The organism is Pseudemcibacter aquimaris (assembly GCF_028869115.1).
Classification (GTDB): domain Bacteria; phylum Pseudomonadota; class Alphaproteobacteria; order Sphingomonadales; family Emcibacteraceae; genus Pseudemcibacter; species Pseudemcibacter aquimaris.
Genome location: NZ_CP079800.1, coordinates 1,267,760 through 1,325,430, shown reverse-complemented (window position 1 = coordinate 1,325,430; position 57,671 = coordinate 1,267,760). Strand labels below are relative to the sequence as shown.

Annotated in this window: 55 protein-coding genes and 1 pseudogene (1 of these 56 cut by a window edge); 18 read left to right on the top strand and 38 right to left on the bottom strand. The window is 40.8% G+C overall.

Going from position 1 to position 57,671, the window contains the following annotated elements:
* Positions 1-148 precede the first annotated feature (148 nt).
* On the bottom strand, positions 149-1,537 hold the full coding sequence (locus KW060_RS06435; RefSeq protein WP_249035547.1) for a MalY/PatB family protein: 1,389 nt from the start codon (positions 1,535-1,537) through the stop codon (positions 149-151).
* Between the two features lie 178 nt (positions 1,538-1,715).
* Between KW060_RS06435 and KW060_RS06430 the strand changes: the two genes are divergently transcribed.
* The 4 genes from KW060_RS06430 (at position 1,716) to KW060_RS06415 (ending at position 6,016) form a co-directional block, all read left to right on the top strand.
* On the top strand, positions 1,716-2,813 hold the full coding sequence (locus tag KW060_RS06430) for an NAD(P)/FAD-dependent oxidoreductase (RefSeq protein ID WP_249035546.1): 1,098 nt from the start codon (positions 1,716-1,718) through the stop codon (positions 2,811-2,813).
* Between the two features lie 40 nt (positions 2,814-2,853).
* Positions 2,854-3,933, top strand: coding sequence for an alanine racemase (locus tag KW060_RS06425; protein ID WP_249035545.1), 1,080 nt, complete (start codon positions 2,854-2,856; stop codon positions 3,931-3,933).
* A gap of 21 nt (positions 3,934-3,954) precedes the next feature.
* Complete coding sequence (locus tag KW060_RS06420; RefSeq protein ID WP_249035544.1) at positions 3,955-5,034, top strand: alpha/beta hydrolase; 1,080 nt, start codon at positions 3,955-3,957, stop codon at positions 5,032-5,034.
* 103 nt (positions 5,035-5,137) lie between these two features.
* The gene (locus tag KW060_RS06415; protein WP_249035543.1) at positions 5,138-6,016 is read left to right on the top strand and encodes an energy transducer TonB; all 879 of its coding nucleotides are present in this window, start codon (positions 5,138-5,140) and stop codon (positions 6,014-6,016) included.
* 10 nt (positions 6,017-6,026) lie between these two features.
* On the opposite strand, the gene KW060_RS06410 is transcribed toward KW060_RS06415, so the two are convergent.
* The 7 genes from KW060_RS06410 to KW060_RS06380 all read right to left on the bottom strand — a co-directional run bounded on the left by KW060_RS06410 (position 6,027) and on the right by KW060_RS06380 (position 12,316).
* Positions 6,027-6,668 (bottom strand): hypothetical protein, encoded by a 642-nt coding sequence (locus KW060_RS06410; RefSeq protein ID WP_249035542.1) that lies wholly within the window; start codon positions 6,666-6,668, stop codon positions 6,027-6,029.
* 72 nt (positions 6,669-6,740) lie between these two features.
* Positions 6,741-7,271 (bottom strand): PAS domain-containing protein, encoded by a 531-nt coding sequence (locus KW060_RS06405; protein WP_249035541.1) that lies wholly within the window; start codon positions 7,269-7,271, stop codon positions 6,741-6,743.
* A gap of 101 nt (positions 7,272-7,372) precedes the next feature.
* The gene (locus KW060_RS06400; protein WP_249035540.1) at positions 7,373-8,620 is read right to left on the bottom strand and encodes a methyl-accepting chemotaxis protein; all 1,248 of its coding nucleotides are present in this window, start codon (positions 8,618-8,620) and stop codon (positions 7,373-7,375) included.
* Positions 8,621-8,622: 2 nt separating this feature from the next.
* Positions 8,623-9,150: a PAS domain-containing protein gene (locus KW060_RS06395; RefSeq protein ID WP_249035539.1), complete on the bottom strand. Its 528-nt coding sequence runs from the start codon at positions 9,148-9,150 to the stop codon at positions 8,623-8,625.
* A 144-nt stretch (positions 9,151-9,294) separates the two neighbouring features.
* Positions 9,295-10,434, bottom strand: a complete 1,140-nt coding sequence (gene argC / locus KW060_RS06390; protein ID WP_249035538.1) for an N-acetyl-gamma-glutamyl-phosphate reductase — start codon at positions 10,432-10,434, stop codon at positions 9,295-9,297.
* An 84-nt stretch (positions 10,435-10,518) separates the two neighbouring features.
* The gene (locus KW060_RS06385) at positions 10,519-11,760 is read right to left on the bottom strand and encodes a methyl-accepting chemotaxis protein (RefSeq protein ID WP_274757327.1); all 1,242 of its coding nucleotides are present in this window, start codon (positions 11,758-11,760) and stop codon (positions 10,519-10,521) included.
* Between the two features lie 19 nt (positions 11,761-11,779).
* A complete protein-coding gene (locus KW060_RS06380; RefSeq protein ID WP_249035537.1) occupies positions 11,780-12,316 on the bottom strand; it encodes a PAS domain-containing protein in 537 nt (178 codons plus the stop codon).
* A gap of 494 nt (positions 12,317-12,810) precedes the next feature.
* Here KW060_RS06380 and KW060_RS06375 point away from each other — a divergent pair, with 494 nt between their 5' ends.
* Together KW060_RS06375 and KW060_RS06370 are read left to right on the top strand one after the other, a co-directional pair.
* Positions 12,811-13,053: a hypothetical protein gene (locus tag KW060_RS06375; RefSeq protein WP_249035536.1), complete on the top strand. Its 243-nt coding sequence runs from the start codon at positions 12,811-12,813 to the stop codon at positions 13,051-13,053.
* Between the two features lies 1 nt (position 13,054).
* Positions 13,055-13,891 carry a serine hydrolase domain-containing protein gene (locus tag KW060_RS06370; protein WP_249035535.1) on the top strand — a complete coding sequence of 279 codons (837 nt, stop codon included), beginning with the start codon at positions 13,055-13,057 and terminating at the stop codon, positions 13,889-13,891.
* On the opposite strand, the gene KW060_RS06365 is transcribed toward KW060_RS06370, so the two are convergent.
* The 8 genes from KW060_RS06365 to KW060_RS06330 form a co-directional block, all read right to left on the bottom strand.
* On the bottom strand, positions 13,888-14,865 hold the full coding sequence (locus KW060_RS06365; protein WP_249035534.1) for a 2Fe-2S iron-sulfur cluster-binding protein: 978 nt from the start codon (positions 14,863-14,865) through the stop codon (positions 13,888-13,890). The genes KW060_RS06370 and KW060_RS06365 overlap by 4 nt on opposite strands.
* A 3-nt stretch (positions 14,866-14,868) precedes the next feature.
* Complete coding sequence (locus KW060_RS06360; RefSeq protein ID WP_249035533.1) at positions 14,869-15,225, bottom strand: group I truncated hemoglobin; 357 nt, start codon at positions 15,223-15,225, stop codon at positions 14,869-14,871.
* Positions 15,226-15,336: 111 nt separating this feature from the next.
* Complete coding sequence (locus KW060_RS06355; protein WP_249035532.1) at positions 15,337-15,936, bottom strand: GNAT family N-acetyltransferase; 600 nt, start codon at positions 15,934-15,936, stop codon at positions 15,337-15,339.
* 2 nt (positions 15,937-15,938) lie between these two features.
* A complete protein-coding gene (locus KW060_RS06350; protein WP_274757326.1) occupies positions 15,939-16,634 on the bottom strand; it encodes an aspartate/glutamate racemase family protein in 696 nt (231 codons plus the stop codon).
* Between the two features lie 4 nt (positions 16,635-16,638).
* Positions 16,639-17,172, bottom strand: a complete 534-nt coding sequence (locus KW060_RS06345; RefSeq protein ID WP_249035530.1) for a DinB family protein — start codon at positions 17,170-17,172, stop codon at positions 16,639-16,641.
* Between the two features lie 94 nt (positions 17,173-17,266).
* Entirely contained in the window at positions 17,267-17,803 is a 537-nt protein-coding gene (locus tag KW060_RS06340; RefSeq protein WP_249035529.1) for a hypothetical protein, read from the bottom strand.
* A 182-nt stretch (positions 17,804-17,985) separates the two neighbouring features.
* A complete protein-coding gene (locus KW060_RS06335) occupies positions 17,986-19,233 on the bottom strand; it encodes an amidohydrolase family protein (protein WP_249035528.1) in 1,248 nt (415 codons plus the stop codon).
* 97 nt (positions 19,234-19,330) lie between these two features.
* A complete protein-coding gene (locus KW060_RS06330) occupies positions 19,331-21,187 on the bottom strand; it encodes a tetratricopeptide repeat protein (RefSeq protein WP_249035527.1) in 1,857 nt (618 codons plus the stop codon).
* A gap of 191 nt (positions 21,188-21,378) precedes the next feature.
* On the opposite strand from KW060_RS06330, the gene KW060_RS06325 reads away from it, so the two are divergent.
* Positions 21,379-21,963: a hypothetical protein gene (locus KW060_RS06325; protein ID WP_249035526.1), complete on the top strand. Its 585-nt coding sequence runs from the start codon at positions 21,379-21,381 to the stop codon at positions 21,961-21,963.
* A gap of 2 nt (positions 21,964-21,965) precedes the next feature.
* Here KW060_RS06325 and KW060_RS06320 read toward each other — a convergent pair whose 3' ends face one another.
* From KW060_RS06320 to KW060_RS06270, 12 genes and pseudogenes are all read right to left on the bottom strand, one after another.
* Positions 21,966-24,467, bottom strand: coding sequence for a transporter substrate-binding domain-containing protein (locus KW060_RS06320; RefSeq protein WP_249035525.1), 2,502 nt, complete (start codon positions 24,465-24,467; stop codon positions 21,966-21,968).
* A gap of 140 nt (positions 24,468-24,607) precedes the next feature.
* Positions 24,608-27,151 carry a transporter substrate-binding domain-containing protein gene (locus KW060_RS06315; protein ID WP_249035524.1) on the bottom strand — a complete coding sequence of 848 codons (2,544 nt, stop codon included), beginning with the start codon at positions 27,149-27,151 and terminating at the stop codon, positions 24,608-24,610.
* A 24-nt stretch (positions 27,152-27,175) separates the two neighbouring features.
* Positions 27,176-27,622, bottom strand: a complete 447-nt coding sequence (locus KW060_RS06310; protein WP_249035523.1) for a hypothetical protein — start codon at positions 27,620-27,622, stop codon at positions 27,176-27,178.
* 112 nt (positions 27,623-27,734) lie between these two features.
* Positions 27,735-28,394, bottom strand: coding sequence for a YiaD family glycine zipper/OmpA-like lipoprotein (locus tag KW060_RS06305; protein WP_476704319.1), 660 nt, complete (start codon positions 28,392-28,394; stop codon positions 27,735-27,737).
* A gap of 147 nt (positions 28,395-28,541) precedes the next feature.
* The gene (gene rpsI, locus KW060_RS06300) at positions 28,542-29,048 is read right to left on the bottom strand and encodes a 30S ribosomal protein S9 (RefSeq protein ID WP_420833162.1); all 507 of its coding nucleotides are present in this window, start codon (positions 29,046-29,048) and stop codon (positions 28,542-28,544) included.
* Positions 29,041-29,514 carry a 50S ribosomal protein L13 gene (gene rplM, locus KW060_RS06295; protein WP_249035521.1) on the bottom strand — a complete coding sequence of 158 codons (474 nt, stop codon included), beginning with the start codon at positions 29,512-29,514 and terminating at the stop codon, positions 29,041-29,043. The genes rpsI and rplM overlap by 8 nt, the downstream gene beginning before the upstream one ends.
* Positions 29,515-29,672: 158 nt before the next feature.
* Positions 29,673-30,059: a sensor histidine kinase gene (locus KW060_RS06290; protein ID WP_249035520.1), complete on the bottom strand. Its 387-nt coding sequence runs from the start codon at positions 30,057-30,059 to the stop codon at positions 29,673-29,675.
* A complete protein-coding gene (locus KW060_RS06285; RefSeq protein WP_249035519.1) occupies positions 30,052-31,251 on the bottom strand; it encodes a transporter substrate-binding domain-containing protein in 1,200 nt (399 codons plus the stop codon). Before KW060_RS06285 ends, KW060_RS06290 begins: the two co-directional genes overlap by 8 nt.
* A 136-nt stretch (positions 31,252-31,387) precedes the next feature.
* Positions 31,388-31,705 (bottom strand): annotated as a pseudogene (gene cutA / locus KW060_RS15925) (divalent-cation tolerance protein CutA).
* Positions 31,706-31,708: 3 nt separating this feature from the next.
* Positions 31,709-32,074 (bottom strand): DUF1682 domain-containing protein, encoded by a 366-nt coding sequence (locus tag KW060_RS06280; RefSeq protein WP_249035518.1) that lies wholly within the window; start codon positions 32,072-32,074, stop codon positions 31,709-31,711.
* A gap of 86 nt (positions 32,075-32,160) precedes the next feature.
* Positions 32,161-32,649: a hypothetical protein gene (locus KW060_RS06275; RefSeq protein WP_249035517.1), complete on the bottom strand. Its 489-nt coding sequence runs from the start codon at positions 32,647-32,649 to the stop codon at positions 32,161-32,163.
* A gap of 71 nt (positions 32,650-32,720) precedes the next feature.
* On the bottom strand, positions 32,721-33,767 hold the full coding sequence (locus KW060_RS06270) for a COX15/CtaA family protein (RefSeq protein ID WP_249035516.1): 1,047 nt from the start codon (positions 33,765-33,767) through the stop codon (positions 32,721-32,723).
* 176 nt (positions 33,768-33,943) lie between these two features.
* Here KW060_RS06270 and KW060_RS06265 point away from each other — a divergent pair, with 176 nt between their 5' ends.
* Positions 33,944-35,143, top strand: a complete 1,200-nt coding sequence (locus tag KW060_RS06265; RefSeq protein ID WP_249035515.1) for an MFS transporter — start codon at positions 33,944-33,946, stop codon at positions 35,141-35,143.
* Between the two features lie 8 nt (positions 35,144-35,151).
* Here the strand turns inward: KW060_RS06265 and KW060_RS06260 are convergent, their stop codons facing one another.
* The gene (locus tag KW060_RS06260) at positions 35,152-35,910 is read right to left on the bottom strand and encodes a hydrogen peroxide-inducible genes activator (protein WP_249035514.1); all 759 of its coding nucleotides are present in this window, start codon (positions 35,908-35,910) and stop codon (positions 35,152-35,154) included.
* A gap of 252 nt (positions 35,911-36,162) precedes the next feature.
* Between KW060_RS06260 and KW060_RS06255 the strand changes: the two genes are divergently transcribed.
* Positions 36,163-37,719 (top strand): sensor histidine kinase, encoded by a 1,557-nt coding sequence (locus KW060_RS06255; protein ID WP_249035513.1) that lies wholly within the window; start codon positions 36,163-36,165, stop codon positions 37,717-37,719.
* A gap of 126 nt (positions 37,720-37,845) precedes the next feature.
* Here KW060_RS06255 and KW060_RS06250 read toward each other — a convergent pair whose 3' ends face one another.
* Together KW060_RS06250 and KW060_RS06245 are read right to left on the bottom strand one after the other, a co-directional pair.
* Positions 37,846-38,559, bottom strand: a complete 714-nt coding sequence (locus KW060_RS06250; protein WP_249035512.1) for an RlmE family RNA methyltransferase — start codon at positions 38,557-38,559, stop codon at positions 37,846-37,848.
* Entirely contained in the window at positions 38,552-39,718 is a 1,167-nt protein-coding gene (locus tag KW060_RS06245) for a Ppx/GppA phosphatase family protein (protein ID WP_249035511.1), read from the bottom strand. Before KW060_RS06245 ends, KW060_RS06250 begins: the two co-directional genes overlap by 8 nt.
* 213 nt (positions 39,719-39,931) lie before the next feature.
* Here KW060_RS06245 and KW060_RS06240 point away from each other — a divergent pair, with 213 nt between their 5' ends.
* The 3 genes from KW060_RS06240 (at position 39,932) to KW060_RS06230 (ending at position 43,597) form a co-directional block, all read left to right on the top strand.
* Positions 39,932-41,359, top strand: coding sequence for a MalY/PatB family protein (locus tag KW060_RS06240; RefSeq protein WP_249035510.1), 1,428 nt, complete (start codon positions 39,932-39,934; stop codon positions 41,357-41,359).
* A 149-nt stretch (positions 41,360-41,508) separates the two neighbouring features.
* Positions 41,509-42,852, top strand: coding sequence for a MalY/PatB family protein (locus tag KW060_RS06235; RefSeq protein ID WP_249035509.1), 1,344 nt, complete (start codon positions 41,509-41,511; stop codon positions 42,850-42,852).
* Positions 42,853-43,231: 379 nt separating this feature from the next.
* Entirely contained in the window at positions 43,232-43,597 is a 366-nt protein-coding gene (locus tag KW060_RS06230; protein WP_249035508.1) for an energy transducer TonB, read from the top strand.
* A 62-nt stretch (positions 43,598-43,659) separates the two neighbouring features.
* Here the strand turns inward: KW060_RS06230 and dapB are convergent, their stop codons facing one another.
* The gene (gene dapB, locus KW060_RS06225; RefSeq protein WP_249035507.1) at positions 43,660-44,472 is read right to left on the bottom strand and encodes a 4-hydroxy-tetrahydrodipicolinate reductase; all 813 of its coding nucleotides are present in this window, start codon (positions 44,470-44,472) and stop codon (positions 43,660-43,662) included.
* A gap of 194 nt (positions 44,473-44,666) precedes the next feature.
* On the opposite strand from dapB, the gene dapA reads away from it, so the two are divergent.
* The 4 genes from dapA (at position 44,667) to KW060_RS06205 (ending at position 49,022) form a co-directional block, all read left to right on the top strand.
* Positions 44,667-45,545, top strand: coding sequence for a 4-hydroxy-tetrahydrodipicolinate synthase (gene dapA / locus KW060_RS06220; RefSeq protein ID WP_249035506.1), 879 nt, complete (start codon positions 44,667-44,669; stop codon positions 45,543-45,545).
* 32 nt (positions 45,546-45,577) lie between these two features.
* The gene (gene dapD / locus KW060_RS06215) at positions 45,578-46,423 is read left to right on the top strand and encodes a 2,3,4,5-tetrahydropyridine-2,6-dicarboxylate N-succinyltransferase (RefSeq protein WP_249035505.1); all 846 of its coding nucleotides are present in this window, start codon (positions 45,578-45,580) and stop codon (positions 46,421-46,423) included.
* Positions 46,424-46,425: 2 nt separating this feature from the next.
* The gene (gene dapE / locus KW060_RS06210; RefSeq protein WP_249035504.1) at positions 46,426-47,556 is read left to right on the top strand and encodes a succinyl-diaminopimelate desuccinylase; all 1,131 of its coding nucleotides are present in this window, start codon (positions 46,426-46,428) and stop codon (positions 47,554-47,556) included.
* 134 nt (positions 47,557-47,690) lie between these two features.
* Positions 47,691-49,022, top strand: a complete 1,332-nt coding sequence (locus KW060_RS06205; RefSeq protein WP_249035503.1) for a MalY/PatB family protein — start codon at positions 47,691-47,693, stop codon at positions 49,020-49,022.
* A gap of 53 nt (positions 49,023-49,075) precedes the next feature.
* Here KW060_RS06205 and KW060_RS06200 read toward each other — a convergent pair whose 3' ends face one another.
* From KW060_RS06200 to KW060_RS06175, 6 genes are all read right to left on the bottom strand, one after another.
* A complete protein-coding gene (locus KW060_RS06200; RefSeq protein ID WP_249035502.1) occupies positions 49,076-49,990 on the bottom strand; it encodes a hypothetical protein in 915 nt (304 codons plus the stop codon).
* A gap of 112 nt (positions 49,991-50,102) precedes the next feature.
* Positions 50,103-50,891 (bottom strand): phytanoyl-CoA dioxygenase family protein, encoded by a 789-nt coding sequence (locus KW060_RS06195; protein WP_249035501.1) that lies wholly within the window; start codon positions 50,889-50,891, stop codon positions 50,103-50,105.
* 186 nt (positions 50,892-51,077) lie between these two features.
* Positions 51,078-52,952, bottom strand: a complete 1,875-nt coding sequence (locus KW060_RS06190; protein ID WP_249035500.1) for a CocE/NonD family hydrolase — start codon at positions 52,950-52,952, stop codon at positions 51,078-51,080.
* A 288-nt stretch (positions 52,953-53,240) separates the two neighbouring features.
* Positions 53,241-54,053 carry a hypothetical protein gene (locus KW060_RS06185; protein WP_249035499.1) on the bottom strand — a complete coding sequence of 271 codons (813 nt, stop codon included), beginning with the start codon at positions 54,051-54,053 and terminating at the stop codon, positions 53,241-53,243.
* Positions 54,054-54,180: 127 nt separating this feature from the next.
* Positions 54,181-54,837 carry a tetratricopeptide repeat protein gene (locus KW060_RS06180; RefSeq protein ID WP_249035498.1) on the bottom strand — a complete coding sequence of 219 codons (657 nt, stop codon included), beginning with the start codon at positions 54,835-54,837 and terminating at the stop codon, positions 54,181-54,183.
* A gap of 100 nt (positions 54,838-54,937) precedes the next feature.
* Positions 54,938-56,806: a CocE/NonD family hydrolase gene (locus KW060_RS06175; RefSeq protein WP_249035497.1), complete on the bottom strand. Its 1,869-nt coding sequence runs from the start codon at positions 56,804-56,806 to the stop codon at positions 54,938-54,940.
* A 101-nt stretch (positions 56,807-56,907) separates the two neighbouring features.
* Between KW060_RS06175 and KW060_RS06170 the strand changes: the two genes are divergently transcribed.
* Together KW060_RS06170 and trpD are read left to right on the top strand one after the other, a co-directional pair.
* Positions 56,908-57,507, top strand: a complete 600-nt coding sequence (locus tag KW060_RS06170) for an anthranilate synthase component II (protein ID WP_249035496.1) — start codon at positions 56,908-56,910, stop codon at positions 57,505-57,507.
* Positions 57,497-57,671 carry the start of an anthranilate phosphoribosyltransferase gene (trpD, locus tag KW060_RS06165; protein ID WP_249035495.1) on the top strand. The gene runs 875 nt beyond the window's last position, so 175 of the gene's 1,050 nt are visible here — the first part of the coding sequence; its start codon is at positions 57,497-57,499; its stop codon lies beyond the right edge, outside the window. The genes KW060_RS06170 and trpD overlap by 11 nt, the downstream gene beginning before the upstream one ends.

Here is a 57,671-nt window from a genome sequence, read left to right as displayed (position 1 = left end):
TACAAGTTTATTAACCTTTTATTAACCTTTAAATAACAACTTTTTAGAGAAATTTCAATCTTAATAAAAACCTATTGTAATTTAAACATTTAAAAACAAAAAAAGGCGGTCACCAGGACCGCCTTCTCTTTAATTATTTCGGGTCTTATTAACCGAATTCTTTTTTCAGTGCTGCGTTCATGTTATCAAGCGCAGTTTTTAGGCTTGAACGTGGAACGGCGATGTTCATACGCATGAAGCCATCTGAGCCTACACCATATGAATGACCTGCGTTTAATTGAACACCTGAATTTTCAACCATCCATTCGCCGATTGCCATTTCTGGTGTTACACGGCGGTGATTGCCAGCTGCCATCCACTTGTCATGAAGTGCTTTAACCTTTTCAGGTGTCGCAACACGTTCTTTAAGACCGTTACAGTCAAGCCATGCAAGGTATGTACCTTCTGGTTTTGTGTATTCGATACCAGGCATGTTGCCAGGTGTATTGATATATTCAACAAGATAATCGAAGTTCTCATCCAGATATTCATTTACATCATCAACCCATTCTGCGCCCTCTGTGAAGGCTGCTTCCGCAGCAGCAAGACCAAATGCGTTTACGCCAGTTTCATGACCACCACCGATCATTGTTGCGTTCATAAGGTCTTCATTTTCTGTATAGAAGTACGCAACCTTAAGGTTCGCATGACCGAATGTTTTTGATGGTGAACGGTATGTGATACTTGTTTGTGCGTATTTTTCACCAAGTGATGAGTAAGGAACAAACTTGTTACCTTTCGTTACAAAGTCACAGTGAATTTCATCAGAAAGAACTGTTACGCCTTTTGAAATACAAAGATCTCCAAGAGCACGCATTTCATCTGCTGTCCAACATTCACCTGTTGGGTTATTCGGGTTACAAAGCACAAGACACTTTGTTTCATAATCAAGACGCTTTTCAAGATCTTCAAGATCAAATGTCCAGCGGCCATTGACTTTTTTAAGCGGGTTCATTTCAACGCGCATACCGGCTTTATTGATCGCACCACGGAAACCGGAATATGTTGGTGTTGAAAGGATCACTTTACCCTTAACCGGATTAAGACCACGCATAGAAGATACCATACCAGGCTTAAGCGCAGATGAGTTACGAAGCCATTCTTTCTTTAGCTCGATACCGTAACGTTCTTTGTTCCAGTCGATGATTGATTGCCAGTAGCTATCTGGAATTGTTTCATAACCATAGTTGTCATATGTAGCACGTTTCTGAAGCGCCTTAACAACGGCAGGATGTTGGCGGAAATCAAGATCGGCAATGCCCATCGGCACTGTAATTTTGTCTTTACCATAGCGACGAATTGCGCTGTCCCATTTCACAGAATTTACGCCAACACGGCTGTAAATTTCGTCAAAATCATAACCTTTACTGCGATTTTTTGCTTGTCCCATACCCATGCCCATTGCATGCGCGCTACCGGTGCCAGCACCAGCCATAAGAGCAGTCATACCAGCAGCCTTCATAAAAGTTCTGCGGTTTTGTCCACCAAATTTCTTCATTTTGTAATCCTTTAACTGTAGTTTTCGCATGCCCCAGCATGCATTTCCCTATTACCCCCCAGATAATCCGGACTTTTTAAAATTTGTTTATTTTTTAGAATAAAAAACTATAATTATAGCCCAAAGATGATACTTTATATCATGACATTTTTTTGATGCAAAGGGAAAATACTAAAGCATGTCTGATCATCAAGACATTATCGTCATTGGCGCGGGTGTAATTGGGCTATCCATTGCCAAACATTTATCCGAAGCGGGGCGCGAAGTCCTTGTTTTGGAAAAAGAAAAACATTTCGGTATGATCACAAGCAGCCGCAACAGCGAAGTGATCCATGCCGGCCTTTATTTTGCGCCCGATTGGCTAAAAACCAAACTTTGTGTGCGTGGTAAAGAGCTTTTATATGAGTATGCAGCGCAAAGACACATACCACACCAACGATGTGGCAAGATACTTGTGGCAATGTCAGACGCCGAACAAGAACGGTTGGATGATATTAAATCAAAAGCCGAATTAAACGGCGTACATGACCTTACCCCCCTTTCAAAAGCTGATATCAAAAATATAGAACCGGATATTTCTGGTGAAGCGGGACTATTTTCCCCGAGCAGCGGCATCATCGATAGCCATATGCATATGGTCAATATGATCGGTGATATCGAAGACAACAGCGGTATGATCGCCTATAACGTTGAAATTGCCGCAATTGAAAAATTAAATCATGGCTTTAAGATCATAATGGCGGATGGTTACACCCTCACCTGTAATTTACTGATTAATGCGGCGGGGCTTGGCGCACAAAAGCTGGCCACAAAAATTGACGCCATGTCGTCTGAATTAATCCCACCGCGCGTGATGGCCAAGGGGCATTATTTTTCATATACAGGTAAAACAAATTTCAAACATCTGGTTTATCCGGTTCCGGGCAAAGGAAGCCTTGGGTTACATTTATGCATTGATACCGGCGGCGGCGTAAAATTTGGCCCGGATATTAATTTTGTAGAGGAAGAAGAATATAGTGTCCCCGAAACCTTAAAAGAAAAATTTGTAAGCGTGGTCAGCGAATATTTCCCCAACATTGATCCCGATAAATTGCACCCGGATTACGCAGGGATAAGACCAAAATTATCCGAATCTGGTCTTGATTTCGATATCGGTTTTCAGGATAAACATGGTATTGAAGGACTTGTTAATTTATTTGGTATGGAAAGTCCGGGCCTCACCAGCAATCTCGCTATTGGTGAATATGTAAGAGATAAAATTAATGAATTTGGATGAGCTATATACACCATGCCTTGTGGTGGAAAAATCGAAATTAATGAAAAATTTAAATCGCATGCGTGTTCAGGCAGAAACATTGGGCGTTACATTACGCCCACATGTAAAAACCTGTAAATCGCCCGATGTAATTTTGCTAGGAAATGATGGTAAGTCCTGCCCAATTACCGTTTCCACATTACGCGAAGCCGAATATTTCGCGGACGCCGGATTTACCGACATTATTTATGCTGTCAGTATGGTACCAGGCAAATTAGAACGAGCCAAAGACATCATGAAACGCGGTGTGGATTTAAAAATCATTATTGATGATGCGAATATCGCCCGTCAGATTGGTGAATTTGGCGATCAAAACGACTGTAATTTCAACGTCATGATTGAAATTGATGTGGACATGCACCGTGCAGGTTTATCACCCGATGCACCAGAAGTTATAGAAATCGCAAAAATAATACACGAACAACAAGGAACCGAATTGGCTGGCGTATTAACCCATGCTGGCGAAAGTTATGAATGCGAAACGAAAGAGCAATTAATCCAAGCCGCGGAAAATGAACGTGCGCAAATTGCCCGGGCCGCCGATAATATTATTGAGGCAGGTTACCCATGTAAAATCGTTAGCTGCGGCTCAACCCCAACGGCCACATATGCACAAAACCTGCGCGATGTAACCGAATTACGGGCGGGGGTTTATGTATTTCAGGACGCATTCCAAGCCGGACGTGGTTGCAGCACCAATAATGACATTGCCTTAAGCGTTCTTTGCACCGTGATTAGCCATAAAAACAACCAAAGCCGTATTATTACTGATGCTGGCGGCATGGCATTATCCAAAGACCAAAGCACCCGTGGTACAGATTTTGATTGCGGATACGGCATCGTATGCGACATTGATGGAAATATTATTGATAACCTGATCGTCACCGGCGCCAATCAAGAACACGGCATCATCACCACCAAGGACGGCTCAGATTTCAATTTTGCATCTTATCCTATAGGTACTCGCTTACGTATCTTGCCAAATCACGCGTGCATGACGGCAGCGGCTTACGATGAATATAATGTCGTTGATAATGGCACTGATGTCATTGACACTTGGTCAAGATGTAATGGTTGGTAATACTTAAGGGTTATTTCAATAATGAAAAATATAATCTCACTCTTTTTCTGCTTTACGCTTTTATCCATAAATTCGATAGCATATGCAGAAATAAAAGAAACAACAATCAATTCAGACATTCTTGATGGCAGCAGGCAGATTAAAATCTATCTGCCTGATGATTATGCTGATACGACGAAAAAATACCCTGTCTTTTATGTGATGGACGCGGATTTTCTGTTTGATCCGACGGTTGTTATTTCCAAAACAAGGGCAGCCCGCGACCTTATGCCCGAGAGCATTATTGTCGGTATTTCTACACCTAATTATGCAGAACGTCTGACGATCACAATGCCTCATAGGCGAGAACCCAATGAGCAGATTAACTTCGAAGACAGTTCACCTCAACATTTTCTGGACTTTATGGAACAAGAATTAATTCCATTCATCGATGATCACTATAGAACAGCAAATTATCGTGGACTTATAGGAATGTCGCCAACTGTTGGGCCAGTTCTACACGGGTATTTTACAAGCTCAAAAACGTTTCAGGCATGGCTTGGATTTGCAGCCAACGTTCAAATGTACACTATAGAAAATAAACCAATAACCACCAAAATTATAGAAACTGCTGAACGTTTACAAGGGAGCCGAAATTGGCTTTACTTATCACGTGGTGGCATTGACATAATGCGCAATGACGACTTACCCGCCCCCTATTCCAAATTACAAAATGCTTTCGATACACCAGATGCACAAGTCAAAATCGATATCATTGAAAATGGCGAACATTACGCAAGCGCAATCAGCAGCCTTGACCGTGCCTTTTCATTTATATTCCCCCCAAGCGAATGGATGCCGGATTACCTATCTTACCGCGCCGGCGAAACCCCACTTAATGATTTAAAAGAATTCTATGCAGCGCTTTCAGAAAAGTACGGTTTCCAAACATACCCAACCAATGATGGATATTGGATGGGTTTTTCCATAGCTGGTACAGCAAGATATCTTGTCAGAAATGACAGATCCGAAGAGGCAAAAAAACTTCTGGAATGGGCACTAGAATTTAGCCCAAAATCAGCAGAGCTTCTTGAGCCATTACAAAGACTTAATGAGGAATAAAAAGTACTTAATATTGATAACATTGATCTTGACGGCAGTGAAGAAATCATCGAAACTTGGGCGATATGTTATTGTAAGTTATTATCAAAATTGGGGATTTCTCATGTTTCGAAATATAATTCTTTCTATGCTTTTGACTATTGGTCTACCATTTTCAACAATTGCAGAAGAACCAACAAAAGCAGACCATGCCTTACAAGTCCCATATTCTCTTTTGATGGATTATCAATTATCTTTAGATGAACTTAAGCAATACAGACGCGCACTAGAGCATATTCAACGCCTGCTTAATCTTCCACTTGATCCAGGACAAGCACAAATAGAAATGGAAGCGCTACTGAATGAAGACAAATTTAATCTAACACTTATAGCATCAATGGCTGTTATTGCACATAACGCAGACGACTATGTCAAATCTATTAGGTACGTAAACCATTATACTATTTATAAAAAACAAAACTTACATCAATTACATTACTTGCTTGCTGATAATTATTTAAAAATTGGTGATTATAAAAACGCTTACCACAGTTTTCATAAGGCCGAACAACTCTACCAAGAATACATTAACAGTGGACCAGATTTAAAAGATGCGCTAGGTATTAAAAATTATTTTGAAAAAGTGAATGCGCTAAAAAATGAATTTGAAAATTCTACCGGTCCAGACTTCAAACCATGTTCAATAACAGTGGAAGTTCCAGAACCTGGTGATGTATTTTGGGCATATGCTCCCCCTGTAAAATTCCCAAGAGCAGCCCTAAGAAAGGGCCGTAATGGTTATGCAATAATAAATTTTGATCTTACTGCAGCCGGAAATCCGATTAATCCTCAAATTATTGAAACATCACGTTCAATATTTAATAAGCCAACTAACAAATTCATTGAAACTTTTAAATATATACCTTATTCACTCTTTGCAATCCCAGAAGAGATAGTCGCTACGAATGTAAATTATAGACTTGAGTATAAATTTGAAAACTAACTTTTTGTGCTTAACTCTCTTGATTTAATCTAAACGATATTTCCTGAGCAAAGTTATATAACAGGCTATGTTTTTTAATATCTTTTCCATTCATTACAATTGCATTTGGGTATTTTTTGCCAATAATGTCATCTTCGTTAATCATAAAAGTTTTAAGGTTTTCATTTGTTTCACTATCAACAACTATTACTGTTGCCGCAAATAATTGCCCGCTAAAGGTTACTACTGTATTGGCTTCTACTGGTCTTAATATTGAATAAGCCCCTATAAGAATACTAAGATCAACTTTTCGTCCGCTCAAATTCTTAGTTTCAATGGCATCAACCACTACGCCCCCCATATCATTTTTAAGTATGTTAATATAAGCGGTGAAAGCCTCTAAATTCTCTTGTGCTTTTTCATATGCTTTTTGCGCACGTTCCTTTAAGTCCTTTGGCGCTCTCCGTCTCGATTGATACTTTTCATGGTTTTTTCTTTTATCTTCGACTTGCGTTTCAAGCCGCATTATTACTTTTTGAATATTATCATTAAAACCCTCGCTAAAGCGGACATGGACATTTTCAATCGAGTATCCTGCACCATTTTGCGTTGGCTCAGCGGTTGCTGAAACAAAAGGAAAAAATAAGAAAATCACGCTCGCCAGAAATCTCATGACACCCCCAATATATGGACACATTATTATCCAACTTTATACTTCCAACTTTACAAATGCAACACTGTGAAGTTAGTTATTTGCCACGGACCAAACAAATTCGTCATATGAAACGCCGTTTTGTTCAAGAAGGTCGACGATAGCCTTAAAGCCTGCTTCCATACCTTCTTTACGGTTGGCATAGCTATTTTCCACCTCAAGAACCTGTTTATAAATCGGTGCGACCGCATCTATTTGCGCTTGTGGGGCAGCGCGTCTGCTTGAATGATATCCTATGATGTTACCTGCCTTATCCATAGTTGGAGACACATGGGCAAATACCCAGTAATAATGACCGCTTTTGGCAAGGTTTTTCACATACGCGAAAATTTCTTGCTTGGCTTCGATTGTTTGCCATAACAGATAAAACACTGAACGCGGCATATCAGGATGACGGATGATGCTATGGGGTTCACCCATGGCATCCTCTTCCGTCATTTCGGCGACCTTACAGAACACATCATTAACATACGTGATACGACCTTTAAGGTCCGTTTTCGTTACGATAATTTCATCGTCATCGAATATGTTTTCAATATCTAATGGCTCAGGTCTTTGATACATATAACTTACCTTTTCAGTAGCAAACTTAATATGATGGCATCCTATAAAAGGAAACAGCTACAAACCTTGACCGACATCAAAAATTTCACAAATTAAATAATTTAATTTGATTTGGTATTCATCAGTGACGTGATGAATTCTTCAACCTGGACTTCAAGGTCACTGATCAACGTTTCCATATCATTTGATGCCTGCATCAATTCAACCGCACTTGATGATGTCCGTGATGCTGTTGCGCTTACCTGATTAATATTTTCAGATACATCGCGTGTTCCGTCTGATGCTTCCTGAACATTTTCACTAATTTCACGCGTTGCTGCAAGCTGTTCATGGGTCGATGTTGAAATGGTTGATGCAATCTCACTTAATTCAGCAATATGTTTTGTTACGTCCTCAACAACCCCAACAGTCATACCAATTCTGTTTTGGATTTCATTGATCTGTTCATCAATGTTTTTTGTTGCGTCCCCTGTTTGATTGGCAAGTGATTTAACCTCGCTTGCGACAACAGCAAACCCTTTTCCGGCCTCGCCGGCACGGGCCGCTTCAATGGTTGCATTTAGAGCCAGCAAATTCGTTTGCCCCGCAATATCATTGATTAATTTGACGACCTCACCAATGGTTTGTGATGCTTGCTGGAGTTCAGAAATTGAATCTTTCGCAAGTGCTGCTTCTTTTACGGCCTCGTTTGATTGTGTGCTTGAAAGATCAACCTGTCTTGCAATTTCATTGATTGATTGTGTATATTCTTCTGTTGCCGCTGCGACAGTTTGAACATTCATATTTGCCTGTTCAGATGCCGCCGCCACAGTCGTCGATAAATTTTGTGTTTCATCAGCAAAATTGGTCAGTTCATTGGAAAGACCACTCAAACCCGAAGCAGATTTATGCAGGCTCGTAACAAAATCACGGATCGTGCTGTTAAATCCTTCGACCAGTTCTTCACGTTTAATTTGGTTTTCTTCTTGTTGCTTTCGGCGGTCCGCGGCCAGCGCCATATCTTTACGGCCAGAATTAATGACTTTTGCGCCGACACTAAAACTGCCTGGCATGCCTCTTATTAAAAAACGGCGATAAAAATCGCCGTTCTGCGCTGCCTTTAATGATGCCCCTGCTTCGCGGACATAAGCATCCGTCACATCAAGAATATAATTTATATCACAAAGCACGTCGGAAAGTTCGCCGTGCTCTTCCCATCCCACTATGCGGGTTTCAAGATTACCTTCCCTAAGTCCTGCTGAAATACCTCTGATCGCATCAAACGCTTTTTCATATTGTTCCAATTTAATCAGTGCTTCTGAAAGCTCCGTACCACCACTTTCCACATCTACTAGTTTTCTATTGAACATATTTAATCTCCCACGCTCCATACGAATTCATCGTATGTCATTCCCTTATCCAACAACAGATTTTTGATATAATCTACCCCCGCTTCCATACCCTGCTTACTATTTGAATAACTTTTTTCTACCGATCTAATTTCATCATAAAGCTTTGAAATTAAATCAATTTCATTCTTTGGTGCTGCGCGCCTGCTTGAATGAAACCCTACGATATTGCCATCAGCATCAATCGTCGGTGTTACATGGGCAAACACCCAGTAATATTTACCTGATTTCGCCATATTTTTTACATAGGCGAAAATCTCTTTCTTGCTTTGAATTTGTTGCCATAAGAAATAGAAAATTGACCTTGGCATGTCAGGATGTCTGATAACATTATGTGGCGCGCCTATGGCTTCCTCTTCCGGCATTTCTGCCAAACGGCAAAAGACGTCGTTCACATATGTTATGTGACCTTTTAGGTTTGTTTTTGAAACAATAATTTCATCTTTGCCAAATGTGTTTTCCACATCTATTGGCGTTATACCCTGCTTCATACTTACCCCTCTAATAGTTAGAAACAAGGGAAGTGTTATACGTCAAGGATGGCTTGTCATTGATCAAGATCAAAGCTAAACAGGTAAAGAAATATATTTAATACTTGTTAAATATATTTAATATTTCAATAACTTAGAAGAAACCTAAGGAAATAAAGGCATTTGTTCAAGCGACATCATTTCCGGAAAATCAAACATTAAATTCATGTTTTGTATCGCTTGACCGGATGACCCCTTAACAAGATTGTCAATTGTCACCACAATTATGGCCTGTCCTGGCACACGATCTTCAAATACACCGATAAGCGTATTGTTTGATCCACGTACGTGACGGCTTGCTGGTACAACACCTTCATCAGCAACAGTAACGAACCGTTCATCACGGTATCTATCTTTTAAAAGCTCTCTTAAATCGGATGCTGTTTTACCCTCTTCCATTTGAACATAAATTGTTTCAAGTTCACCTCTGTTCATTGGAATAAGATGCGGTGTAAAGCTGACGAGCAAATCTTCACCATATGCACGACTTAATTCTTGTTCGATTTCCGGCGCATGACGATGAGCGGCAATACCATATGGGTGCATTGCTTCAGAAACTTCTGTAAACAGGTTGCCTTCTCTAAGGCTTCTACCGGCGCCACTAACGCCTGATTTTGCATCGATTATGACACCATCTTTTTTTATTGCCTTACTTTGCATCAACGGAATTAATGCAAGTAGTGCAGCCGTTGGATAACATCCTGGACATGCCACAAGGCGCGCGTTTTTTATCTCTTCACGGTAATGTTCCGTTAATCCGTATACCGCTTCTTTTTGTAAGGAAATAGCATCATGTTCGCCGCCATACCATTCAGCATAGGTATCTGGGTCACGAAGACGGAAATCAGCGCTCAAATCCACGACTTTTACACTGCCCTGAATGGCGTTCGCGTAATCTTCTGTGGTTTCAGCGACCATTTCATCAATAAAGCCATGGCCAGTATCATGAAGAATGCCTTTAATAATGCGTTGTGATGTAGCATGCGGCAGCGCGCAAAATACAACGTCAACCTCTAGCCCAGCCCATTCGATATCTGATATCGCCATTAAATCAGGAAGCCCTTCCCCGGCAAGGTGCGGAAAGACCTGATCAATAGATTGGCCGGCTTTACGGTCAGCCGTCAATAAAACAATTTCAACATTTGGATGACGTTGTAATAACCTTACAAGTTCTGCACCTGTATATCCGCTTGCCCCTAAAATAGCGGCTCTGATTTTGTTATCATTTGATGTAGAAATAGTCATGGCGTTATCCTCAGCAATTAATGTTGCTCGTATAACGCCATTTTAATTCTATAACAATGACTTATCCAGAAAAATCAGAATAAATTATGCTGCATCCTTGCCAAGCAGTGACTGAATGAATGCATTTGATTGTTGTTCAAGGTTTTTCGCAAGATCTTCAAGGTTACTTGATGCAGCTGATAGCTCGCTCGCGGTTTCCGCGGTTCTGTTCGCTGTTGTGCTTACTTCCTGAATATGTTGCGACACTTCTTGTGTCCCGAGTGAAGCTTCCTGAACATTTTGGCTAATTTCATGTGTTGCTGCCAACTGTTCTTGTGTCGCGCTTGAAATTGTATCAGCGATTTCATTCAATTCAGTAATAATATTTGCAATATCCTCAACGCCAGAAACCGACCCTTCGATTTTTTCCTGAATTTCGCTGATTTGTGCATCAATACTGCCTGTTGCATCGGCCGTTTGGTTCGCGAGTGATTTAACCTCGTTAGCTACAACAGCAAACCCCTTACCGGCTTCGCCAGCGCGGGCCGCTTCGATGGTAGCATTAAGCGCAAGAAGATTGGTTTGACCCGCGATGTCATTAATCAGCTTAATTACTTCACCAATATTCACCGATGATGCTTTTAATTCATCAATAGTCGCTTTTGCAGATATTGCCTCATCCGATGCTTTTCCAGCCTGTTCATTTGACATATCAACCTGACGAGAGATTTCCTGAATCGAATGCGAGTATTCCTCTGCCGCTGCGGCTACAGTTTGCACATTTACACTTGCCTCTTCCGATGCTGCAGCAACATTTGATGACAATCTTTGGGTATCTTCAGCATAATTACTTAACTGGTTTGAAATACCTTGCAAACTTTCTGTTGATGTCAGCAGATCCGTAATAAATTGCATGATTTGTTTATTAAAATCATCCGCAATACGTTTTCGGTTTTCCTGCTGTTCTTTTTCCATTTTCTGGATACTGATACAAGCCTCATTAATAACCGTCGCACCTTGTTGGAAACTGCCACGCATACCGCGACGCAAGAAACGGCGGAAGTATTTACCATTTTCAGCGGCTTCTAGTGATGCAGCTGCTTCACGAACATAGGCATCTGTAATATCAAGAATATAATTGATTGATTTTAATGTTTCTGATCTTTCACCATGGTTTTGCCAACCAATTATACGGGCTTCCAGGTTTCCATCTTTTAAATCAGGTACAATTTTTTCAATTGCTGAAAACGCACTTTCGTATGCTTCCAGTTTTTCTTTCGTGGCTTCCAGTTCTGCTTCCAAAGCTTCTACTTTGCCACTATCATCCGTCTTATTTAGTCCAAACATCTTAGCATCCTTTAGCGTTCTATCTATTTCCACTCACTGACCATACAAATTCATCATATGTCAGTCCTTCGTTTGCCAGATAGTCGTTGACGAATGCTACTCCTGCTTCCAATCCATCTTTGCGGTTGGAGCTTCCCTCTTCTACGTCTTTTATTTTCTTATACAGACTATCAATGAAATCAATTTCAGCTTTTGGTGCAGCACGGCGACTTGAATGGAAACCAACAATATTTCCAGAACCATCCAATGTCGGTGTTACATGTGCAAAAACCCAGTAATGGTTACCGGACATTGCCATGTTCTTAACATAAGCAAAGATTTCATTTTTAGATTTAATTTGTTGCCATAAAAAATGAAAGATCGTGCGCGGCATATCCGGATGACGGATAACATTATGCGGCTGACCAATCATTTCACTTTCTTTGGCTTCGGCAAGTTTACAAAACACATCATTTACATAGGTGATTTCACCTTTTAAATCAGTTTTTGAAACAATAATTTCATTTTCGGAGAATGTGTTTTCTATCCCCGTTGGCTTAACGTTATTCTTAGGCATTTATGACCCCTTGCATATAAACTTATACAATTTAAGTGACCAATGCCTAACTCCCTCCTGTGCTTAGAGGTTTTCTCCTCTATAGCTGGCTAAACAACTGATCGCTTTTTAAAATAATAATCTATTACACAAATGCAATTGATCCAAGTCAAAAAAAATCATTTTTTATCTTTTAAATTGCATACGTCAATTGATTTATTTTCAACGATAGTCATTAAAAACTCTTTATTAATAATTGATTAATAGAATTTTTATATTAATTATTTATGTCATTAACGAGAAAGGTTAACAAAGTGTTAATAATTTCATCTATTTATAGTTGCAAGTGATCACAAAAAAAATCGGTTTAATAAATGTATCTTTTACGCATCTTTAATGTTTAGAATTGCCACTTAATAATCACGAAGGCAGGGTCACACATTACCTTAATGCTGTTGAACCGCTCTTTAACAATAAATACCAGCATTAAAGCTTATAATAATAACGGGGGAACCATGAAACTCTTTAAAGCTTTTATCGTCATCACATCTTTCTTAACTCTTGCAAATCAATCACACGCTGAAAGCCCTGTATTAGATGACAAGGAACTTGAAAAACATATCAACGAAAATATTGATAATGGAAAATACCAAAGCATCATTCTGGCCCGTATTAATGACCAAGGGACAAGTATCTATACTTATGGTGAACTAATAGACGGCAATGGGTTGCAACCCACAAAAGATACTTTTTTTTGAAATGAGTTCCATTTCAAAAACATTCCTAGGGTCACTGCTTGGCATTCTTGTGGAACGCGGCGATATCAACCTTGATGATCCTATTAATAATTATTTGCCAGATGGCGTAAGACTAAAACCATTTAATGGTAAGGAAGTCACTATTCTGCATCTTGCCACCCATAACGGTGGTTTACCGACTTTTCCCGAAGATTTCAGAACAACTGACGGCACATTTTCCGAATATACGCTTGATGATTTATGGAAGTCCGTCAATGATTTTGCCCCGACACGTGCGGGTGGCGATGAATGGCATTATTCAACATTTGGCATTGGCATTTTATCACAAGCCCTGGCCCATCATTTTGAACGCGATTATTTCCAAATGATCCGTGAAGAGGTTTTATTGCCACTGGGGATGACGGAAACATTCCTGCACCTCCCTACTGAATTAAAGGGGCGTTTTGCACAAGGTCATTTGGCCGATGGCAGCTTGACGGAAAATTTGGTTAATCATGGTGTCATGTATGCTGGTGGGTCAATGATCACCACCGTCAATGATATGGAAAAATATGTGAAAGCGCATATGGGGTTACTTGATACACCACTATATAGCGCTTTTGAAATTGGCCATAAAATTTATACTGAAAATGAATCCATGGGATTAACGTGGGAAAATTCAACCGGAACAATTAACCGCAATCACATGGGAACAGGCGGCGGCCATCGTGCCTATATTGGCTTTAATAAAGGTGGGAATTTAGGGACAATCGCCTTTACCAATATTCGGTTTGGCATTGTTGCTATTGGTCATCGGATGCTTAATCCTGATCACCAGTTACCTACATATGATGATTAATTTTTAACATCCTGAATATCAAATGGATCGGCCAGAATGTCGCTTAAGGCGGCATCGGCCAAATATGCTTTGGTCTTGGTTTTCTTGACCATATCCGGATCACCACAAAGAAACACACGCCACCCTGTTAAATCATGGTGCTGTGACAGCGCGATATCATTTATTGCCCCCTCAAGCGTATGATTTAGAGATCCTTTATTCAGCACACCAAGATGAACCGATAAATTGTCATATTCAGACGATAACGACTGTAATTCATCAATTAAATATAGGCCGTCATCATTTACGGCACCGTGATATAATTCAATTTTTCCGTCATGCCCTTGTGATAAAGCATCGCGAATGATGCCAATCAGTGGGGCTAACCCAGTTCCCGTTCCAATTAACAGTAACGGTGATGATGATCTTCCGGGCAAGTAAAAGCACTGCCCTTCCGGTTCTGAAATTTCTATTTCCTGACCAATTAAGCTCTTATCACATAACCACCTACTAACCGTGCCAAATTCATGTTCTTTTACATGAATTTCTAATTCATCATCCAATGGAATAGACGCAATGGAATAACTGCGTAATGTATAATTTGGACCAATGATATTTACGAATTGCCCTGGACGGTATTCATATCCATCTGGAACCGTTAGACGGACAATAGCCACCTGCCCGCCTCTAAGTTCTATATTGGTAACACGGACATTATGAAAAACACCAATTTGATCAGCAGCATTGATAACCATGCCATCATTTGGTTTTTGTTGACAGCCAAGGAAATACCCTTGCTCAACAAGTGTTGGTTTAAGCGGCGCACGACTTTTTGGATCAACATCGTGATCCGTTTTCATCACACATGTTAAACAGGATCCTTTCTGACAAGAATAGGTCACATCAATATCTTGCGTGATTAAATTTTCCAGAATGGATTTGTCAGGGTCACAGGAAACCTGTGACCCTTCATATGTAATCGTTACTTTATTCAAAGATTAAAGCCCCAGAACATCATCATGGGTGCTTGCGGCTATGGCCATTGCTTCGCCGATTTCCGCTTCCGGAACACCAAGTTCTTCGAGTGTCGCTTGCAAATGCCCTGCTACAGCACCGAAATGATCCTCGGTAAGTGTAAGATGAGCATGCGCAGCACGCATGTCTTTGCCGGAATAATCATTTGGTCCACCAAATGCAACGGTCAAAAATTTCTTTTGCTTTTCGCGTTGCGCATCCATATCGGTAGTTTCAAAAAACTGACTGATACTATCATCGGTCAGCACTTTTTTATAAAATACATCCACTGCGGCTTCTACGGCTGCGTCGCCGCCAATACGTTCATATAAACTGCTCATGAGTTTTCCCCTTAGTTACGTGTTGAAGTCAAAATAATACAGTATGATACTCGACATTAAAATTAGGTAAATGTCGTCATTGTTAAATACACAGATACAAACTGCTACTCATTAATTCCTTGGTTTTTCAAGTTGCCATTCAAGATGGGCTTTTACCGTCGGCCATTCATGGGCAATGATGGAATAAACGGCAGTGTCACGTATCGATCCATTCGGCATAATATAATTCGACCTTAATACACCATCAAGTTTGGCCCCCAATCGTTCAATCGCGCGCCTGCTTTGATGATTAATGAAATGCGTTCTAAATTCAACGCATACGCAATCAAGCTCTTCAAAAGCATGCTTTAAGAGCAATAGCTTACATTCTGAATTCAGCGATGATCGTTGAACTGCTTTTCGGTACCAGGTTGATCCAATTTCAACACGCTTATGCGGTGCATCAATATTCATATATGTGGTCATGCCAACGGCCCTACCACTTTCTTTATCGATCACCGCAAACGGTAACATGGAACCCTGTTCACGAAGACCAAGCCTTCTGTCGATTTCTTTTTCCACATCTTCCGGCTTTGGGATAAACGTGTACCATAACTTATGAAGATCACCATCTGCTGCTGCTTCAATGAGGTCATCCAAGTGGTTATGGCTTAATGTTTCAATCAGAACACGTTCGCCTTCAACAGTAAATTCTGGTGGCCATACTGACATGATTATTCCTTTATCGCCATTTCCACTGCTTTTTCAGCATGTATTTCGGTTGTATCAAGAAGTTTGACATTTGTGTCTTGCGGCTTCACAAGCATACCGATTTCGGTGCAGCCTAAAATAACGGCCTCCGCCCCTTTTTCTGCCAAACGGTCAATGATACGCAAATACACGGCCTTTGATGCATCCTTGATCTCGCCAAGACATAGTTCCTGATAAATGATGTCATGAACGGCTTTTCTTTCGTCTGCCCCCGGTGTAATGACATCAATGCCATGTTTCTCAATTAACCGGTCTTTATAAAACGCTTTTTCCATTGTAAAGGCAGTCCCAAGTAAACCGACCTTTTTAATGCCGCTTTCCTTGATCACTTCTGCGGTTGCATCAGCAATATGTAAGATGGGGATATTAATTTCCGGCTCCATGTCAGGAACGAATTCATGCATGGTATTGGTGCAAATTAACATAAAGTCTGCACCCGCGGCCTCAATACGTTTTGCCCCGTCAATCATGACAGCAGCAAGACCTTGAAGATCCCCTTTATGCTGCATGGCTTCGACGGGTGCAAAATCAACACTATACATGGCAATTTTCGCGCTATGTAAACCGCCAAGTTCAGCTTTTACCCCTTTGTTAAGACCACTATAATAATGGGCGGTGCTTTCCCAGCTCATCCCACCTAATAACCCTATTGTTTTCATTGAACTACGCCATATCCGTTTCAGTGAAATTAAAGAAAGCAGTTGGGTTCATATCCCCCTGGCGCATATAGGTGTCTATATTACCAAGGTGATATGCATAATGACCATATAACGCCCATAAAAAGCCCATAGCGCTATATTTCCCGCCTTGAAACCATACCGTTTTCGCAAGGTCTCGCGGTGTTAATTCTCGTAATATTTCCATGCAATTTTCATGAATTTCACGACCCATGGCGATGAAATCACCATCATATACCGCATTGGTCAGTTCCTTATTGATCGGCAGTGGAATTTCCCCACAATCAGGAACATCACGAACTGATTTTATAAAACCATCTTCCGATGTTGTCAGATGAACATATAACCCTTTAATCGTGATATTTTCCAAACGATCACCAAAACTCACACCTGGTCCGTCAACGGGAATCCATTCGTATTTATCTTCCGGTGTTTTGTGGATATAGGTTTCTACGAAATCAAACATACGGTCAAACATGATCAAAAAACGATCAAATTCAGACATTGGCATAATGGTCATGCATCTCACTCCTGAAATCTTATTTTTATTGATTACCACTATTTCAGAAACGTGAATTTATGCAAGTATTATCGTATGTAAATTCTATGCCTTTTTACCCGCCAACCCGAAACTGGATATCATGGGCATGATGACGATTGAATATGCGAATTGCCCTTCTCGCATGGGCCGTATCACGTACATGCACCCACATGGCAAGTCCGCCGCGATCAATTTGATCATCAACCTCGTCCTTATGACGTTTTTTAAGAAGGAACATGATCAAATATCCAAAAACGGCACCAACACTACCCGTTAGCACGGCCATAAGAATAGTATTCATCAATGTCATCCCAGTTGATGCCCCAAATATTGTCACGGCAAATGCCCCCGCCATAAACGGCGCAGCAATTAACACGCCCTGTGCATCGCCCCATGAAGCATAATCAAGCGGAAACATTCGTGGTGTTTTTGGATCATAAAAAGCTTCGTGTATATCATCGACTTGATGGCCAAGCGCCTCTTCCACTTCATCAAGTGGCGGCAATATCGATATTTCGCTTCGGTCGAACCCCTTACATTCTAACTCATCGATGGTATCCATCATTTCTTCTTCATCGTCAAATAGTGCGACAACCTCACGAATGGCCATAATCTTTCTCCTGATATATATTTTGTGTGCTTTAACCCTTTTCTGTTAATTGGCGGGATTTTGAAATGTGCTGAAGTAATCAGTATATACGAAAATAGCAAAAATTTCCAGCAAACGTGAAAAGGCCGCAAGCGGTCAAACCGCTCACGGCCAATTGTCATTTTGTTCTGGTGACTTAACTGTTAATCCTTATAAACAGTTCCCTCTTTCATAACAAAAACAACATTGCGAATATCTTCAATTGTTTCAAGCGGATTACCGTCAATGGCAATGATATCTGCCTTTTTACCGACTTCAATCGTGCCGATTTCATCCGATTTATCAAGCAAGTCCGCTGCATTAACTGTTGTCATTTTTAAAGCATCAGAATTTGGAATACCAAGCTCAACGAAACGTTCTACCTCGCGGTAGTTTTTACCATGTGGCACAACACCAGCATCGGTACCCGTTGCAATTTTTACACCACGCTTATAGGCTTCAAATATCTTTGGCGGATTATTATCCAGAAATGATTGATCATGGATCAGCATTTCTTCTGATACTTCACCCTTTTCTACGACTTCTTCCAGCATATCCATTACTGATACGGTTGGTACATAATAAACATCATCAGCGATCATCGTATCCATGGCATCTTCATTAATGAATGAACCGTGTTCAATAGACTTTACACCATATTTTAAAACCTGAAGCGCGCTATCACGCGGATGGGAATGAGCAGCGACTTTAATGTTATATTTTTTGGCAACTTCTGTAATCGCGGTTATTTCATCATCGAAAAACATTGGTGAACCGTCCTCATTTGAACAAAGCTGACTGCCGCTGCATGATGAATAAATCTTGATCCAGTCTGCCCCGCCACGGATCATATCCCGTGTTGTTTTACGGCAGCTTTCAATGCCATTACATTCTTTACCGTTCGTTCTGCCACCTACACCAATAATATTGCCCGCCGCATAAATACGTGGGCCAATAACATCACCATCATTTATCGCTTTACGTAATTTAAAAATGGTATCATCCGATGCACCAAGGTCACGAACCGTAGTAAACCCTGCCATCAATGTTTTATAGGAATTGATCACACCTTTGATGGCGTAATCAGCACTATTACCACTGCCGGATGCCAGATGAACATGCATATCCATCATGCCCGCCATCACGAATTTATCGCTCATATCGATAATGGTGAATTCGGCATCTTCTGTGCCGTCATTATCAATATAACCATCTTTCACGGATTTGATTTTCCCGTCTTCAATGATGATTGATTTTTCTTGAACCGGGTCATTTCCCGCCACCGCCAGAAGAGTTCCTGCATGTATGATGGTGATTTCTTTTATTTCAGTTTCTTCGCCCTCATCTTCCTGCGCAAAAGCAACAGATGAAAAGACAATAAACATCGCAAATAATTTGAATAGATTTTTCAATTATTCCTCCCTTTATCGATTTAATTTGAGTATTGACGATTTCGGAAGAAAATTAAAGCCCTACTTTATGTAGGGCTTTAAAGATAGTTTTGAATTTTTAGGCCAATGCTTCAGTATAAGCTGTTGCACTGACATGACAATTGTCCAGATGTTTTGTTCCATCAGCAACACCATTTTTCGCATTAGTAACAGCAAAAACATCAATAAACCTAACATCCTCTTTTTCACATTCTGCCTTAAGAGCAGCATTGAATTGTTCAATGAATGAAAGGTTCTTTTTATTTTCTTCTCGTGGTGCTGCAACCGAGCAATAAGACGGTTTAAGTCCAGCATTCTTGACCAGCTGATGCGTTCTATTCAGATATGCTTCTGCAATTTCAGATACTTTTTGCACTTGATCGTCACTATCATTCCATAAGGAAATTTCACCAGTAAAATCTTCTGCACCAAAGGCGAAGACCACATTACTTTCAATTGGTAAATTTTCCATATTATCTTTAATAGATCCTGTGGCTAGGTTCATTGAATCTGTAAGAAAATCTGAAAGTTTGACGTTATCAATCCAAGCTGTTTCACCCACAAGATTTTTACCATCAATATTAAATATATGCCCCTTTGCAGCAAATGCATCTTTATCGCCTATAAACAACACTTTTTCTGCATCTTGATCCGTATTTCTTTCAACGACCTCATTTACTTCATGCAATCCATTTAATAAATTTTTATGACTTAAACAAATGTCACGTTTCTGCTTATCTTCAATTTTCTCAATAAATTCGTCATTTAAAATATCTGCATATCTACGGCTGGCGACATCGTCACCGCACAAGAAATAGAGCATTGCAAGATTTGCGGTAATAACTGGTCTTCTAGGCATCTTGCTATCAAGCTGAATATAGATAGATAGAGCCTCACTATATTTACCACGCATTTTTAAAAGCTCTGCTTTCACCATCAAATACTCAGGGTAATCGTTTGCGATTTCAAGTGCCTGATCCATTGCTTGTATTGCAACTTCCAGATTACCTGAATCTCGATGCAATATTGCAACATTAAAATGAACGAAAGCCGCTTTTGGTGCAATTGATAACGCTTGCATATAATGATGCATCGCAGCATCCAAGTTACCAATTTCTTTTAATACATTACCCAGACAATTGTGAGCTTCGACATTTTCCGGATTATCTCTTGTGATTGTTTCAAGAATATTCAAGGCTTCATCAACATTACCGTCTTCTTTGTAACAGATAGCCATATCAATAAATACTTCGGCAACACGGCCATCAATTTGTATCGCCTGATTATAAAATGCAATAGCCTCTTTATAATTACCTAATGCCTTAAGTGCACCAGCCAAGCTAACCAGCACTTCAAAAGAACCTGGTAAGATTCTACTTGCTTGATAAAAAATTTCCGCCGCAGCTTCGTAATCCTTCAACCGCATCAAAAGATTACCCGCATTGTTCATGGCCGGCGCGTATTTTGGTTCGATTTTAATAGCACGCATGTAACTGGATAATGCATTTTTATAATCACCAACAACATTAAATGCATTGCCCAGATTGAATTGTGCATGTGCATCATGAGAATTTAATTCTGCCGCACGCTTAAAAGCAGGTAGCGCCTCTTTATGTTTCTTTTGATTTCCAAGAGCAATACCAAGCAAATGAAACAGTTCAAATACATTAGGATATTTTTCAATTTCCATACTGCAGCGAACTTCCACTTCCCTGAATTTTCCTTCTTTAAGCATTTCCTTTAATTCATCCAGATCGCTCTGGAATAATGCATTAGGGTTTAATGCACGAATTCCATCAATCGCATCCTGATTTTCTGGATATTTTTGAAGTACAGCTTTGAAATATTTTGTCGCCTTGACCTTATCCCCTTTGTCAGCCGCATTTTTTGCAATCTCAAGGGCCTGCTCTGCAGTAAATTCTTTTTTATTACTCATGAAATCTTCTTTAAATCAATAAATCAAAGAATGACATATATAATGACTGCCCTGAAAAAGCAATTGTGGATATTAAACATATTAACTAAAAGTTATATTTAAAATACATATTTAACTTGATCGAAGCCACCTTCAGATATAGTGTTATATATAAGTTTGAGGTAATGTTTTTTCAAAGAGTGGGGAATTAATTGTATATCAAGCCAGGTTTTAATGAGAGTGAAAAAAGAAAAAAACTGATCACTGAAATCGATCATGTTTTCATGAATAGTCCACTTAAGGACCCAATATGCAACAGCAATTGCAGCGCATTTGAAAGCAATGAATCTTGCGACAAAATGTGTTCACTAGCACCTAAAATGCTTTCAAACACCCCTGAACACCCCGTCGAAGAAAACATCGCACCACTGGTATTTGAAATTAAAAAATTAGGAATTTTCCAACCTTGTTGGTCATGCGAAGGCCACAATGACCCAAACGGACAACTATGGAAGAAACCTAATATTTGGTTTTATTGCCAATCTGTTGTTCACGCACGTGCATTTTCCAATGCGATTGATATGATTTACAATATGAAGACACTATCTACTCGCTGGGTTGTTGAATTAACCCATTCAGATATTGATAACCCGGACACAACATTTTGCCTAAAGCCTATGCTAGAAGATACAAATGTTTCTCTGAAAGATCTTCATAAAGACATAGAAGTTCTTTACATGAATTTATCTGCAAAATTTAGACTTGCCTGCGAAAAATTGCGGAAAAGCGCGATGTAATTTTATGTGACCGCGGATCTTATAGTTTTTAATCTATTCGCTATTCTCTGCGGCGGAAAATCGATTAAAACGGTTGTGCCTAATCCAAAAGTACTCATGATTTCAAAGCGCCCTTGGTGCATTAATACCAATTGCTTAACAATCGAAAGCCCCAATCCTGTCCCTTCTTCTTGCAATTCTTCATCTTTCTGGATTTGTTCAAAAGGAACTGTCACATATTCCAGTCTATCTTCAGGAATACCCAGCCCATTATCGATAACTTCCATTCTGACCCAACCATCATTTAAAACGGAAAGGTTGCAATCCACCTCACCTTCAGCTTCAGTAAATTTAATTGAATTAGAAATCAGATTGATCAAAATTCTTTTTATCGCGACATCATCCCCGTAAAGCAATACATTTTGATCAATATCAGAATGAAAAGTTAATCTAATATTTTTATTATCCGCCTGATGCTCAAGCATCTTAATTGTATCTATTATGCAATTATTTAAATCAAAATCATTTTCAGTTAATTGCCATTTTCCGGCTTCTATTTTTGAAAGATCAAGAATATCTCTAATTACTTTCGCCAGATGCTTTCCGCTTCCTTCGATGTCATGTAAATATTCTTTATATTTTGGTTCTTTAATTTCACCAAATACACCTAGTGACATTACCTCAGAAAAACCAATGATTGCATTAAGTGGCGTTCTTATTTCATGAGACATATTAGCGAGAAACGCTGACTTAGCTTCATTAGCGGCTTCAGCTTCTAACTGAGCTTTATGAGCCAATTTTTCAGATTTGATAAGTTTTTCTTCAACAATTTTTCGCCGCTCAACTTCTCTACGCAAACTGTTAGCCCATATAAAAATAAGCAAAATAATCACTAGACCACCCAAGGCTAACTTCCAGATTAAAGAATAATCTGTGGCCCTTTCTACTTGAATAGAAAGCCAACGTCTTTCAATATCCGCTTTTTCAGCTGGTGTGATCGATCGCACTGCTTTTTGTAAGATACTAGAGAGTAAGGGTAAATCAATGCGGGCAGCCATTGCGCTTTCCCCTTGATATGGGGCTTCTCCAGCAACAATGATGTTCGTTAATCCTTCACGTGTTATGTTATGTATCCCCGCAGGAATGTCACCGACATAGGCATCAACCTCACCGTTTGAAACAAGAACAAGTGCCTCACCAATATCCGCGACTTCAAGAACTTCAATACTTGGATAATCACGTTTTAAAAATTCTGTATCCGCAAATCCCGCGACTTGGGCAATTTTTCTGCCTGATAAACTCCCCATGTTTCCATAGACTGTCCCGCCCGCTCTCGCAAAAATCACTTTGGATACACTTAAATATACATCTGTAAAAGTCATTATCTTTCGACGTTCTGGTGTTGGTGTAACATCAGATAACATATGGGCTTCACCATTTTGGATCATCTCCATAGCCTCGTTCCAGTTCTGACTTCCTGCAGTGACAAATTCCACATTGAGCTTTTTGGCAATAATATCTAAAAATGAACCAGAAATACCGCTTAGGCGCCCATCTTCATCTAATATGTTGAATGGTGAGTTTGTAGGATCAAACCCCACTTTGATAACAGGATTTTCAGCTAACCATTGTCTTTCTTCAATCGTTAAATCGATTTCTTTATCGTTTTCAATAATGGCACGCCATTTCACAAGTATATCCTGAAATTCTTGTTCTGTTACCTGTGACATGCCTTTTTTAAGAATGGACATTAAAATCGGTTGATCATTCCTAGCAGCAAGTCTTAAATTTATCCCGGATTGCAATTCCGGAATAACTTCGTTACCCAGTATTTCCAGATTAGTTATAAAATTTTTATCTGCTGAATAATTAATGACTGGCAAAATATTGACGAAAACATCCAGTTTCCCCGCTGATAAATCAATTAATGCCTCGCCAACATTGGAATATTCCACATAATTTAAATCAGGATTATTTTCCCTATAAATATCGAGAGCGATCCATCCGCTTATGGCACCTATTCTTTTCCCCTTCAAATCATCAATTGATAAAATTGGATCGGCGCCTTTTCTTCCAAAATATACAAGTGGCATTGATAAGTAAGTATCAGAAAAATTCAGAAATTTACTTCTTTCTTCGCTTTCAGAAATTCCATGCGCAATATCAATTTCGCGTCTTTCAAGCATTCCCAGCATTTCATCTAATGTATATCCATTGACGTATTCAACATTCAATCCAACTTTGCTGGCTACAAGATTTAAATAATCAACTGATATGCCGGCAGGTTTGCCCACACTAACAAAATCTAAAGGTTCCCATTCCATATCATTGGTCGCACGGATCATTGGGTTTTGTGCTATCCAGGCGATTTCTTCGGATGCAAGTAAGCTATTATCCTGATCAATTGATTGCGCAAGGACGCCAATAGGATAAAGAACAAAAAAACTGAATAAAAACAGTTTTTTAATCATAAAATTCAATAATTTATTACGAAATACAACAAGTCTACCCACATCAAAATACATGTGCACATACTTTCTAATCATCAAGAATAAATAAAATTTTTAGGTTAATTGAGGCGCAGTTTAACACGTTAAACTATTAATTTCAAAACATTCGCGAAATACTATTATTCAGAAAACCCTTATATTCCAGGGCAAATAGGTCAATTAATCACTTTTTTGATGAGAGAATATGAATGCGTCGCAAGCACCCTCGAAGCTGGAATTTTTATGGTAACGGTCGTACCGATACCCTCTTTACTATTAATTTGGAAACCGCCACCATGTAATTCAACAAGCTTTTTCACGATCGGCAAACTAAGCCCGCTACTGCCATCATTAACACCATAACTATCATCAGCATATTCAAATGGATTTAGAATATATTCAATCCTACCTTTTGAAATACCGACCCCTTGATCTTCAATGATTACAGCAGCACCGCCGTCTTGTTCCTGAACAATATGACAATATACCTTTCCACCAGCATTAGAGAATTTTACCGCATTTGAAAGAACATTAATAAACACACGTCTAAATGCATTATAATCACCAAAGATACTAACCGAAAATCCTGTTTTCCCGTCACCGTTTTCAATAATAATATCTTTTAGACTTGCCTGCGATGAAGTCATTCTAATGGCATCATTCAAGCATTTATCAAGTGCCATTTCCTTTTCAAAAAGCTGCCATTTGCCAGCTTCAATTTTCGAAAGATCAAGTATATCATTAATAACAACAGATAGATGCTCCCCGCTCGCTTTAATGTCTTTTAAATAATCCGCATATCGTGGTTCTGTAATATTTCCAAATACCCCAAGCAGCATTGTGTCAGAAAAGCCGATAATAGTGTTTAAGGGCGTTCTAATTTCATGAGACATATTCGCGAGAAAAGAAGATTTGGCTGCATTTGCCTCTTCTGCATCGATCAATGCAAATTCAGCTGCAGCTTGCGCCTCTTCAGCCAGCAATTGCGACTCTTCCGCGACCGCCAAGGCCTCTTCAGCCTCGAGCCTAGCAACGAACAGGTCATTTTCAACCAACTTTCTTTTTTCAATTTCTTTTGTAAGACGGATATTCCACAGAACGACAATTAATATCAAAAGTAAAGTCGCAGCAATTACGAGCCAAAGAAATGAATAATCCACTTGTTCCGGCGTTTGTAACGCAATCCATTTTTGACGAATTTCCCTGTGTTGATCTTCGCTAATCGCATTAAAGGCCTTTAGAACTGCGCTTGATAGCAATGGTAAATCTTTTCTAATACCAATTGAAACGTTACCAAAAAATTCGGTTTCACCAACAACCGTCAAATTCGTTAATCCTGAAACAGCAATATTATGCGAAGTAATCGGAATACTTCCGATATGGGCATCCGCTGCACCGGTCGCAACAAGCTTTAGGGCATCGACCACTGTATCGGCCTCGATGATGTTTAGTTCCGGATATGCTGCTTGCATAATCGCAACATTAGAGAAACCGCGAACCTGCGCAATGGTTTTTCCTTCAAGGCCATTCATATCGCCGAACACTTCGCCGCCAACACGACCAAAAATCATACTTGTTACATTAATATAACTGTCCGTAAAATCCATATACTCAAGACGGTCACCCGTTGCTGTTAAAGCGGACATCACGTCCGCTTCCCCATTCTTCATAGCCTCCACACCGGATTTAAAAGTTTCATTTCCCATCCAGACAAAATCAACTTCCAACTCGTTTTCCAGAATTTTGATATATTCACTGGCAATACCATTAATTTCCCCATTTTCATCAATATATTCAATGGGTGGAATGATTGGGTCTACGGCCATTCTGATAACAGGGTTTTCAGATAGCCATATTCTTTCTTCGTCGGTCAGGCCAATGACATTTGTGCTTTTGAAATCTGCTTGCCATTTTACCGATAAGTCACGCAATTCTTCTTCAGTGACGGCGTCCATTCCTTTTTCCAGAATGGTAATTAATTCTGGCCAATCTTTACGCACACCAAATCTATGATGAAACCGTTCATCAACAACAGGAAATAATGTATTGCCTAGAACTTCTACGTTATTGATCAAATTTTGAGAAATAATATAATTTGCTGTTGCAACACGGTTGATAATAAGATCAACCCCACCAGCAGAAACACCGGCGAGCGCATCAAATACATTCGTAAATTTAACAAAATTTAAATCAGGATAACTGGCCCTGTAATCATTGATATTTGCCGATCCATCAACATACCCAATAGATTTTCCGATTAAATCTTCATAACTTTCAATTTTCCCGGTTTCCGGACGGCCATAAAATGCAGTTGCCAGTTTTAAATACGGCTTTGTGAAATTCATATATTCAAGTCTGTCTTCCGATTGAATAAGACTGTGAGCCATATCAATTTCGCCACTTTCAACCATGGACAACAATTCCGCCCACGTATAGCCATTGATATATTCAACAGAAAGACCAACTTTTTCAGCAATCAAATTCAAGTAATCAATTGAAAAACCTGCAGGTTTCCCCCCTCTAACAAAATCAAGAGGCGGCCAATCCATTTCATTGGTCACGAGTATTACAGGATGAACTTCGATCCAACGCTTTTCTTCGTCTGTTAACCGGACCCCATTTTCAATTTGCTGTTGCGCCTGTGTCACATTTAAAAGCACTGTCAATAACAACAATAATTTTAAAGTGATAATTCTTAATGTATATGTGAACACAGGCATCAGTTTAACTTCAATTCTATAGCTTTATTTTTTGGCCTTTAAACTGGTCATAATGCTTCCCACAGTCATCACAAGCAATCCAATTAAAAAGATAAAACCGCCCCAGCTAAATTCATTGATATTCATGAATAAATCTGCTGCAAAATCGGCTAGTGGATCTGTTGCTTTTCCCATAAGGTCCCCCAACATTCCGCCGTCATCACTGCTACCGCCGCCAATATTTTTAATGGCTGGCCATAACAGTACAACCCAAACAGCAATTGCCGCCCCGGCTGTGAAAAGTTCTTTTTTCATGAAAATACATCCTGCCGTGGCAGCAGCAAGTATTACACAAATAATGGCTGATACATTATCAACACGGTGATAACTAATGTCACCCACAACAGGTATAGTCGCAAGTGGTAAAAACACACCGATGATAAACAGCAGCGCCCCTACAATCGTTATTTGATGAATTTTATCGTTTGGCATCATACTTCCCCTATATGTTTGTTCCCCAGTCATTTAATCTTATGCCAATTTTCAAAAACATCAACGAATAAATGGTATTGATACCTATTCAAACGGTCATTCTATCATAAAACTAGACAACCGGAGAAAGCGCAATTTCAACTCTTCTGTTTAATGCTTTGCCATTTTCGGTGACATTATCCGCGATTGGATATTCTTCACCGACCCCACGTACAACGATACGTTCCTGAATAATGCCTTCATTCATTAATACCCCCGCAACAGCAGATGCACGCCTTTCGGATAAAGCCTGATTATATTCGTTGGAACCTGATGAATCTGTATGTCCCAGTACATCGACATATGTCTTGTCATATTCTTTTAAAACAAGCCCTACTGAATGAAGAACATCGGCGAAATTACCACTAACATCTGAACTATCGGATCCAAATGTGATATGGCTAGGCATATTCAATATAATATTGTCGCCATCACGTACGACTTGTACACCCGTGCTTTGTAGCTGCTCTCTCAACTTTGCTTCTTGACGGTCCATATAATAACCAACACCGCCACCAGCAAGCGCACCAATACCAGCACCAATTAGCATCGCTTTTCTTTTATCATCTCCACCTACAATAGCACCGCCAATTGCACCGACAATTGCGCCTATACCTGCACCAACACCCGCATTTGATGCTTTTCGTTCTCCTGTATATGGATCCGTTGCGCAAGAAGATAAGACCATTACCCCCGCCAGTAAAAATGATAAAGTTCGGTGACTGGATTTCATCATAAGAATTTCCCTTTTTTATTTTGTTCTTAGAATTATATCATCATTTTCAAAATTTTGAATAAGCTAAGTAATTTTTAAATATACCCAAACACAAAAAAGGCCCGCGAAATTCGCGAGCCTTGATTGTAAAAGTATATAAAACGATTAACGTTTTGAGAACTGGAAGCTACGACGCGCTTTCGCTTTACCGTATTTCTTACGTTCAACAACACGTGCATCACGTGTTAGGAAGCCAGCGGCTTTAAGTGGTGAACGAAGCTCTGGTTCATAGTTCGTAAGTGCTTTACTTACACCGTGACGAACGGCACCAGCTTGACCGGAAAGACCGCCACCAGAAACCGTTGCAACAACATCATACTGATCAACACGATCAGCAACTTCAAATGCTTGTGCAATAATCATACGTAGTGTTGGACGCGCGAAGTAAACTACTTCTTCACGACCGTTTACTGTGATTTTACCGCTACCTGGCTTAATCCAAACACGGGCAATCGCATCTTTACGTTTACCAGTTGCATATGCACGACCTTGTGCATCAAGCTTCTGAACATATTCAACAGCGGCTTCAACAGCCACATCTGCTGTTTCATTTGCTGCTGCTTCTACTGCAACCTCTTTAAGGTCTTCTAATGTTTTCTTTTCATCAGCCATTGTATGAATCCCTTACATTCTTTTCATTCATTGCAGCAACATCAAGAACTTCTGGTTGTTGTGCTTCGTGTGTGTGTGTTGAGCCGGCAAAAACACGAAGGTTTCTAAGTTGCTGGCGACCCATTGGGTTATTGTTAAGCATACGCTTAACAGCTTTCATCACAACGCGTTCTGGGTAATCACCTTCTAGGATGTCACGTGCTGTACGGTCTTTAATACCGCCAGGGTGACCAGTGTGCCAGTAATACACTTTGTTGTCTTTTTTGTTGCCGCTAAGTTTTACTTTTTCAGCATTGATTACGATGATATTGTCGCCACAATCCATTGAAGGTGTATACATAGGCTTATGCTTACCTTTTAGGTATGTTGCGATAATGGCTGCCATACGACCAAGCACAAGGCCTTCTGCGTCGATGACGTACCATTTTTTTTCAATATCTGCAGGTTTTGCAGAGTAAGTTTTCATTGGAATAAATCCTTAAATAAAATTACGATTAAATTCGCGCGCAATATGCCACAATAAAAAATAAAATCAACAACAATTATTCGTTATATTTCAATAACTTACAATTATGGTACTATAATACCATTAAATAACATACTTAATTTACATGAGAAATTACATTAAACGGAAAATTTTTCTTTAGGAAGAAGTATAATGGCATCCGTTCCAGTACCTACCGCACTTTCAAGTGTAAACTCACCCCCATGCAGCTCAACAAGCTCTTTCACGATAGGAAGCCCAAGACCAGTACCAGTTTGATTAAGGTTCTTAACCTCGTGAACTTGTCCAAATGGACTTAAAACCTCTTCTATTTTCTCTTTAGGTATACCGATCCCTTTATCACGAACCATTATTTTAATATGATCCTTACCATACTCTTCTATTGAACATATAATCTCGCTTACCTCTGGTGAAAATTTCACAGCATTTGATAAAAGGTTTAAAAAGACACGTCTGATCGCAATCTGGTCACCATGAAAGTTTAAATTACGCAAATGATCAGGCAAAACATTCTTTAAGCGAGCCTCTTTCAATCGCTACTGTTCGCCCTGATAAGGATCTCATATTCCTATATATTTCTTCGCCGGCTCGTGCGAAAATCATAGTATTCAATGAAATATAATAATCAGTGAATGTGAGATATTCTTCCCTTTCCGGGGTTGCCACTGCAGCTGAAAGGATATCTGCCTCGCTATTTCTAATCATAGTTAGGGCATGGTCCCAATCTTTATTTCCCACATATTCGAAAATGAGGCCGGTTTTCTTTTCAATTTCATTTAAGAAAACAGCCGATATGCCATCAATTTCACGATTTTCATTAACAAATTCTATTGGTGCCAAGTCAACATTCGCCGCAACACGAACCGTTTTATTTTCTTCGATCCAGTTTAATTCTTCCGGCGTTAAAATTAGCGGCTTTTGAATATTAAGATGATTATACCATTTTTCCGACAACTGACTGTATTCTTCTAAAGTAACAGCATCCAAGCCTTTTTGAATAAGGGAATATAGTATCTGGTTTTCATGAAGCGTCGCCATGCGTATGACGTTTAAATTCCTCATTTCTTCAAGCGGGGTATAGCTAACCCTTTCCACTTCAAGATGGTTATTTTGTAAAATGATGTAATCCGTGATCGGAAAAACACCGGCAATGACCTCTACCTCACCAATTGACAAGGCATCAAGCGCCGCAAGCATGGACGGATATTCCAGAAAATCAAGATCAGGGTAGTCCCTTTTAAATTGTAAAGTACTCGCCCAACCTGTAACGCCACCAATTTTCTTATTCATAATTTCATTGATATTGTCGACCGTAGCGTCACCAAATTTACCATAATAATACATGGGCAAATCAAGGTAAGGACTGGTGAAATTAAGAAACGATGATCTTTCTTCGGTATATATGGCATTGTGCACGATATCAATTTCGCCGCGTTTAACCATATCAAGCTGGCTTATCCAATTATCACCCTGAACATATTCAACCGTTAAGCCGATTTTATCAGCAACCAAATTAAGGTAATCAACAGAAAAGCCCGCTGGCAAGTTATTATCCACGAATTCAAGTGGTGGAACATCCGTTTTAAAGGTTGCACGTACAACCGGATTATCAGCAATCCACTGCTGCTCTTCAGCCGTTAGAAAGATGTTTGAATTCTGCGCAAGCAACGCCGCTTCACTGGCCCAAAAACACGCCATGAAATACGCAGTTAACTTCGCTATTTTTATTATATTTTTTATCATTTACCAACCGAGTGGATCACTTCCCTTATCTACTCGAAGAACTTAGCAGCAAATAATAAAAAAAACATTAAACATAGAAAGGTATAAATAGTTAAGTAATTTGCCTATCAATCCAGTTTAAATAATCCTGGTTTCCATCCACAATATTCCACATCACAATACATGGGACATCATAACTATGAATGGATTTTATTTTTTGGGTAACGGCATCACTTTTTGAAGCAATTGTTTTTAAAAACAACAGCGCTTCATTGTCTTCACAAAGCGCGCCCTGCCATTAATAAATGGACGTTGCACCATCAATTATATTGCCACACGCAACAAGTTTTTCTGATAAAAGTGACTTACAGATATTTTTAGCCTCAGCCTTATCTCTGCAAGTCACATAAATAGTGCAATATTCTGTCATCGGTTAAAATGGTCTACTGCCAGTGCGGTTCTTCTTTTTCTTTGCTTTTGTCGGATTTTTTTTGATTTCTTCCGCTTTCGCTAACTCTTTAGCAATTTTTGCATCTTCACGTTCCGCACGCTTTTGTTCTTTTTCAAGCCATTTTTCCTCAGCTTTCGAGCGTTTTTCTTCCCATTTCTCGCGCTCAGATTCTCGCTTTTGGGTCCACTCATTTAACCGATCCGCGCGTGCACGTTCGACCTCTGCTCGCACTTCTTCAACTTTTGCAAAGGCTTCGTTAACAACATCAGCATTATCTTGTGCCAATGAAGCATTGGAAACAAAAAAAACAGACGCAAATAATATAATAATCGTTTTAAAAAATTTCATAAGTATTCTCCCCAGAATTATATTTTGTAAGGGAATACTAACGAATATCTAAATAATTGAAAGTAACAATTACTTTATTTTAGCAACTAATCATTAGGTTTGTTGCCACGCCCGGGCTTATTTTTCTTATTCCCACGTCCTGGATTGTTACGCATTCTTTCCGCACGTGCCATTTCTTTTTCAAGTTTTTCACGGTCTTTTTCCGCTTGCTTTATTTCTTTCTCGTGCCACTTGCGTTCTTTTTCTGCTTGTTCCATGCCCCATTCACGGCGGCTTTCTTCACGTTTTTCGCGCCACTCTCTTTCACGTTCTTCTAATTCACGACGACGTTCTTCCTGTTCACGGCGAAAATCACGCTCATCCTCTTCCCAGCGGCGGTTCCAGTCACGTTCGTCTTCTTCGCGGTCACGGTTCCAATCTTCTTCGCGGCCACGACGTGCGCGTTCAATATCCTGACGGACTTCTTCTACACGTTTAAAAATATCGTCAATTGGGTCACTTTCTTGCGCAGTCGCGTTTACAGGTATCAAATTCATTGCAATCAATATCGCTGTTGCTGATAGAAATTTATTCATGGCATGTCCCTTCTCTAATCAATATTTATAAATACTGATCTGATATTAAGGCAATTTTATGAATGATGCACTTAAATTTCGGCTTTGATACGGTTCAGAAGATAAAGAGACGCCGATAAAGTAACGATCGCACCGCCCTGATGCGCAGCCGCAATTGGAATGGCAACCATATTCATAATGGTTAAAACACCAAGTGCAAATTGGCCAAGTACCGTCAGCACGACAAGGTTCGCTGCAAAACGGACACTTCGTCTGCCATCGGATTTAAGTTCCCACCATAAACCCAAAGCAACAATTGATACGATGTATGCAAAGGTGCGATGTTCAAAATGAATGGTAAGTGGATTATCAAGCATATTTGCAAGAACCGATCCATTGGCAAATAAGCCATCCGGGATCAATTGCCCGAACATCAACGGCCAAGTATCACTGACAAGCCCTGCATTGGTTCCGGCAACCATACCCCCCAACAGAATTTGAATAAATATCAGAACAACATATGTTGTCGCTAACCCCACAGGTTTATTTGGAACATGTTCACGCACCGGCATAATAAGCTTCATCGCGATCCAGAATGCATAAATATAAATTATAACCGCAAGACCCAAGTGGGCGGTTAAACGGTAATGCGATACATCCGGTCGGTCAACAAGCCCGCTCATCACCATGTACCAGCCCAGCACTCCCTGACACCCACCAAGTACAAGTAATGTCCATAAATGCGGCTTTAGCGCGCGTTTGACTTTCTTACGCCAAAGAAAAAAGAAAAACGGCACCGCGAATACGATACCAATCAAACGACCAAGTACACGATGCGAATATTCCCAGAAGAAAATATTCTTAAATTCATCAAGGGTCATGCCCATATTGACTTTTTGATATTCTGGATATTCTTTATAAGCATCAAATTCAGCCATCCATTCGGCCTCATTTAACGGTGGAATAATACCGCTAATCGGTTTCCAGTTCACCATACTAAGCCCGGATTCAGTTAACCGCGTAATCCCGCCAACCACAATCATGGCAAATACAAAGGCACACACCACAAAAAGCCACATGGCAATATGGCGGTTATTTCTATCTTTGGCTTTAATGTAACTATTCACGGCTAAACTCATTTTTCTAGGCTTAATGGCAAATTTTATAGATCATTTGTATTAAGAAAAAAAGCCAGTAATTGAAATAATTTCGCGATATTCCATACTCTTGCTTGACACCCGCACACTTTTTTATCTGGTCAAACTGTAATTATCGCTATAATGTGATCACAAAATAAAATATAGGGTTCAGAAATATGTCAAATAATGTGGATGCAGGGGCAGCCAAAAGTAATCCGTTTGATCGCTGGAGCTGTTTGCTCGCAGCGGTCGCAATCGCACTGATCGGGTATAATGTGACGGTCAGTGTGCCCGTTTTAAGTACGGCTCTTGTGGCCAAGGCAGGCTTTAGTGAAGTCGAGGTCGGCCGCATTTGGGGCGCAGACATGGGTGGACTAGCAATTGGCGCTGTACTCAGCGCCTTTTTTGTGAGCCGCATCAATAGATGGCATATTATTTACAGCGCACTTGTACTTTATCTGGGGGCCAATATTTTATGTATGGTGCTTGGCACTTATCAGGAAATATTAATATTGCGTCTGTTTTCCGGTATCGCCAGCGGGCTTTTCTGCGGAGTTGCGGCAGCGACGTTAAGTGGCGCTACAAACCCGGTTTTTGCCTTTAACCTTGAACTGTTTGGGTTTGCATTTTCCACCGCGGCAGCGCTTCATTTTTTGCCGCAATTATCTATGAATGGGATTTATATTGTCTTCATCATTCTGGGTGTCTTAATAGCGGGGTTGGTGCTTTTTATTCCCAAGCACCCGCTTAATGAAAAAGAACTTAATGACCTGGAAATGGCAACAGAAAAAGCAGTGAACTGGAAAGTACCGAAAATATTGCCCGTTATGTGTTTATCGGCAATATGTCTTTATTACATTAATATCGGTGGTTATTACACCTACATCGAACTGGCGGCCCTTAGTGACGGGCTTGCACAATCATTCATCACACCTGTTCTGACTTGGTCATCGATATTTGCCATTATCGGCTGCGTGCTGGCGCATTTCGCCAATAGATACGGCCTATTTAAACCATTATATTTTGGCCTGCTCGCTATGGCTGCAAGCGCAATTATGCTTTATGCGGGCATTAGTGAAACGACACTGGTTATAAGTCTTTTTGCCTTCATGACCTTATGGACATTCATTGATATTTATCAGGCGGCGATGATCGCTCACATGGACCGCAGCGGCATGCTCGCAGCACTCGTCCCTGCTGTTATTGGTTTTGGTCAATTCCTTGGCCCCAATGTGGCCGCCAGTATGCTTGAATTTGGCATGGGATATCACATGATGTTTGTAGTTTGTGGCTCAATGGCAATGGGTGCGTTTCTGATTTACCTGTTTGTCGGGCTAAACATCAGAAAACATTTGAATGTTGCCGTTGCCGAGTAACCCATAATTCATTTAACTATCACCACATCATCAAATCGTTCTTTAACGGCGGATTTAATAATGTCGGCGATGACATGGAAATCTTTAATTCTTGGGCTGGTCCGTCGCCAGATTAGCCCAAGCGATCTTTTGATCGTTCCCCCTTTAAATGGTAGCGCGATAATATCATCATCCTTTTCAATATCGGATATGGCATAAAGAGCCGGAAAAAAACTGATCCCCATATTCATCACCACCATATGTTTTAACGCGTCTAAGCTGGTACCTTCATATTCGCTCATGATCTGGCAACCATACTGTGTTGAAATCGATTGCGCCTGCTCATAAAGCTGATGACCAACACCGAGGGTCATGACCTTTTGCCCTGATAAATCCTCACCCACCAGCGTATCTTTTTCAGCAAGTTTATTTTCCGGGGAAAGCCCAACCATCAGCGGCTCTTCTATCAAGGTCATGCAATTCAGTTCTGCCATCAATGCTGGTGTCGATGATAACAGTAAATCATATTTCCCCTGATCAAGGCCGATTTCAAGTTCCCTTGGTGGAGCTTCGGTAATATGTAATTTTAAATCCGGGAAGTCCTTATGCAGCCTTGGAATAATAAACGGTAATAAATACGGTCCAAATGATGGCGGAACACCAAGGTGGATGATCCCACCAAGAGATTTACTGGCAAGTTTCGCCGTATCACACAGATGATCGATGTCATGCAAAATTAAGCGTCGTACAAAGGCAGCAATGATGGTGTTACTGAAAAGAAAAAGCATCAATCGTCGTCAAAGATCAAGAAGACGTTCCAGAAGAATGGGCAGAGTTTCATATTCGATCGAGACGCCAAAACGCTATAATTTTTCATTCTAAAATTCCATAGTATGTCTGATTTCCTCCCCCCTCGTTCCCCCTAACAGACATACAAACTTACGGCCCGGGTTACTATTTAAGTAATTCCGGGCCTTTATTTATTTACTATCATGTATTTTAAATATATATTTAAAACATTGAAAGGGTGAGAACACCAATTGGAAAATGAAAACAATAAAAAAACCAATGAACGGGCAATAATATTATTTTCCGTATTTATACTTTTATTGATTGGGGCGATCATCACACCTTCCCTTCAATGGAAGGGCAGCTTAACATCACATTCACTTGTCGAAGTTATATCGACACTTCTTGCATTATTCGTCGGGCTTATGGCGATGGTCAGATATTATTCCAGAAAAGAAAATTTGATCTTTTTCATTGGTGCCGGTTTTATCGGCACCGCATTTCTTGATGCATTTCACGGACTTATTGCCCATTTCGCGCTAACCCAATCCGCACCGGATAGCATTATTTTCCGCTTTCCCTGGAGCTGGCTTGCACCGCGGATGTATTTATCCATCACACTATTCATCAGCATGATTTTTCTTTTAAACAAATCATATAAGGACACACCCTTAAAGGAAAAATTATATTTAACGATTGCTATTTTTTCGACCGTTTTAGTATTTTTATTCTTTGCATATACGCCAATTGTGCCGGAATTATACAGCCTACTTGGTTTTGCACGGCCACTTGAATTAATACCCGCTTTTCTTTTTGGTGGGGCGTTATTCGGATTTTTATACAGACACGAATGGGACAATAACACCATTGAATTTTGCCTGGCCATTTCATTGATTATTAATTTTGCTGTCCAATGTTTTTATATCCCGTTTTCAGCGGAAACTTTTGATGCAATCTCATCGATTTCCCACCTTTTAAAAATGGCAAGTTATCTTGTGATATTAGTGGCATTGTTATTCGATTTAAACAGGATTTATAGGCAAGCAGAACTCGCAAACCGTACGAAATCAGAATTTCTGAACATGATGAGCCACGAATTAAGAACTCCGTTAACAATAATACTCGGTTATTCGCCAATTCTTGCTCATCCGGAACGCCTACCCTCAACAAAAAAATTACTTGAGGCATTAGAACAAAAATCCGGTGATATGGATTACATTTCCAGACTTGTGGAAAATTGTTTTTCAGAACTTAAAAAATATGTCGGTAAAATGGATAATTCTGGCAAGCGACTTTTGACATTAATTGGAGACCTACTTGATTTCTCAAGATTAGAAGCGGGCATGATGACCATATCGCCCAGCAATATCAGTTTAAAACAAGTGGCACAAAACGCAATCAGACATCATTCATATAAATTAAATGACAAGGGTTTAACCCTAACCAGCAATTTTGTTGACAGCGACGTTTACGCCGACGAAGAAAAATTGTTGGAAATTTTTGATAAACTCTTAAGCAATGCCATTAAATTTACAGAACAAGGCATTATCGACATCAGCACAAAAGAGGTCGGACCGTTTATTGAAATATCCATATCTGATACCGGATGCGGTATTGACCTTGATGCCAAAGGGCACATTTTCAACTGGTTCACACAAGTTGACAGCACATCAACACGTTACATCGGCGGCATTGGACTGGGCCTTGCTATCACAAAGAAACTCGTTGAACTACACGGCGGCACCATTACTGTAAGCAGCACACCCGGCAATGGCACGACCTTTACACTTACGGTGCCGAAAGGCTGAAATTTTAACACCACTCCCTGAAATGTCATTCTCGGACTTGTTCCGAGAATCTCCTTAATGGTATTTATTGATGCAACCAATAAGATACTCGGAACAAGTCCGAGTATGACGAGATAAAAAACACACCTACCCCTTAAACCCTTGAGCGACCAGATAAGTCTCTTTACTCTCGCTCCGGCTGGCTGGTGGCTTAAAGTGGCGGACGGTTTTGAAGTGTTTTTTGATTTCTTCGAGTAAATCATTATCTGCGCCACCGCGGAAAACCTTGGCGACGAATGTGCCATTTTTCGCGAGCACTTTTTTCGCGAAATCAAATGCGATTTCGACAAGGCCCTGTGTGCGGATATAGTCGGTGTTTTGATGCCCCGTGGTTGCCGCGGCCATATCGGACATCACCAAATCAATAGGGTTATCGATTAAATCAAGCAGTTCGGCTTCGGCCTCATCAGTGGTAAAATCCATCTGTAAAAATGTAGCGCATGGGATTGGGTCAACCTCAAGCAAATCAATACCAATGATTGTAACATCACCGGCGCATTGTTGACGCGCGACCTGCGTCCAACCACCGGGCGCAGCACCCAGATCCACCACCGTATGAACACCATGTAAAAATTTAAAACGTTCATCCAGTTCGATTAATTTATATGCCGCACGGCTTCGGTATCCGTCACGCTTGGCTGCAGCCACATATGGGTCATTTAATTGACGGTGAAGCCATCTTGTTGAACCGGATTTTCTGTATCTTGCGGTTTTTACACGCTCTTTTTCACCGCGGACAATGCCGCGCGGGTCAAGGCGTCTTACTTTACCTGTTTTACTGAGCTTTGGTTTTTTAATCATCTGAAACCTGCTCCTTTTTATCTTTATTCTTACGCTTTAAATAATAACGTTTTCTGGAACGTCTTCTGCGATTGGCTTTATTAATGCGGCGCTGTTCGTCCATTAAATGATGGAGCATTCCTTCGCGAATACCACGGTCGGCGACACGGCAATCTTCAATCGGCCAGACATCAATAATCGCATCAAATATAGCACATCCTGCAACAACCAGTTCCGCACGGTCATTACCAATATTATTAAGTGCCAGTCTTTCTTTATAATCAAGTTTCGCCAGATCATTACAAAGCCCAACAAGGTCCTTGCTTTTCATCCATGCCCCGTCGACCTCGTTGCGGTCATAAACAGCCTGATTTAAATGCATACTGGTTAATGTGGTAACTGTACCGCTGGTACCCATCAATTGCACTTTATTGCTATTAATATGTTCACTGACATTGTGTTTCTTTTCGAACGGTTCAATATGTTCTTTCACACGTTCTTTCATTTCTTCATAATGTTCGGCGGGCAATACTTTTTCCGTGCCGTACTCTTCGGACAGATTTACAACACCAAGCGGGATTGAAATCCAGTCAATAATCTGCGGCACTCTCTTTTCATTAAATTCGATCCAGATGATTTCCGTACTACCGCCACCAATATCAAAAACGATACCGCGGTTATAATCCGTATCAAGTAAAGCCTTACAACCCATTACCGCAAGGCGGGCTTCTTCCTGCGGATCAATGATATCAAGTTTGATTTTTACTTTTTCTTCGATGGTTTTTACAAAATGATCACCGTTTTCTGCCTCACGACATGCTTGTGTTGCCACATTCCACATGCGCGTTACCCCACGGCGGCGCATTTTATCCATACAAACCTTTAGCGCGGAAACGGTTCTTTCCGTCGCATGATCAGAAATTCTTTTCTCTTCTTTTAATCCTTCCCCCAGTCTGACGATACGGGAAAAGCTATCAATCACACGAAAACCACCATGCTGCGGCACAGCAACAAGCAAACGACAGTTGTTGGTCCCCAGATCAACAACGCCATATACATGCTGTTTTTGTTGGGAATTCTGTTTATTGCGGTTGTTTTTTTTATTGTTGAGGCGTCTGTTCCCTCGCCGCCGTTGTGATTTGTTATTTTCGCCGCTTTCGCTTTTATCATTATGTGACATACTATTATCCATTCAAAAACGGCCTTCTGTGAATCATTCTTATTTATTTTATAGTATTCATTTTTCACGCTTCATAGGAAAAAGTCACCTTATTTATTTTCAGTGTCATTTTTTTGTCATGTTGACAGCAATTACATCATGTTGACACCAATAACATTAGTTGCTAAAAACATGATCACAAAATATTGATAGGGAAAAGTAAGGATTATATTTATGAAATTTAGTAGACGTATGTTTATGAAGGGGACCGGCACCGCTGCATTATTAGGCAGCGCAGTCGGAACAACAGCACTCACCGCATGTTCGCAGGAACCACAAAATAATAATAACAGCACCACTGATGGTGCGGCACTTTCCATGGACAATCAGGTTAATTTCGACGCCGGATATGACCGCAACAATACCAACAGTGTCAAATTCGACATGATAAAAATGTTAAACCCGGGCAAGCAACTTGATGTTGGCATGGGCATAGCCGACATGGATTTCAGAACATTACCACAAGTCACAAGCGCCCTTAAAAAACGTCTTGAAACAGAAAACTGGGGTTATGAATTACCGCCACTTGATTACCCATCAAACATCGTAGCATGGAACAAACGTCGCTATAACGCCGATGTCCCACAAGGAAATATTCTGAACTGTGTTGGTGTTCTTGATGGTGTTCTTTCCATCCTAATGTCATTCGGGAAAGAAGGTGATGAAGTATTACTTGTCACGCCAAACTATTCCAGTTTCTTTACCACTATTCATCAGGCAAACATGCATGAAGCCGAAAGCGAAATGACCAAAACAGATAACGGTCGCTGGGAAATTAATTGGGAAGATTTCGAAACAAAGCTTGCCAGCGGCATTAAGTTATTCATCCTGTGTAACCCGCAAAACCCGACGGGGAATTGCTGGACCGCAGATGAGTTAAAACGCATGGGCGATCTTTGTAATCAATATGGATGCCTTGTGATCGCCGATGAAATTCACTGTGATTTCGTGATGGGGGACAATAAATATGTTCCATATGCCGACCTTGGTGAAGAATATGCACAAAACAGCATCAGTTTAAAATCAACCAGTAAGTCATTTAACCTTGCGGCGCACCGAACTGGTTATATGTTCTCGCATAACCGTGAATATATAGACAAAGTGCTTAAAGGTGGTCATCAACGTCTGTTACTTAATATTATGGGTATGATTGCCTCAAACGAAGCGTTAAAACACGGCGATGATTATATTGACGAACAAAATGCTTATTTGACCGAAAATATGAAGTTCGCTGAAAAATTCATCACAGAACGCATTCCTATGGTCAATTATCAAGCCCATGAGGGTACTTATCTGGCGTTTCTTGATTGTCGTGAACTTGCAACAAAACTTGATGCAACAACGAAGGCCGCTGAATTGACAGCATATAATACAGAAAACAATGTAACGGAAACGGACTTCTTCGGCGTTGAGCACATTAAAACATATCCTCCGGGTCGTTATATGAAAGAATGGGTTCTTGATAATGCCCGTATCGATATTAACCCTGGTGCCAATTACGGTAAAGGTGGCGAAGGATACATGCGTATGAACCTCGCGACCAACCGCGCACAACTTCAAAAGGCTTTAGAGAACCTAGAAGCAGCGGTAAAGACTTTATAATAATTTCAAACTTCATGTCCCAACTTTATGCGGTTAGATCATTATTGATTTAACCGCATTTTTTTATGCAAACATTGACAGCCCGCGAATGTTATAGCAATCTCACACCATTCATTAATCAATATATTAAAATAATGGGAGCAAACAACATGACTGAAACTTCAAAACTAAATCGTCGTTTCTTTATGAAGGGGGCTGGTGCCACTGCATTATTCGGCAGCGCACTTGCATCGGGAACAGCAATTTCAACATCTGCAAATGCGAAAGGCATGGGCCATTCTTCAATGTCAATGGCATATGACCTTAACGAAGAATTCAACCGTATCGGTTCCGGTGACAGCAAATGGGACGGAATCCGTCGCCGTGCACGCCCGTTTGACGTGCCCTACCCGATGGGTGTTGCTGATATGGACTTCAGAACACTACCACATATTACAGAAGCACTGATGAAACGTATGGCGCATCAAAACTGGGGTTATCAGCCAGCGCCAGCCGATTATTATGAAAACATTATTGACTGGAATAAAAAACGTTATAATCAAGACGTAAAGCCGGGCAGTATTCTTAACTGTCTTGGCGTACTTGATGGCGTGCTGTCCATTCTAAAATCATATAACCCAACTGGTGCCCCTGTGATTATTCATACACCGGGTTATTCAGGTTTCTTTAGCGTGATTAGAAACGCACAGTTCCAAACCATTGAAAACCCGCTTGTGCTTAATGATGGCCGTTGGGAAATGGATCTCGATGCAATGGCTGCGCAAATTGACGAACATGGCGTTAAAGTAATGTTGTTCTGTAACCCGCAAAATCCAACTGGTAACTGCTGGACAGCGGATGAAATGCGTGCAATGGGTGATCTGTGTCTTGATAAAGGTGTTCTCGTTGTTGCTGATGAAATCCACTGTGACTTTGTAAACAAACATGCGAAGTATGTGCCATATGCATCACTTGGTGAAAAATATGCACAAAACAGCTTTACGCTTAAATCAACAAGTAAATCATTCAACCTTGCGGCTCAACGCGTCGGTTATATGTTCTCTGACAATCAGGAATATATTGACACGCTTAAAAAGAACGGCCATCAACGCGGTTCATTAAACGCGTTAGGCATGATCGCCTGTAATGCAGCATACAAGCACGGCGCAACATATATGGATGATATGCAGTCATATATGGATGCAAACTGTCATTTCCTTGAGAAATATCTATCAGAGAACATTCCTGACATTAAATATAAGGTTCATGAAGGTACATACCTTGCCTTTATCGAATGTTCTGCAATAGCCAAAAAGCTCGGCAATCCAGAAGACGGTAAACGCGTTGGCGACATGCTACAGAAATTCTTTATTGAAAAAGCGGGCGTCAATTTGAACCCTGGTGAGAACTACGGCAAGAACGGTGAAGGGTATATGAGAATGAATCTTGGGACCACTCACCGCAAGCTTCATAATGCATTAAATGCAATGAAAGCAGCGATTGACGCACTATAAAATTCACTGAAATAGTTAACAACCGTTAACCAATTTAAGCCCCGCAATAGGTTGCGGGGTTTTTTTTCATTTTTATTGCATTTTTATTGCATTTTTTTACATTTTTCGCGAATACGTAATATTATTACAACAAACAATGTAACAACATAACATTTGTATAATTAAATTCTATTTTAAAAACAAAAATTGAAAATATTTTCTATTTTAGATAACAATAAACTAATCAATTTCCACGAATTTAGCAAAAAATAAAAAGGTAAAATTTTATCATTAACTTTTTGGTTACTATTGCCACGTAAAAACCTATTCATCGAAACAAACCCGGTTGGGTGATAGATTTTAAACACGTAAGTTAAGAGTAAATTTTGGAGAATTTAACATGAGTATTAAGTCAATTGTATCAGTATTAGTAGCAGCATTCATCGCAGTAGCAGGTTTCTCAGGCACAGCAAACGCAGCGGACGTTAGCGGCTGGCAGAAGCAAGTAACACAAGAAATCGCTAAGAAGCAAACATACCCACGTGCTGCTCTTCGTAAAGAATTAGAAGGCAAGCTAACAGTAGAAATTAAACTTGACCGTGACGGTAACATTGTTGCTCACAACATCGTATCTTCATCAGGTCACGACGTTCTAGACCGTGAAGTTGGCAAGATCCTTAAGCGTGTATCACTTCCAACTCCACCATCTGCAGCATCAGATGCACAGCTTACAATGTCTGTTCCACTAGCATGGGCCCTTCAATAAGCTAGTCAGTACATAGTACATAGTAAAGAAGCCTCGCCATTAATACTCCGGCGGGGCTTTTTTTATGCCTTTAACCCAAGCACATCACACATGTCATAAAGCCCCACGTCTTTATTCGTTAACCAAAGCGCGGCTTTTACCGCCCCTCTGGCAAAAATTGCTCTGTCCCCTGCTTTATGCGTAATTTCAATTCTTTCATCATCGGCGTTAAAACTAACTGTATGCTCGCCTGCAACATTACCGCCACGTAAAACGGCAAATCCGATATCACCTTTTTTACGTTCGCTTGTGATACCGTTACGACCAGCGTCCATAACATCATCAAGTTTCTTTCCCCTACCCTCAGCCGCGGCATGGCCAATGGATAATGCAGTGCCGGATGGTGCATCAACTTTATGACGGTGATGCATTTCAACAATTTCAATATCAAAATTTTCATCAAGTGTTGATGCAGCCAATTTCGTCAAATGCATCATAAGATTTACACCCGCTGAATAATTTGAACTATAAACAATGGCAATTTTACTGGAAATATCTTGCAATAAATTTTCATCATCCTTTGAAAGGCCCGTCGTACCAATTACTAGGGAAGCATTTGATTTAGCCGCCATTTCAGCGACTTCCAACGTCATCTCTGGTGATGTAAAATCAAGAATTACATCTGATTTTTCAATCACTTCTTTTACATCTTCAGTGATCTTAATATTGGTAACTGCACCTGTTTCAGGGTGTTTTAAATTAGAACCAACAGCGTTATGTCCTGCCCTTACAGTTGCACCAACGAGAAAAGCTTTTTCACTATCAAGCACAGCCGCCGTTAACGCCTTTCCCATTCGTCCCATACAGCCTATAATTCCGATTTTTACGCGTGACATTATTCATATCTCCAACAATTCAATGAAACAGTTATGATCTATTATTCTTAAGAATACAAATTGAAATTAATAAGTGTTGTAATTGCCTTATTTTGGCTGTAATTCATGGGTAATTCACGTTCTGCCTAATTTTTAGTTAGTACCTTAGGCATTTCATTTACAATTTAAACTTTTTTATTATCTGGAGAAAAATAATGTTCGCTGGTTCAATACCTGCCCTGATCACACCTTTTGAAAATGGACTTTTTGCCGAAAGTACGTTTCGAAAGATGATCTCATGGCATATTGAACAGGGATCGAAGGGGCTCGTGCCTTGTGGCACGACAGGAGAGTCCCCGACTATGGATCATCCGGAACATGAACGCGTGATCGAAGTATGTGTTGACGAAGCAGCCGGACGCGTGCCGGTTATTGCAGGCACTGGTTCCAATTCCACCAATGAAGCAATTGGACTTACCAAGGCCGCTGAAAAAGCAGGCGCCGACGCAGCACTTGTGGTTACACCTTATTATAACAAACCATCACAGGAAGGAATGTTTCAGCATTTCAAGGCAATTTGTGATGCAACAGATATTCCAATTTTCATCTATAACATCCCGGGTAGAAGCGTTGTTGATATGACCGTTGAAACCATCACAAGATGTTATAACGAACTTGAAAATATTGTCGGTATTAAAGATGCAACAGGAAACCTTGCACGCGTACCTTTACAGCGCATGTCATCGGGTAAAGATTTCATTCAGCTTTCTGGTGAAGATCAAACCGCCCTTGCCTTTAATGCACATGGTGGTCGTGGATGTATATCTGTTACGGCAAATATTGCACCGAAGTTAGTTGCTGAATTTCAAGATGCCACACTAAATGGCGATTATGTTCGTGCACTTGAAATTCAAGATAAATTAACCGCACTTCATGATGTGATGTTTATTGAACCTAGCCCCGGCCCGGTTAAATATGCGGCCAAATTGCTTGGACTTTGCAGTGATGAAATGCGTTTACCATTAACGCCAATCACGAAAGAAACAGAAATTAAAGTGAAAGAAGCAATGGCGACAGCCGGACTTTTAAGCTAACATCAATACTGAAATTAATAAGGAAGAAAGAAATGTCAGATCAGACATTAATCGCGACCATCAATCAAGCATGGGAAGACCGCGACACATTATCAACGGACACAACAGGTGAAATCCGTGAAGCCGTAAACGAAGCACTTAACATGATGGATAGCGGCAAAGCCCGCGTTGCATCAAAAGAAAATGATGAATGGCTTGTAAATCAATGGCTTAAAAAAGCCGTATTATTATCATTCCGTTTAAATCCAATGGTGAAAATTCCAGGTGGCCCGGGCAAAAAATCCGGCTGGTTTGATAAGGTCCCATCAAAATTCGAAGGATGGACAACTGAAGAATTCGACGCCGCTGGTTTTCGCGCAGTTCCGAACGCGGTTGTCCGCCATTCCGCTTATATCGCGCCGAATGTTGTATTAATGCCATCATTTGTAAATCTTGGTGCTTATGTTGACGAAGGCACCATGATTGATACATGGGCGACCGTTGGGTCATGTGCACAAATTGGTAAAAACGTTCACATTTCCGGCGGCGTTGGTATTGGCGGCGTTCTTGAACCATTACAAGCTGGCCCAGTGATTATCGAGGATAATTGCTTTATCGGCGCAAGATCAGAAGTCGCCGAAGGCGTAATTGTTGAAGAAGGTGCTGTGTTAAGCATGGGTGTATTTATAGGCGCATCCACAAAAATCATCGACCGTGAAAGTGGTGAAATTTTCATGGGCCGTGTTCCGGCATACAGCGTTGTTGTTCCTGGCACCCTACCCGGCAAACCACTGGCAGATGGTACACCTGGTCCGGCGCTTTATGCAGCCGTCATCGTAAAACGTGTTGATGAACGCACCAGATCGAAAACATCGATCAATGATCTCTTGCGGGATTAACAATGCCCATTGATCCGATTGTTTTATCACAGGATTTAATTCGCTGCCCCAGCGTTACACCACGTGACGCCGGGGCGCTTGATGTCCTTGAAAAGGCATTATCGTCTATGGGCTTTGAATGCACCAGATTACCATTTTCGGATGATGACACACCAGATATTGATAACCTTTACGCCCGAAAGGGAAATGGAAAACCACATATTTGTTATGCAGGACACACAGATGTCGTACCAGCAGGCAATATGGATGAATGGAAACATGCCCCATTTGATGCAGTCATAGAAGGTGACATTTTATATGGGCGCGGCACCAGTGATATGAAGTGCTCTATCGCGGCATTCACCGCCGCCGTATCAGAACTTGATGATTTTGATGGATCAGTGTCACTGTTGATCACCGGTGATGAAGAAGGCCCCGCGATCAACGGCACCATTAAAATGTTAAAATGGCTAGAAGAAAATGACCAAGTTCCTGATTATTGCATCGTTGGTGAACCAACAAATGTAAATAAGATCGGTGACATGGTTAAAGTTGGCCGCCGTGGCAGCCTTAATGGCACATTGACCATATTTGGCACACAAGGACATGTTGCTTATCCACATCTTGCAAATAATCCAATTCCGGGATTAGTGTCATTGTTAGATAAGCTCGCCAATACGACGCTTGATAACGGTAATGAATTCTTTGACGCCAGTAACCTAGAAATTGTTTCAATTGATGTCGGTAATAAAGCAAGTAATGTCATCCCAATGAATGCAACTGCAAAATTCAACATTCGTTTTAACAATGAACATTCACCGGAAAGTTTAACAAAATGGCTTTATGAACTTTGCGATGAAAGCGGTCTTAAATACGACCTTGACATCAACGTTTCCGGAGATTCATTTTTAACACCAGAAGGATTGCTTACTGAAACAATTGTTGATGCGATTAAAGAGCATACCAACTTTACCCCCAATTTAAGCACCACGGGCGGTACATCGGACGCACGATTTATTAAGAATTACTGCCCTGTGGTTGAATTTGGCCTTACAAACAAAACCATTCACAAAGTCAACGAAAGTGCCAAAATCAGTGATATTATTCTATTAAAGAATATATATTTATCCATAATTAGAAAATTTTTCTCATAAATTTTTGCCTTCAATGTTTACATTGACAACAATGTTACATTGTTGCAACCTCTGCCTCGTTTACTCCTAAAAACAACAATAATAAAGGGTATCGGTAAACAATATATTTTTCACTTTTTACGGGAGCATTATTTATGAGCAACTCTAAACTAGATCGTCGTCTGTTTATGAAAGGTGCTGGGGCCGCCACATTTATGGCTGGTGCAGCAAGCCTTCCAACAACAGCGGCTTCAGCAAGGGGGATGGGGCATATGTCCATGTCAATGGCATATGATCTTAACGAAGAATTTAACCGTATCGGTTCCGGTGATTTTAAATGGGACGCCATCCGTAAAGGTGCGCGCCCATACGAAGTTCCATACCCAATGGGGGTTGCGGACATGGATTTCCGTACATTGCCACACATTACAGCAGCACTACAAAAACGCCTTAATCACCATAACTGGGGTTATGAAGCACCGCCAGCGGATTACAAAGAAAACATCGTTAAATGGAACAAGAAACGTTACGATCAGGACGTTGATCCATCCACCATTAAAAACTGTATCGGTGTTCTTGATGGTGTTTCAAGTGCCCTTCGCACAGTATGTGAGCCGGGTGATAAAGTAATTCTTCACACACCAAACTATTCAAGTTTCTTCGGCGTAATTCCAAACGCACTTTGTGAACTTGCAGAAAGTGACCTGATCTATAAAGATGGTGTTTATGATTTCGATTATGATGATACAGAACGCCTATTAAAAGAAGGCGCAAAAGTCATTATCCTTTGTAACCCGCAAAACCCAACCGGTAACTGCTGGACAGCGGACCAACTTCGTAAACTTGGTGATCTTGCAAACCAATATAACGCGCTGATGATCGCTGACGAAATTCACTGTGACTTTGTGAATAAGCACGCGAAATATGTGCCATATGCATCACTTGGTGACGCTTATGCTATGAACAGCATCACGCTTAAATCAACAAGTAAATCATTTAACCTTGCGGCGCACCGTACAGGTTATATGTTCTCTGATAATAAAGAACTGCTGGATCGTATTCAAAAGATCGGTAACCACCAACGTGCTCTTCTAAATACAATGGGTACAATCGCATCTAACGCCGCCTATAAACATGGTGAAACATATATGGATGACATGCAGGCATATATGGACGCGAACGCACATTTCCTTGAGAAATTCTGCGCAGAAAAACTACCGCTTATTGATTATAAAGTTCATGAAGGTACTTACCTTGCATGGCTTGATTGTTCAAAACTTGCGGAAAAACTGGGTAGCCCAGAAGGCGACGACCGTGTTGGTGACATGATGAAGAAATTCTTCATTCAAAAAGCGGGCGTTAACATCAATCCTGGTGAAAACTATGGTCGTACAGGTGTTGGCTTTATGCGAATGAACCTTGGTACAACGCACAAGAAACTGCATGGTGCGCTAATGGCCATTGAAAAAGCCTGTAACGCGCTTTAATTCAAATATACTGAATGAAATAAGGCCCTGCAAATTTGCGGGGCCTTTTTTTATTATCTAATGGCTTTTGCTTCTCGTTTATAAACGCGGGTCAGGACGCGGATTTTCTTATCCTGAATAAGTTTCAAAATCACGATCCAGCGTTTAAGTTCGTCATGAAATCCTTTTAAAAGGTCAATGTCTTCTGGCAGGCTTTCCAAACATACTTCGGATTGCATTTCCTTTAGTCGTCCATCAAGAATTTCTTCCCAATGTTCGGAATGATCATGTTCGCGTGATTCCAAGAATTTTTGTCTTAAAACAACCTTTGGTGTTCTATCATATGGAAACACAAAATCATGTTTATCTAAGATGCTTTCTTCGCCCTCAACCGGAACGAATTCTGATACGATGATATAACCATCATCAACGGTTTTATTATAAAGGTTTTTACAAAATTCCTCGAATTCCATATCCGGTGTGTTGACGATAGGGAATAAGTGACAAAATGCCGCCCTTTCATAAAGCTCAATAATATCAGAAATTCGGTCAATTTTATTGGTCAATTGATTGAACGCGATATTCTTTGCAATTTCCGTCGTATTGTCATCTGGCGGAATATAATATTGAATGTACGGCCCACTTCGTTCCGCGATTGTACACATATCAGTACCGCAGCGCGGATGATAAATGCGGGTCGTTCTGCGACTATCGACACCAATCGCCGTTAATAAATCGCGGTAATTGGCGCCCATCGATGGATGATATGGCCTTTTGTTCCAGAAAATACCTCGGCCCGACACCCTTGCCTTATGCTTACGTTCTTTTTCTGCCTCGTCTGCTGCTGCTTTTTTTTCAGCGGCGCGTTTGCGCTGCTTTTCCATCTGTATTTTTCGCTGTGCGACGCGTTTTGGAAAAAGCATATCAAGTATAGCTTCGTAAAGCTCTTCCGCCTTTTCTGCGATGGATTGGTCTTTCTTATTATTCATTATACTCTCTAGTCAGCAACTACGTTAGCTATTTTAATATATTACAAACTTTTACAAGTTGCTAATAAAGATTAAAACTTGAATGAAAATAAGAAGATAACCTTACTTTTATTTATGCATCATACCAAAGACCATCCGGATCACCGGGATAAAGACCCAAACTTGGCGCGTGCCCTTGATACCCCACAAGGCGGCGGATATGGTCAGGGTATGTATCGATTACCTCTTTCGGGATGGTTAGGTATGCGTTTTCTTCCTGTCTTAACCATCCAAGGCTATATGTCGTAACAAGCCCTATACGCGGTGCATCGCTTCTGTTTGAACCACCGCTGTGAACCGATGACCCCAGATAAAAAAGAACCGACCCTTTCGGCATGGCGGCCTGTGTCACCTGATCATCTGTGATCGTGTCAATTTCACGCATATCATGACTGCCTGGTACCACGCGCGTTGCACCGTTTTCTTCGGTAAAATCGGTTAACGCCCACATGGCACTAATCTGCATTTCAAACGGAAGACGCACCGGATAAATTTCATCATCGCGGTGAAGGACTTGGTCGGCTTCCGCCGGGTGGATTTCAATGGCAACGCTGCTACCGATACGGTAACTACTGCAATTAGGTTTTAATACCCCATCGGCCATATCCATAACACGGTCATGGGCCAACAAATCCGCCGCAGTACGGGAACAGGCAAGAACCCCCGCCACGCGTAAGGTACTATAGCCATTAAAATCATTCTGGAATTTATCACCCACCTCATCGAAATGCGGGCGTAATTCGGTGGTCACTTTATCTACTAAATTATGGCTTACCTGATTTTCTACAATAACGGCACCATCCGCCATCAATGTTTTCAGAATATCTTCCGATGCTGCGTCTTTACCAAATCTTTTAATCAATTTACTGCCCTTTTAATTTTGTGATCACAAAAGATATGAAAATATATAACTCAGGTCAACCACCAAGAACCCGTCATTCCAAACTTGATTTGGAATCCATGAGATCATCTCAATGGACAAATCTTTATTACCATTAAGGATTCCGTGGATTCCAAATCAAGTTTGGAATGACAATAGAGGCAGTTTCTAATTCGGCAAACGCCCAACAGTTATACTGGTCGGATATTCAGCACTGCGGTGAATGGTGTGGGTCGCACGGATGTAATCCTCGTCACGGGCACTATAGATATCCATAAACTGCTGCGGGTTTCTATCCGCAAGCGGGAACCATGAACTTTGGATTTGCACCATAATGCGGTGTCCCTGCTTAAACGTATGTGAAATATCATTTAATTCATATTTCACATTTGTCACTTCACCGGGGGTAAAGGCTTCCGGGTTTTCGAAACTATTGCGGTATTTTCCACGGAAAATATCACCCCGTACCATCATTTGATAACCATTCATGGGCACATCCATATGTTTATTTTCATGTTCCGGAAAATCATCCGGGAATACATCAATGAGTTTCACCATGAAATCCGCATCCGTTCCCGTGATTGAAACAAACAAATCCGCAATGATTGGCCCCGCGAGGGTTACATCTTCTGTTAAAACCTCACTTTGATAGGTCAGCACATCCGGACGGCGGGACGCGAAACGTTGGTCCTCAACCATATATTCACGGGATCTGCCGTTTGTGATAGCGCGGGTGAATGGCACCGGATTGGCGGGATCGGATACATAATCATCACTACCCTCGCCGCTTGGTTTTTCCCCTGATAAACCGCCATCATCATTTAAATATAGCGTGAATGGTTCTGCGGCGGCCGGTGGCCACTGTTCATGAGTACGCCATTCGTTTGATCCGCTGTAATATGAATAAACCTCTGGCAGGTCCATTTCCCCTTCGTCTTTTAAGTAATAATCGAAAAATTTATGTTCGATTTCCTTTTGATAAAAGCGTGATGTTTTTTGCGCAAATGGCACGTTACCAAGGTAATCCCCCTCTGCCCTGACCCAGCCACCATGATACCACGGACCGCGCACATACATGTTATTGATGCCTTTATTGTTTTCCTCGATATGTTGATAAATTTTGTTGGGACCGTATGCGTCCTCTGCATCAAAGGAACCATAAACATTCAGCACATTGGTGGTGATACCATTCATATGCGGGATGATGTTGCGGCGCTGCCAAAATTCATCATAATCACCATGTTCCATTAATGAATTCCAAAAGGGACTTCTGCCCTTAAAATATTTATCATTCACATTATGCAGCGCCCCCATTTCAAGGAAAAAGCGGTAGGCATCATCATGGGGAATGGGAATGCGCGGTGCATTGCTTTTGGTCGGGTTATCATGATCAACCCGCCATGAACCATAAAATCGGAACGTATCCAGCAAGAAAAGCGCGCCATTATGATGATCATCATCACCGATAAACATATCACCAATGGCCGCTTGTGGGGATGCGGCCTTAATCGCAGGATGGCTGTCGATGATGCTGGCGGCGGTGTAAAATCCGGGGTACGAAATGCCCCAGATACCGACACGGCCATTGTTATTCGGAATATTTTTTAAGAGCCACTCCACCGTATCATACATATCGGTGCTTTCGTCCGTATCCTGATCCGATCTTTTATCAGGGTTATGGGGCGACATTTCCTCATATACACCCTCACTCATCCAGCGGCCACGACCGTCTTGTGAAACGAAAATATAACCCGATTTTTCATAATGATGGTCAAAGCTGACAGGGCCAAGAAAGTTCGGATAATTATCAACCCCATACGGGCGCACCGAATATGGCGTGCGTTTCATCAAAAACGGATAGTCGCGCGATTTATCCTTGGGCACATAAACGGCAGTAAACAGCTTAACCCCATCACGCATGGGAATTTGATATTCATATTTGGTATAATCTTCCCGCGCGTCATAATCCGACCCTTGCGCCACCGCCACAAATGGCAGCGTGATGACCAATATACCGATAAATAAAGCCCTTAACCCCGTCATGATTTTCTCCCACAATTATTGATACCAAAACGATAGGTGAGATTGCCGGGTTGGTCAATAGCCAGCCACTACAATACCATCATTCCCGATCCGAGGGGCTACGCCCCGAGGAAATAATCAGGAACCCGTGTCTAATACTGATAAATCTATACACTTCATATGGATGCTCGTTTCCACGGGCATGACAGGGAGATTCTATTATTAAGAATTGTGTCCCCCTAATCCATAGTCTTTATTTAGGCTCGCTTCACTCTTATTTTGAAGCATCTATTAGACCACATTATCCAATTAAAGACCAAAGTCAAAAAAACCTCTCTCGACAATATAACGTTCAGACACGTTATTTAAATCACGATTGTTTTTGAAATCTCTAACTAACCTATTTAAGGAATTGCAATTACCATAAAAATTAGCTCTATAACCTAAAAACAAATAATTCAAACCCTCATTTGAACTAATTGATACATTCTGAAATTGATTGACGATTCCTTCAGATTCTCTGTTAATTAAACGGGTTCGAACTATATTTAAAGAATGTCCATAGCTTGATGTTTCTTTTACATGAATTTCACTTCTAAATTGATATTTAGCTTCTAATTTATCTACTTTTTCAATACCTATACATTTTCCACTAGTATCTTTAAGTGGAAAACCATGTTCTTTAAATCGCTTCGAACTTTCGTTAATGTATTCCATATAATTAGGATACATATATTCAGTTTCCAAGCATTCAAAAGTGTCTTCAGGATAATATTTGGCTCTATAATTACCTGCTTCAATAATTTCCTTATCAAGACCATAGTACGGTTTTTCCACTACAAACTCCACAAATTCCACGCTGTGTAAAACAATATATCTCAGCATATTGCCTGTATTTGTAAAGTTGGTGTTTTCTAAATATTTCTGCGTTCCGTATCCTCTATTCCAATTTAATATAGAGGTTATTTTTGTAGCATTATTTCTATACCCACTGTCAGATTCACAAACATATTCAAATGTTATTTCTTTATATTTATTAAAAATGTTGAAAAACATTATAGGTAAAAATAAGTAAAATAATTTTATAATCACCTCTAGAAATTTAGGATAACGTTGCACCATGGACCAACGCACGTTCTTCAATCTTGAAAAAGTAAAATTTGACATCTTTTTACTGATGAAATTCCAGACAAAAAAGATTAATATCCAAATGAAGAGAACGCTAAAAAATATCATATTTAATACCTAACTACTTTTGTTTTTCCAATTCGTTCAAATTCGTCAATACCTTTATTGCCTCAACATGCCCCTGCTTAGCTGATTCACTGAGCCAGTATTTTGCCTTATCAATATTGTATACGATACCTTCGATAGGCGATTTAGGTTTGATCAATAAAAGACCTAGTTGATACTGCGCATCGGCATGCCCCTGTTTAGCAGCCCGGCTAAACCAAATCACTGAATAAGCTTTATCCATTTCTTTTCCACGTCCTTCCAAATACATCAGACCAAATCGATAACGCGCTGCAGCGTGACCTACTATTACCCCCTTGCGAAACCTAGGCTCTACTATTCCATTAACTGTGCGTGAATAAATATAATCCCCATCAGCAGCCATTTTGTACCAATAGGCAGCTTTTTTCATATTCTTCTTAACCCCCCAACCCATTTCATAGGCAAGGCCGCGGCGGTATTGGCCTTCAATATGATCACGACCCGTTAAGCATCGATAATATCCGTACAATGCTGCTTGATCTTCTTGTTGATCAAGGAAAGTAAATCTTTCAGCATAGCGCTCAAGATTGTCCGGCAGTGTTTTTGCACATGGTGGCGCGGCCAGTGTCATTTGTGATGACATTGTACCTAAAACAATAAAACTAATAATTATTGCAATACTTCTCTGCATATTTCCCCAATGAATTTATCGCCTTAATTAATCTTATTCATAAAAATGACCATAAAAAGGCATCGGGACCGCCTAAGCGATCCCGATATTTGAATTATATCTACTCAATAACCCCAACCGTGATACTGCTCGGGTATTCGTCCGAGGTGTGTATCTGGTGGGTGGCTTTGATGTAGTCTTCGTCCTTGGCTTCATAGATATTCAGGAACTGTTGCGGGTTGCGGTCAACCAGCGGGAACCATGAGCTTTGGATTTGGATCATCAATTTGTGGCCTTGTTTGAATGTATGGGTGATATCCGGCAATGTGAATTTCACCTGTGTGACCTCACCCGGGGTAAAGGGTTCCGGTGTTTCCATGCTGTTGCGGTATTTACCGCGGATCACTTCACCACGTACCATCATTTGGTAACCCGGCATTGGCACATCCATGTATTTATTTTCATGTTCCGGGAAATCATTCGGGAACACGTCAATGACCTTAACCACGAAATCCGCATCTGTTCCGGTTGTTGACACATATAAATCCGCCACAATCGGGCCAGACATGGTCAAATCTTCGGTTAGGACCTCTGTTTCATAAACCATCACGTCAGGACGGCCTTCAACAAAACGTTGATCTTCAACCATATATTCACGGGATCTGCCATTTGTGATGGCACGTGTGTATGGTACCGGGTTCGCAGGGTCACTGACCCATTCGTCATATCCGTCACCGGTCGGTTTATCATTTGAAATACCGCCCGTATCGGTCATATAGAATGTTTTTGGCTCTGCTTCTGCGGCTGGCCATTCGCTATGTTCGCGCCATTCATTTTCACCGGTATAAAAGGCAAGCATTTCCGGTAATTCATGATCCGGCCCGCCCTTAAGATAATGATTAAAGAATTTAAGATCGATATTTTCTTTATAGAATTTCGATGTCTGCGAATTAAAGCGCACGTTACCAAGGTTGGTACCATCAGAACGCACCCAGCCACCATGGAACCATGGGCCACGCACCAACATATTGTCGATGCCCGGATTGTTTTTCTCGATACCCTCATAAATGGCGGTACCGCCGTAGCTATCCTCTGCATCGAATGAACCGATTACGGTCATCACGTTTGCATTCACGTTCTTAAGATGCGGTACGATATGACGGCTCTGCCAGAATTCATCATAATTCGGGTGTTCCATCAATCTGTTCCAGAACTGGCTTTCGCCCTTGAAAATCTTGTCATTCACATTGTGAAGCGCACCAAGTTCAAGGAAGAATTTATAAGCATCATTGCCCGGGAATTGGAAAGTATCACGTTTACCCTGTTTGGTCGGGTTATTATGTTCCTGATCAAACCCACGGAAGAAACGAAACGCATCGAGTAAGAAAAACGCACCGCGGTGATGGAAATCATCACCATAATAAATGTCGGCCATTGGGGCCTGCGGACTTGATGCTTTAATCGCAGGGTGGCTATCGATCACGGACGCCGCCGCGTAAAAGCCACGGTAACTGATGCCGAAAATACCGACTTTGCCATTGTGGCCTTTCACATTTTCAAGCAGGTATTCCACCGTATCATACATATCGGAACTTTCGTCCACATCGTTTGGCCCTTTTTTATCGGCGATATGCGGTGTCATGTTTTTAAATTCACCTTCCGACATATATCGACCACGCACGTCTTGATAGACGAAAATATACCCTTCTTTTGCGAAACGGTTATCACCGCCGCTTGGCCCAAGCTGGGTTGGGTAATTATCCACGCCATACGGGCTAATGGAATATGGTGTTTTCACCATCAAAAACGGATATTCGCGCGATTTATCCTTTGGCGTATAAACGGCGGTGAATACTTTTGTACCGTCCCGCATGGGAATGGCATATTCATGCTTGGTATAATGTTCACGCACATCATAATCATCGGCATTAGCGACGCCAGCGACCATCAGCACAAGTGGAATTAACAGAATTTTTGCAAGTTGTTGCATTATTCTCCCCTATTTTTGCTTATATTTCGAATTTAGTGTTGTACCTTACGCCGCTTCTTTTGTAAAAGGAATGATATTTTTTTCAAAAGGGTGTTTTCCGGATGTATATACTGATCGATAACTACGACAGTTTTACCTATAATCTTTATCACTACCTCGGTGAAATCGGGGTAGATGTTGATGTTTACCGTAATGATGAAATCACCACGGATGAAATCCGCGCCAAAAACCCGGAAGGAATTATTCTTTCCCCCGGCCCATGCACCCCGGATGAAGCGGGCATTTGCATGGAAATTATCGAAAAACTGGGGGCCGACATTCCCATTCTTGGTGTCTGTCTTGGCCACCAATCCATCGGTCAGGTTTACGGCGGTAAGGTCATCCGCGCGCCATATTTAATGCACGGCAAAATCAGCCCGATCAGCCATGAAAACAAAACCATCTTTAATGGTTTTAAAAATCCGTTTAATGCCACCCGTTATCATTCACTGATTGTTGAACGGGAAAGCGTTCCGGACTGTCTTGAAATTACATCGGAAACCGCAGACGGTTTAATCATGGGGCTATCCCATAAAGAACATCCCGTTCACGGCGTACAATTCCATCCGGAAAGCATTGCATCTGAACATGGTCATGATCTGTTAAAGAATTTCATCGACCTTGCCAATAATCATAATGGGGGGCGCAGAAATGTCGCTTGATTTTAAGAAAACCATTGCCCACCTTGCGGGCGGCAATGATTTATCACGGGAAGAGGCCCGCGAAGCATTCGGATATATGATGAATGGTGACGCGACCGGGCCACAGATCGGCGCATTTTTAATGGCGCTGCGCGTGCGCGGTGAAAAACTGGATGAAATCACCG

Excerpts from the sequence above, each read along its gene's own strand:
- dapB (WP_249035507.1), bottom strand. The coding sequence starts at position 44,472 with ATGTCACGCGTAAAAATCGGAATTATAGGCTGTATGGGACGAATGGGA.
- KW060_RS06385 (WP_274757327.1), bottom strand. The coding sequence starts at position 11,760 with ATGTTTGGACTAAATAAGACGGATGATAGTGGCAAAGTAGAAGCTTTG.
- rplM (WP_249035521.1), bottom strand. The coding sequence starts at position 29,514 with ATGAAAACTTACTCTGCAAAACCTGCAGATATTGAAAAAAAATGGTAC.
- dapE (WP_249035504.1), top strand. The coding sequence starts at position 46,426 with ATGCCCATTGATCCGATTGTTTTATCACAGGATTTAATTCGCTGCCCC.
- KW060_RS06175 (WP_249035497.1), bottom strand. The coding sequence starts at position 56,806 with ATGCAACAACTTGCAAAAATTCTGTTAATTCCACTTGTGCTGATGGTC.
- KW060_RS06360 (WP_249035533.1), bottom strand. The coding sequence starts at position 15,225 with ATGAGCAGTTTATATGAACGTATTGGCGGCGACGCAGCCGTAGAAGCC.
- KW060_RS06330 (WP_249035527.1), bottom strand. The coding sequence starts at position 21,187 with ATGAGTAATAAAAAAGAATTTACTGCAGAGCAGGCCCTTGAGATTGCA.
- KW060_RS06420 (WP_249035544.1), top strand. The coding sequence starts at position 3,955 with ATGAAAAATATAATCTCACTCTTTTTCTGCTTTACGCTTTTATCCATA.
- dapA (WP_249035506.1), top strand. The coding sequence starts at position 44,667 with ATGTTCGCTGGTTCAATACCTGCCCTGATCACACCTTTTGAAAATGGA.
- KW060_RS06430 (WP_249035546.1), top strand. The coding sequence starts at position 1,716 with ATGTCTGATCATCAAGACATTATCGTCATTGGCGCGGGTGTAATTGGG.
- KW060_RS06190 (WP_249035500.1), bottom strand. The coding sequence starts at position 52,952 with ATGACGGGGTTAAGGGCTTTATTTATCGGTATATTGGTCATCACGCTG.
- KW060_RS06380 (WP_249035537.1), bottom strand. The coding sequence starts at position 12,316 with ATGCCTAAGAATAACGTTAAGCCAACGGGGATAGAAAACACATTCTCC.
- dapD (WP_249035505.1), top strand. The coding sequence starts at position 45,578 with ATGTCAGATCAGACATTAATCGCGACCATCAATCAAGCATGGGAAGAC.
- KW060_RS06280 (WP_249035518.1), bottom strand. The coding sequence starts at position 32,074 with ATGAAATTTTTTAAAACGATTATTATATTATTTGCGTCTGTTTTTTTT.
- argC (WP_249035538.1), bottom strand. The coding sequence starts at position 10,434 with ATGACTATTTCTACATCAAATGATAACAAAATCAGAGCCGCTATTTTA.
- KW060_RS06260 (WP_249035514.1), bottom strand. The coding sequence starts at position 35,910 with ATGCTTTTTCTTTTCAGTAACACCATCATTGCTGCCTTTGTACGACGC.
- KW060_RS06250 (WP_249035512.1), bottom strand. The coding sequence starts at position 38,559 with ATGATTAAAAAACCAAAGCTCAGTAAAACAGGTAAAGTAAGACGCCTT.
- KW060_RS06315 (WP_249035524.1), bottom strand. The coding sequence starts at position 27,151 with ATGCCTGTGTTCACATATACATTAAGAATTATCACTTTAAAATTATTG.
- KW060_RS06310 (WP_249035523.1), bottom strand. The coding sequence starts at position 27,622 with ATGCCAAACGATAAAATTCATCAAATAACGATTGTAGGGGCGCTGCTG.
- KW060_RS06205 (WP_249035503.1), top strand. The coding sequence starts at position 47,691 with ATGAGCAACTCTAAACTAGATCGTCGTCTGTTTATGAAAGGTGCTGGG.
- KW060_RS06185 (WP_249035499.1), bottom strand. The coding sequence starts at position 54,053 with ATGGTGCAACGTTATCCTAAATTTCTAGAGGTGATTATAAAATTATTT.
- KW060_RS06350 (WP_274757326.1), bottom strand. The coding sequence starts at position 16,634 with ATGAAAACAATAGGGTTATTAGGTGGGATGAGCTGGGAAAGCACCGCC.
- KW060_RS06285 (WP_249035519.1), bottom strand. The coding sequence starts at position 31,251 with ATGGCGTGTTTTTGGGCCAGTGAAGCGGCGTTGCTTGCGCAGAATTCA.
- KW060_RS06265 (WP_249035515.1), top strand. The coding sequence starts at position 33,944 with ATGTCAAATAATGTGGATGCAGGGGCAGCCAAAAGTAATCCGTTTGAT.
- KW060_RS06425 (WP_249035545.1), top strand. The coding sequence starts at position 2,854 with ATGAAAAATTTAAATCGCATGCGTGTTCAGGCAGAAACATTGGGCGTT.
- KW060_RS06405 (WP_249035541.1), bottom strand. The coding sequence starts at position 7,271 with ATGTATCAAAGACCTGAGCCATTAGATATTGAAAACATATTCGATGAC.
- KW060_RS06400 (WP_249035540.1), bottom strand. The coding sequence starts at position 8,620 with ATGTTCAATAGAAAACTAGTAGATGTGGAAAGTGGTGGTACGGAGCTT.
- KW060_RS06320 (WP_249035525.1), bottom strand. The coding sequence starts at position 24,467 with ATGTATTTTGATGTGGGTAGACTTGTTGTATTTCGTAATAAATTATTG.
- KW060_RS06245 (WP_249035511.1), bottom strand. The coding sequence starts at position 39,718 with ATGTCACATAATGATAAAAGCGAAAGCGGCGAAAATAACAAATCACAA.
- KW060_RS06240 (WP_249035510.1), top strand. The coding sequence starts at position 39,932 with ATGAAATTTAGTAGACGTATGTTTATGAAGGGGACCGGCACCGCTGCA.
- KW060_RS06235 (WP_249035509.1), top strand. The coding sequence starts at position 41,509 with ATGACTGAAACTTCAAAACTAAATCGTCGTTTCTTTATGAAGGGGGCT.
- KW060_RS06415 (WP_249035543.1), top strand. The coding sequence starts at position 5,138 with ATGTTTCGAAATATAATTCTTTCTATGCTTTTGACTATTGGTCTACCA.
- KW060_RS06340 (WP_249035529.1), bottom strand. The coding sequence starts at position 17,803 with ATGGCCATTCGTGAGGTTGTCGCACTATTTGACGATGAAGAAGAAATG.
- KW060_RS06355 (WP_249035532.1), bottom strand. The coding sequence starts at position 15,936 with ATGTCAGTATGGCCACCAGAATTTACTGTTGAAGGCGAACGTGTTCTG.
- rpsI (WP_420833162.1), bottom strand. The coding sequence starts at position 29,048 with ATGGCTGATGAAAAGAAAACATTAGAAGACCTTAAAGAGGTTGCAGTA.
- KW060_RS06270 (WP_249035516.1), bottom strand. The coding sequence starts at position 33,767 with ATGAGTTTAGCCGTGAATAGTTACATTAAAGCCAAAGATAGAAATAAC.
- KW060_RS06305 (WP_476704319.1), bottom strand. The coding sequence starts at position 28,394 with ATGAAATCCAGTCACCGAACTTTATCATTTTTACTGGCGGGGGTAATG.
- KW060_RS06375 (WP_249035536.1), top strand. The coding sequence starts at position 12,811 with ATGAAACTCTTTAAAGCTTTTATCGTCATCACATCTTTCTTAACTCTT.
- KW060_RS06395 (WP_249035539.1), bottom strand. The coding sequence starts at position 9,150 with ATGAAGCAGGGTATAACGCCAATAGATGTGGAAAACACATTTGGCAAA.
- KW060_RS06370 (WP_249035535.1), top strand. The coding sequence starts at position 13,055 with ATGAGTTCCATTTCAAAAACATTCCTAGGGTCACTGCTTGGCATTCTT.
- KW060_RS06170 (WP_249035496.1), top strand. The coding sequence starts at position 56,908 with ATGTATATACTGATCGATAACTACGACAGTTTTACCTATAATCTTTAT.
- KW060_RS06200 (WP_249035502.1), bottom strand. The coding sequence starts at position 49,990 with ATGAATAATAAGAAAGACCAATCCATCGCAGAAAAGGCGGAAGAGCTT.
- KW060_RS06230 (WP_249035508.1), top strand. The coding sequence starts at position 43,232 with ATGAGTATTAAGTCAATTGTATCAGTATTAGTAGCAGCATTCATCGCA.
- KW060_RS06345 (WP_249035530.1), bottom strand. The coding sequence starts at position 17,172 with ATGACCATTATGCCAATGTCTGAATTTGATCGTTTTTTGATCATGTTT.
- KW060_RS06435 (WP_249035547.1), bottom strand. The coding sequence starts at position 1,537 with ATGAAGAAATTTGGTGGACAAAACCGCAGAACTTTTATGAAGGCTGCT.
- KW060_RS06410 (WP_249035542.1), bottom strand. The coding sequence starts at position 6,668 with ATGAGATTTCTGGCGAGCGTGATTTTCTTATTTTTTCCTTTTGTTTCA.
- KW060_RS06275 (WP_249035517.1), bottom strand. The coding sequence starts at position 32,649 with ATGAATAAATTTCTATCAGCAACAGCGATATTGATTGCAATGAATTTG.
- KW060_RS06180 (WP_249035498.1), bottom strand. The coding sequence starts at position 54,837 with ATGCAGAGAAGTATTGCAATAATTATTAGTTTTATTGTTTTAGGTACA.